Source organism: Bacillus sp. 179-C3.3 HS (assembly GCF_047229225.1).
Taxonomy (GTDB): domain Bacteria; phylum Bacillota; class Bacilli; order Bacillales; family Bacillaceae; genus Bacillus.
Genome location: NZ_JBFEFT010000029.1, coordinates 1 through 42,775, shown reverse-complemented (window position 1 = coordinate 42,775; position 42,775 = coordinate 1). Strand labels below are relative to the sequence as shown.

The window sequence follows — 42,775 nt, the reverse complement described above, 5'->3', positions numbered from 1 at the left end:
CCTCCTAATTAACACTTTGTTTAAGTGTATCACTAGAAGGGTGTTTTTTTATGTCCCATTTGACTAGGTTAGTCTAGGGAGTTGGTCTTTTTTTATAATAAATCCAGCCAAATTTTAATCGCTGTCGCTGCGATCATCGCGGCTAGTATCCATTGTAAGTAAACAGCATTCATTTTCTGACCGACTTTCGCCCCAATAGGAGCAGCAATCAAGCTTGCTACGATTAACACAACAGCCGGAAGGAGCATCACTTGACCCGTCAGTATTTTTCCAGTCGAAGCCCCAATTGCAGAAAGAAACGTAATCGCAAGAGATGATGCAATCGTCACTCTTACAGGAATTTTTAAGATAGACAACATCACTGGCACTAGAATAAACGCTCCGCCTGCGCCTAATACACCAGAGACGCCTCCAATGATAAAGGCGATACCAGTAGCCCATCCTTTATGAAAGGTTACCTCTCCTGTTCCTTCAGATCGTTGCTGCCCTTTTTTCGGGATCAACATGAGGATGACGGCTACAATGGCAAGTAGTCCATAGACGATGTTCATTCCTTTCTCTGGCATGAAGTGAGATAAATAGCTGCCTAATAAACTTCCCACCAAAATGCTGCTGCCCATATACAGAATCAATGAGCGATGAAGAAAGCCGCCTTTTCGGTATGCCAATACACCACCAAGTGTGGAACTTAGCACTTGAATAGCCCCTATTCCCGACACTTCGTGTGCTGATAATGACATGACACCGACAAGTGACGGAATATAAAGCAGCATAGGGTAATTGATAACAGAACCCCCAATCCCCACCATACCAGATAAGAAGGCACCAACCATTCCAATGATGAATAATGTTAGCAAAAACGCTATGTCCACGCTGGTCTCCTCCTTTACAAAAGAAAAAGGGGCTCTCTCACAGATACCCCTTCCCCCTTTAGGACCCTTTTCTCATCCAGAACTTCAGCACATTTCCTTCATTTGTCTGTGCGATCAGTTCATGCCCGCTTGACTTAGCCCATGCCGCTAAGTCAGCTTGAGCCCCTTTATCTGTTGCATGTATTTCTAATACTTGACCTTCCGCCAAGTCATCCATCTTTTTCTTTGTTCGTACAATCGGCATTGGGCATGCAAGCCCCTTTACGTCTAATATGTGATCTGATGTCATTTGATCGTCCCTCTTTTCTTTATTTTATGGAATTTCATCGAATCGCACAACGGTTTGGACCAATTTCCATCTCTCGCTGCTGTTCTTCATCTGGATTCAGCTTCCCCATATTGGTTTGCCGAATATCTTGATAAGCATTGGGCTGTGCAGGTAGATCCTCCGTCACCATTCGTCTAAAAACGGCTTCATCTTCGATGTTCAGCCCATGATTTTCTTTCAGAAGCGTCCCTAACTTCCGCCAAACACTTCCGTCCTCATTGACCTCTTCCATGATCATGAAATGCGCTGGAAGAACGATTAAATCTTCCGAAAGCGCTGTATACCGTTCATAGAGTGTTTCTCTTAAATCACCTACCCAATCCTCCGCCATCCCAGCTAGATCAGGTCTTCCGATGGAATCAACGAATAAAATATCGCCTGTCAAAAGATATTGATCGTCAACGATAAAGGATGTGGAACCGATGGTATGGCCTGGTGAATAAAGCGGATGAATATCAAGATTCGTCTCTCCAATTGAGACTCTCCGTCCCTCTTCTAGGCGTTCATATTGAAATACGACGTCTTCGGCATCCTTCGATGGCAACCAATAGACCGCACCAGTCTGTTCAGCCAACTCTTTCCCGCCTGATATATGATCAGCATGAAGATGTGTATCAAACACATGCTTGACTGTCACGCCATGCTTTTCAGCAAAATCAATATACACATTCGTCATTCTAGATGGATCGACAATTGCCGCTTCCCCATTTGAGATCATCATATAAGAGAGGCAGCCCTTCCCTATACGAACAAATTGGTACATCTCTCCTCCAGCCACTTCACCAATCTTCACTGGCTCTAGGTGCTCACTCCACGCCTTCATGCCACCCTCTAAATAATGGACATCTCTCCCCGCCTCTGAAAGCATCTCTGCTACCATCACAGAAGAACCCTCTTTGGCACAAACGACCAACACTTCTCTGTCACTCGGCACGCTTTGTAGAATTCCTTCAACCCCTTCAAGCAATTCAAAGTATGGCACATTGATCACATCAATGGATTCTCCTTCAATCTTCCAATCTTGAAAAGCTTCTTCATGCCTTACATCTAATAAAAAGAGCGGCTCTTTATCCATGATCTTTTTCGTTAATTGCTTGGCAGTCATTGCTTTGACAGTCATGATGATTCAGCTCCTTTTTTCTCAATCTTTCCTGTCCAGCTATTCATACCTGGCACTACATTGATCAATTGATGAAATCCTTTTTCTTTTAATTTTTGTGCCGCCAATTCACTTCTTCTGCCCGAATGACAAATGACGTAAATGAGCGTCTCTCTATTCAATTCTTCAGCACGGTGCTCAATCTCACCAAGCGGAATATGAACAGCTCCAGGGATGTGTCCCCCCTCATATTCATCTAGCTCTCTTACATCTAAAATAAATAAATCCAGATCATCTTCTTCTACCTTCTGTTGGAATGTGTGCAATGACATTTCTGATATCATGGATTGGTCTTCCTCCTCTTTGAAGCCGCCCTTACGTATATAATGGCGCAACACATTTCCCTCTACTTCTGTTCCTAAAAATTCGTGACCAGCGCTTTTCGCCCAAGCCTCAAGATCGGCCTTTGACCCTCTATCTGTTGCTTGAATTTCTAAAACATCACCTGATGTTAGTTCATTCATTTGCTTTTTCGTTTTGACAATTGGCATTGGGCACGCAAGCCCTTTTGCGTCTAAAACCTTAGTAGGTTGCTGCATGTCATGTCCTCCTTTATATAGGGGTAGGGGTATATTTATGGCCATATTAAGCCCTTGTACGCCAAGCGTTCATACCACCCTTGATATTTGTAATCTGAGTAAAGCCTTGCTTCTTCAATATTTTTGCTGCCTGCATGCTCCTCATGCCACTTTGACACATGACATATACTTCTTTGTTCTTCTGAAGCTGATGAGATTGTTCCCTTAAATGAGACAAAGGGATATTTCGGAACCCCTTCATATGGCCTGTTTGAAACTCTGCAGGAGAACGTACATCAATCAACTGTTGTGCATTGTTCAGATTTAATTTCACGTCCGCTGCATCGACTTGTTTCACGCCTCGTACAGGAAGAAATCGGCTCACAACCAAACTGATCACGATGATCAACAAAACCGTTTGAATCATATGTCATCACCTCATTAGATAAATAAATTCACATTGCCGATTTCAGCGTCAGCTAAGTAAGCGGCCACACCGGCATATTGAATGTCAGTTAATAATTCACTCTCCTGTAATCCTAAAAGATCCATCGTCATCGTACATGCAACAAGGTTGATATTCTGCTCCTTCGCCATATCAATGAGCTGCGGCAAAGTCATCGCATGGTGCTTTTTGATGACATGCTTGATCATCTTTGGCCCCATTCCTGCGAAATTCATTTTGGACAGCCCCATTCGATCAGCGCCTTGAGGCATCATGCGTCCAAACATTTTTTCCAAAAAGCCTTTCTTCACTGGTACCATTTCTTCCTTACGCAATGCATTCAATCCCCAAAAGGTATGAAAAATTGTCACCTCATGATCATAAGCAGCTGCACCATTTGCAATAATATAAGCCGCCATCGCTTTATCATAATCTCCACTAAATAAAACGATCGTCGTTCGTTTCTTTTGTTCGTCCATTGTAATCCTCCTTATTTTATTACCCTAGGGGGTATATAAGAAACAAAAATATATACATATACCGGTAAGGGTATATTATAACAAGTAAAAAAAATCGTCAACCCCATGGGTCGATGAAATTTTTACCTGCTTTTCACCAAAAGTTCGACCGCTTCTTTCACAAGATTCTCTGTATCCTTGCCTTGTTCAAGACTTTCGCGGACACATTGCTCAAGGTTTGTACTCACAATGACACCCATCGCTCGATCAATCGCATTGCGTGATGCAGATAGCTGTGTTACAACTTCACGGCAATCCTTCCCTTGCTCCATCATGGCAAGAACACCTTTAATCTGTCCCTCAATTCGACGAAGACGGTTCTTCATCTGTTGATTATACTCCACGTACAAACACTCCTTTCTATTCATCCTATGATCAGATAATATACCCTTAGAGGTATTTAGTCAATCATGATCATTCATTTAAAACTGAAATTAATTGCATATTCATCCAATCATTGATAAAAAGAAGAGAACATTTCTTTAGAAAAAGGAGAAGTCACATGACCTTATATCATTATATTGCCGCAAACAAGGAGCTTCCACTTGGTAGCTTTGGACAAAACCCAACATACAAACCTATCTCTGAACTCAATCCCAACATGAGTAATTACGTTCAATTGAAAGGGGAAAAATATCAAAAAGGGGATCAGCTGATAGAAGTATATGAAACCGAAGAAGACTTCAACGGCATCTACATTGATAAACCAGATCCCCACTACGAAGCGGCAGTTAGAGACAAATTGACACATCCCTATATTTATCAACTAGAGATCATCCTGTCCCTACGCCCCCTGTTTCTTTTCATTGAAAAACATCTGTCAAAAGGGGACACCATCGAAATCTACTCTTGTTTAAACGATGAGGAATCGAAAGAAAAAGATGACCGATTAGACACTGTAATTGACCTAGCTCAAATGCGCTTTGGAAAACATATATATTTTAAAAAGATAGACGAACTCATTCACATGTTTGAGTTAGAAGACAAGCAATATGTGTTGGTGAAGAAGTAAGTTGATGGGATAAAGCAATTTATCACATGACTAACTTTCCTCTTGGCAGAACGGCTAATCATTATGTTTTTTATATCATTTACAAATAATGTATGAATATACATTATTATAAATGTTATTCAAGATGATAAAAGTAAGGAAACCATTTTTTAGTCCCCTTACTTTTATATGAAAAGACGAAAAATTGATTAGCTATATGTCCTAATCCCAATTTTCTATATGCACTTTTAATTTTGGTATATTGAATACCCTTTGTATCTCTGTATGATCTTCAGTATCTATATAACTTTCATTTTCATGAGAACACGTGATCAACCATGCTTCCCCATTTTTAAAAAAGGACAAATCTTCTGGTAAATTTGGTTGCTCCCAATCATATAAAGATTGTGCAACTTCTAAAAGAATACTCTTTGCATTTTCATCTGTGTAATAATAATAAACCTTTGCTGTTTGATCGTCTCCAAGAAGTGTGCTCGCCCATTCCGATTGTTCTTTCATCTCTTTCAATGAACTTTCGAGTTTTTTTAAAAGTGGCTCAAAAGATTTTAAAGAGCCCATGTCTTTTCTTAAAACTAAATGAAACTCATCGCAAATGTCGAAAGCCAAATCAATTAATTTTGAGTACTGTTCACCCTTTGGGTTTTTTTCAATGATTAACATTTTTTACACCTTCTCATATACTTTTTAATTTTGTTTAATATTGGATTTTCTTGTTTTAGCAGTATGAAATTGATAATAATATACAAAAGGGAATGCCATTATAATACCAGATTTAACAAGTAATTGAATGAATCTCCTTGCAGAAAAACCAATTATACTAATTCAAATTCCCTTATACCAAAAGATTTTTGAATTAAACTTATAATAGAAACAGACTGCTATAAATAATCAATATCACTTTAAAATGATTAAGTTATACTGATGTACAAAGAATTTCTTGTGAAAACAAGGAAAGACGTAAAATACTCAACTCTGTCTTCTTCGTCTTCAGAATCTACAAAATCAATCCATTCCAATAATTGAGTAAAAATAGACGAATGATAATGAAGAGTAATTTAAAAATGGAAGTAGGGAATCCCATGTCAAACAAAAAAATACCCAATCAATTAGTCGCCGAAAAGTCCCCATACCTCCTTCAACATGCCTACAATCCGGTCAACTGGTACACATGGTCAGACGAAGCATTCGACAAAGCCAAACGTGAAAACAAACCAGTGCTTGTGAGCATTGGCTATGCCACTTGTCACTGGTGCCACGTCATGGCTCACGAAACCTTTGAAGATCATGAAGTCGCTGATATCTTAAATGAACACTTTGTTTCAATCAAAGTCGATCGTGAGGAGCGTCCGGATATTGATTCTATGTATATGTCCGTTTGCCAGATGATGACGGGACAAGGCGGCTGGCCACTCAATGTGTTTATTACGCCTGACCAAAAACCTTTTTATGCAGGAACATATTTTCCAAAGAGAAGTGCTTATGGCCGCCCAGGTTTCATTGAAGCCTTGACTCAATTGCTTGATGCGTATCACCATGATCGTGATCATATCGAGTCTTTGGCGGAAAAAGCAACAAACAATCTACGAATTAAAGCAGCAGGGCAGATTGAAAAAACACTCTCTCAAGACGTCATTCATCAAGCCTATTACCAGCTCATGAGCAGCTTCGATACGCTGTATGGTGGATTCGGCTCTGCGCCAAAATTCCCTGCCCCTCATATGCTCACGTTTCTTATGCGTTATTACGAATGGACAGGGCAAGAAAATGCGTTATATGCAGTCACGAAAACGTTAGATGGCATGGCAAATGGCGGCATATATGATCATATAGGTTCAGGGTTTTCTCGTTATTCAACAGATGAGAAGTGGCTCGTGCCTCATTTTGAAAAGATGCTCTATGATAACGCTTTGCTGATAGAGACCTATACTGAAGTCTTCCAGATCACGCAGCTCCCACATTACAAAAACCTTGTCCACCACCTCATTCAATTTGTCAAAAGGGACATGATGAGTAGTGACGGCTCGTTCTATTCAGCAATCGATGCTGACTCGGAAGGGAAAGAAGGACAATATTATGTCTGGTCAAAAGATGACATCATGACTCTTTTAGGTGACGACCTCGGTGCTTTATTTTGTAACGTATATCACATCACAGATGAGGGGAATTTTGAAGGATTGAACATTCCCCATACCATTTCGACGCCTTTCGATGACATCAAAACATCGCTGGGAATAGACGAAGAGACCCTTCAGACAAAACTGCAATCAGCTCGATCGATATTACTGTCTGCAAGGGAACAGCGACCAGCACCGCTTGTTGATGACAAAGTGCTTACGTCTTGGAATGCACTGATGATCTCTGCACTCGCCAAAGCAGGAAGTGTGTTTGATTTAAAGGAATCTATCAGTATGGCTCAACAAGCCATGTCCTTCCTTGAAACACACCTTATCAAAGATGGACGCATGATGGTTCGATACCGTGACGGGGATGTGAAGCATCTGGCGTTTATCGAGGATTATGCACATATGCTGTCAGCTTACCTGTCTTTATATGAAGCTACCTTTGAATTCATGTACCTTGAAAAGGCAAAGACCATTGCTGAGAACATGTTTGATTTATTCTGGGATGAGGAAAAAGGGGGCTTTTTCTTCTCTGGATCTGATGCTGAAGCGCTGATCGTTCGTGAAAAAGAAGTATATGACGGTGCTATGCCTTCTGGTAACAGCACAGCACTAAAACAGCTGCTTATTTTGTCCAGGATGATTGGAAGGCAGGACTGGATCGAGAAACTAGAGAACATGTTCAAAGCCTTTTACGTCGATGTTTCTTCCTATCCAAGCGGTCATACAGCCTTCTTACAAGGATATTTATATCAATATGCCACCAAGCGAGAAATCATCATTCTTGGAAAAAAAGGGGATCCTCAGAAAGAGAGACTTTTACAGACGATACGGAAGCACTCGATGCCATTTGATGTGATCCTGACCGCTGAATCAGGAGCAGATCTTCACCATCTAGCACCATTTGTAAAAGATTACAAAACAATCAACAATAAGACCACCGTCTATATTTGTGAAAACTTTACCTGCCGCCAGCCTATCACCAATGTAGATGAAGCAATTGCACAACTGTTTCCATCTTGAGTTTGTCATATGATGACCGAGAGAAGACAAAATATGAACAAACAAGTAAAAGAATTGTCAATTCGCTAACAATTCAACGATACGGTTTTATTTTTCCTTTAAAACGGTTAGAATCCGCACTAGATGTTCTCATACCGAAAGGGGATAAGATAGCATGAAAAAGATCGCATTTTCACTCACCGCTTGTCTGTTATCGATTGGATTAGTAGCTTGCACATCAAATGATGCGAAGCAGGATTCTGCCAAAAACAACGAGACAACGCAGGCGGATGAAAAAGAGCAGCAAAAGCAATTAAAAGACATGCAAAAGAAGTTAGACGCACAAAAAATAGATGATCAAAAGATCGTAGCCACCGTCAACAAAGATAAAATCACTGGCAGTGAATATAATAGCGCATTATCAACGATTCAAGGTCAATTTCAGCAAGCAGGACAAGACCCAACTTCTAAAGAAGGGGCAAAGCAAGTCAAGAAACAAACCATTGATGCGCTTGTAGGTCAACAATTGATCCTGCAAGATGCTGAGAAGAAAGGCTTCAAGGCCTCTGACAAGCAAGTAGACAAACAGCTAGCTGAAGAAAAGAAACAATTCAAAGACAACGCACAATTTGAAGAAGCCCTTAAAAAGAGTGGTCTGACAATCAATCAGCTAAAAGGTGATATTGCCGATAGCATCAAATATAGCCAATATGTCGATAAAGAAATCAAAGCACCTTCAGTATCTGAACAGGATGTCAAAGCATACTATGATCAATACGCTGACCAAATGAAAAAACAGAAACAAAAAGCACCCGATTACAAAGACATCAAATCTCAAATCAAAAAACAACTAGAACTTCAGGAAAAACAACAGTTCATCCAAACAGAAATTGAAAAGCTCAAGAAATCTGCAAAAATTAAAGTTTCTATCTCATGAGGAATCCGCCATTGTGCGGATTTTTTTCATGTCTTGTTTTTCCAAAATAATGACAAAAGCCTCATCATAAACACCTCTTCCAGCCGATATGATAGGAGTACAAGAAAGCGCTATCAATTTATATCTTTCGTTGAAAAAGTACAAGATCATGAACAGATCTCAACCTTTTTCTTCATATCTACAAAAGGAGGATCTATATGTTGAAGTGGTTTAAACCGGCTCCGCATATCGATAGGCTCGATGATGCCAAAACAGACGAAACCTATAAACGGTTGCGCCTGCAAGTCTTTTTAGGAATCTTTATCGGATATGCGGGCTACTATTTACTACGCAAAAACTTTGCCTTTGCTATTCCTTACCTACAAGAAGAAGGGTTTACCAAAAGTGAATTAGGCTTTGTCCTAGCGGCCGTTTCCATCGCTTATGGCTTTAGTAAATTCATCATGGGCATGATCTCGGACCGCTGTAACCCGAGGTATTTTTTAGCGACTGGACTCTTTCTATCAGCCATGATCAATATCCTATTTGTCTCCTTTCCATGGGTGACATCCAGTGTATGGATCATGTTCTTATTCATGTTTTTAAATGGATGGTTTCAAGGAATGGGATGGCCGCCATGCGGACGCACGATGGCGCACTGGTTTTCAATCAGTGAACGTGGAACGAAGATGTCAATCTGGAATGTCGCTCACAATATCGGAGGGGGAGTGCTTGCACCGCTCGTCACTTTAGGCATTGTCCTATTTGCCACTTGGAAAAGTATCTTTTTCTTCCCTGCCATCATTGCTATTATTGTTTCTCTTGTCATCATTCTGCTTGTGCGGGACACCCCACAATCCGCTGGGCTTCCACCAATTGAAGAATACCGACATGACTATCCGGCTCAACAATATGAAGATCAAGAAAAAGAATTAACGGTAAAAGAGATTTTATTTAAATATGTACTCAACAATAAATTTCTTTGGTATATCGCCATTGCCAACGTCTTTGTTTATTTCGTTCGTTATGGCGTTGTAGACTGGGCACCTACCTATTTAACAGAAGCAAAAGGCTTTTCACCAGAGAATTCACGCTGGTCTTATTTCCTTTATGAGTATGCGGGCATACCAGGCACCTTGTTATGCGGATGGATCAGTGATCGCTTCTTTAGAAGTCGCCGCGCGCCTGCAGGTGTGATCTTTATGGTCGGTGTCTTGATAGCGGTTCTTGTGTATTGGCTAAACCCAGCGGGCAATCCAATGATTGATAACATTGCCCTCATCAGCATCGGCTTTTTAATTTACGGCCCTGTCATGCTGATTGGACTGCAAGCCATAGATCTCGCTCCTAAAAAGGCCGCCGGCACTGCTGCGGGACTCACAGGCTTCTTCGGCTATATTGGTGGATCTGCCTTTGCCAATGCCATGATGGGCGTAGTCGTCGATCACTATGACTGGACAGGAGGCTTCATATTACTCGTTGGTTCTTGTGTGCTTGCAATTGTATTCCTTGCCATGACATGGAATACAGGCAAGGAGATCGAGCAAGCTTAATGAAAATCACATAAAAGATTCATATCCGCCCAATATGCTCTTTACATCTATTTTTTATGATGGAGGCAGTTACCAAAAGGAGGATGAAATATGAAGAAAAGTAGATTACTTGCTTTCTTGCTGCTCTCTTTTGCTTTGCTGTCTTTTGCATGGGTGCCCACCACCATCTCGGCACACGGAAATCTTTTATCTCCAGATCGTATTCTAACCGTTGCACACCGCGGAGCATCAGGGTATGCACCAGAGCATACCCTGGCTGCCTATCAACTCGCCACTAAGATGAACGTAGATTACATCGAACTCGACCTTCAAATGACGAAAGATGGACACCTGATCGTCATGCACGACGAAACCGTTGATAGAACCACAAACGGAACTGGCTGGATCAAAGATCTCACACTTGCGGAGATCAAACAACTGGATGCCGGCACATGGTTTAACAAAACCTATCCCGACAAACAGAATGCCAACTATATCGGACAACGCGTGCTGACACTAGATGAAGTCCTCCGCCATTTCGGCAAACGAGTCAATTATTATATTGAAACAAAAAAACCAGACCTTTACCCTCAAATGGAAGAAAAGCTGCTGGCTACTTTAAAAAAACATCATCTTCTCGGGAAACATACTAAAAAAGGGCAGGTCATCATCCAATCCTTCAGCCAAGATAGCCTATTAAAACTACAGCAAATAGCCCCACATGTTCCGAAAGTCCAGTTATTAGACAGAGATCAAATGACGTCCATAACTGACAAAGAACTGCAATATATCACAACATACGCGGTAGGTGTCGGACCAAACTTTAGAGCACTAACGCCTGAGAACGTGAAACAAGTAAGAAGCCACGGACTCCTCCTCCATCCATATACAGTAAACAACGAAGCCGACATGACGCGCCTGCTACAATACGGGATTACTGGTCTATTCACCAATTTTCCAGATGTGTTTCAGCGTGTAAAAGCTTCAATCTAACAACAAAAGCCTTGCGGTTCATCCGCAAGGCTTTCTATTATTCCACTGTATGTTCAGTTGATTCTGTTTGGATCGGTTTTCGCTTTCCAATACCAAATACATAAAAGCTCAGCACGACTAAAATCAAGAACCCGATTGCCACAATGAGAGAAATACGCGTATCTTGGTTGATAATCATGAACACAAGAACCATCAGTAAGAAACCAATTGTTATATAATTAGAAAATGGCGCCAATGGCATCTTAAACGGATGCTTGTCAAGTTCTGCACCCTTTGCCTTTCTAAAGCGAATATGACTAATTAAAATAACAAACCAAGGCACCATGCCTGGAAGTACGCTCGCACTGTACACATACACGAAAATATTTGGAGGGGATACATAATTCAAGACAACCCCAATCGCCAAACCAATCAGCACAGCAAATGTACCAAAATACGGCACACCATTTTTCGAGATTTTTGTAAAGAAAGCTGGCGCCTGTCCGTTGACACCTAATGTATAAAGCATACGGCCTGCACTGAAAATACCACTGTTACAGCCTGACATAGCAGCTGTAATCACAACAAAGTTAATAATACCTGCCGCAGCAGTAATACCAATTTTCGCAAACGTAGCCACAAATGGACTGCCAAGGCTATTTAGCTGATCCCATGGATACACAGTCACAATAACAAAGATCGCCCCGATGTAGAAAATCAAAATACGCCAGATGATACTATTGATTGCACTCGTCAATGTTTTTTGCGGATTTTGTGCCTCACCCGCTGTAATCCCTATCAGCTCTACTCCCTGATAGGCGGCAATGACAAGAGACAACGCAAACAGGAATCCAGTTATTCCATTTGTAAAGAACCCGCCATGTTCCCAAAGATTAGACAAACCGATGGCTGTTCCACCATTTCCAAACCCAAAGAAAATAATGCCTAAACCCGCAATAATCATTAAAATAATGGTCACGATCTTAATCATAGCAAACCAGAATTCAAATTCCCCAAACGACTTGACCGAAATCAAATTCGCCGCACCTAAAATAATCATCGCTATGAGACCTGGAATCCAAGCCGGTAATTCAGGGAACCAATACTTCATATAAGTCCCGACAGCAATAATTTCAGCCATCCCTACAATGACCCACTGGAACCAGTTACTCCAAGCAGTCATATACCCCGCAAGCGGATGAATATATTTGTGCCCAAATGTAGCAAATGATCCTGTACTCGGTTCAAGATATAACATTTCCCCCATCGCACGCATAATAAAAAAGATAAAAACCCCACACACCGCGTACGCTAGTAGAACCGACGGCCCCGTCCATTGAATCGTTTTTGCCGATCCCATAAACAAGCCAACACCAATAGTTCCGCCAAGTGCAATCATTTGAATATGCCGAGCACTTAACCCTCTCTTTAATTCCTGTTGAGCCACTTTTCTTCCCCCTCATCAACAAACAACATAAAATAAAAAAACAGAATGTTCATTCTGATTATGAAACATCAATCTTTTGATGTATATTATCATAATAAATCTACCTATAAAAAACAATTGTTTTTTTGAGGAAAACACTATTATCTTAATAATCAGAAAAAAGAATGCCTTCAATTTTTCTATTCTTATATAAAAAAATCCTTCTTGCGGTTGCCGTATTGGTAATTAAATATATTCGAATTCATTTGCTTAACCTTCATAAAGTTATCATGAAATAAAACTATCGAAACCTCTTTCGCTCTTAATGGAACGTTAGAGAAATTTAAATTACAAAAAAACACGTATTTAATCCATTAAACATAATGTACTAAATACGTATTTTTAAAAACAGTATTTTTCTCATTAAATACTCAACATCATTTTAGAAATGATGGCACCTGCAATTTGAATAGTCCAATAAGCTACACAAAAACCGACCGCTTTTGAGAAAGATGCCTTTCTTTTCTTTAACATTTTAAATAGTCACTGACATAAAATAAAAAATAGCTTATCATGATGGCCAGTAAATATATCATAGTTTTGACTCCTATAACATTTGTTTAATCACAAAATAAATGATTAGTACTAAGAGTATGCTTTGAAAAGAAATAAAAACTATTCTTATCATTTTATTTCTAATTGTCAATAAAAATTGAAAAGAGAAAATAAAGATTGCTATTAGTATTGGAATGATTCCAATCACCTTGTTATCTAAACTCAACAATAAAATTACAGCTAAAACAAGCAATATATTGGTTAGTATGTTTAATACACGATTATTCATATGTTCACCTCAAATATCCTTGGTGTTATATACCATTCAATTAAAGCTGAAATAAACAACAACACAATGATGATTAAGTCATTTTGTCTCACTCTTTGTACTCTTTACCATTAAAATTCTCCCCTTTTATCCCCCTCTACCAAAAGGTTACCACTTCAAAAAATGGTAATCAATATACATTATCCCTTTTTTGATTTCAGTTTTAAAAACCTATATTGTATATACCAACTTTTATTCCCCACTCTTTTCAATAGATAATTAAAAGAATATAGTAGATTTAAACAATCTAATTTACTTCTTAAATACCTTCTTATTTCTAGGGATTTATAAAAACATGCATTTTATGAAATTATTTAATAAATCCTTCCGAAAAATAATCTTGATTGTAGAAGTTTATTTTGTATACATCATATATGGATTTTGCACCAACACATTACTGTTTTACAAGCAATCTTTAATAAGAGATGTAAAAAACGGAAAATTGGGATATGATGTACAAAGAGGGTGAGAGGGGATTTTATGTTAATTGTAAAACGTTCTGTATATGGATTTATTATTTTTTACACCATATTTCTTAGTATCCTCTTTATAGCAAGATTTATCGCGATAGGAAGAGTAGATCGACATGATTTTAATGAAATTTTCATGTATGTCTTTTTACTATTACTCTATATACCAGCCATTACGGTTCTGCTCTATTTTATTTTATATTATATTGTTGGTTATTTCAGTTTAAAACCAAAACTGAAAATCTTTATGGTCGCGCTCTTAACATCTGTTTCCATTAGTTTAATCCTAACATTTCAACTTAATTTCCCTTTTCTCACAATCAGTGCGTTTATTTCTGCTTTTATCATGAGTCTCATATTACCTTTTATTAAAAACACCCTTACTAAACCATAGTAAGGGTGTTTTTTAGAGTACCAATATTAAAACGCTGATGAGAAATTTCCAAAAGTGTCATGGTAAAATGTTTAAAAACAAAACATATTACTTCCAATACACCCATTTCCCCATGAGCCATTCCACAGGTCCTCTTCTCCACTTTTTCAAATAGAAATAACTGATCAATAACTGTGCTGTATATAGACAAACAGCAATCAACAATCCGAACATCGTACCCATTTGACCAAATAAACCGAGTCCATAAGAATAGAAAATAGTTGTACAGATGATCGATTGTGCCAAATAGTTAGATAGAGATAAACGACCAAGCCCTGCAAACAGACGTTTAAGTCCTTGAGCTGCTTTTGAATAGTAGAAGACGATAAAGGCTTGAATATAACCAATTGACAGCACATAAGCGCCTAACGTGACCACATTTCCGCTCCAAGGGGCATCAATGAACGTCGCACATTTTAGCGTCAACCCAAGTAAAATCACCCAAACCCAGCCTCTGCGGTAAGCCATGCCTCGATCTTCTTCTGTCAAATGCCCTCGTTTGGCAATGGCCATGCCAAGTAACGCAAATGGACCCGCCATAACAGTACCAAAAATGAAGCCTAATAATGGCAACGACACAATACTCATAATGGCCAAAATCACGGTGACAATGACCATATCGTCTTCAATTGTAATCCGGCCCAATACTATATCCCAATAAGTACCGGTCGCATACACATCCGTTAGCAATGCAGCATTTCCTACAGCCAATTTCGTCATAAAAGGCATGACCACTAAAGACACTGCACCTAATGATCCTGCCCATATGAGCATTGTTTTGATCTTGCTTCGCATAAATATCATTAAGAAGAACATACAAGCGCCATAATAAAGAAGGATATCTCCATTCCAAACAAATATAAAATGAAGCATCCCTAGCAAAATCAAACCAAATCCCCGACGAATGACAATGGCATTCGTATTTAATCCCTTTGCCTGCGTTGACTCAATCAACTTGATAAAAGAATAGCCAAACAAAAATGAAAAAATTGGATAAAACGAACCTTGGAACAGAATTTCGGTTACATATGCCCCGAATCCCTGTCCCCATATGTTAGAATGATACATTGCTTCAAAATCATAATCATATTGGAAACTTAGCATATTCACGATCAAAATTCCTAATAAACTAAAACCACGCAAACTATCAATTAGCTCGACCCTCGATCCCTTCAACACGACAACTCCTTCGAAAAATAAAAATATAAAAATAAAGCATATTTATCCTACCACACTTTTAAAAAAATGGTTCATATGCCCTGTCAGAAAGATGTGTTTTAAGGTAAATTTAATAAAAGCCCAGAATAGACATTTCTAGGCTTAAACCTCTTCATTCTTGTTTTTCTTTTTCTTCTTTCCATAGCAAGAACTTCAAATAAAACGATATGCCCAATCCGAAGAAAATAAGGGAGAATTCCCATTTTGCTGATAGAGGCAGTAGGTCCAACATGAGGATCACCAAAATAACAGCTCCTACACCTGCATAAAAAACAACATCTCGTTTTAATTGTTTATTCGACTTAAACAACAATATGGACCTCCTTACCATCATCCTGTCTTGATATAGATTATACTTATACATCATTAGCGTCATGATTATTTATTTTTTATCATTTTCCGAAATTCGCTTTCCGACTAAAGGAAGCCCCATCCATGTGAGGCTTTGCGCTTCCATCAACCTAATTTAAAAGCCACGATTTTCTTTAATGCCTCTTTTGCTGCGGATTGTGCGACGTTCCCCGAAGGTTGTTGTCGTTCCTGTTTCATACACTCGTACATGTTTTGTTCAATTTTTGATGGGTCAATCCAGGAGATACACCATGATGCCCAAAAACAAGTAGCACCTTGACGTTTAGCTAGAGGAATGAGAAAAGGTAAACTTGGCTGGCCAATCCTCATGAGAGAGATTGCAGCCGCCATTCTCGTTTCTTCCTCTTCACTTTCAAGTAGCTGTGCAAGTCGCTCTGCTGCGCCTTGTGCATCCTCGCCAAACTCCCCTAAAACAGCTGCTGCAATATTTCGTGAAGGTCCCTCTTCTTTTAAAGCTTCTACAAGGACTGGTACGGCATCTTTCCCCGACTTTTTCAATTCCTCCATCGCTTGAAGTACCGTCTCTTCATTTGCATTGACTAATTGTTGAACGGATTGAGACAGTTTATCTTCTCGTTTCATGACACAATCAGCTCCCTTTTTAATGAGTCACACATAATCGCTAGGCAATCCATCTTTGCCTACAGAGATATTCTTAGGCCCTTTCATTCACCCTAATATTACCATATGATGTATACACGAAGAATTCAATATAGATACTTTAAAAAGAAGCATAGAAATACCCTTTAGATTCACAGATCCAAAGGGTACATTGATACTATAATTCTTGTTTTCTAAAAAGAAGCAATCCTATAAAGAAAAAGAGAATAATCAAGCTTGTTACACCGAGTAAACTTGTAAGTGCATGATCTGATAGTGTTCCTTTATAGATCATTTCTTCTGCTGCACTTGTCATTCCTTTCGGTGCATACTTTCCCAGTGAATTTTCGAAAAACTGAGGAACTGTAAAGAGAAACAGGTTAATTAATAGGGAAACACCGCCTGCCGTCACTGATCGCTTAAAGAATGCTGATGCACTAATTGTCGACACCACGATCAGTAATAAATTCGGGGAATAAAGAAGTGTTCCTTTTAACACATCAAGCCAATCCAATTGTCCAAATTGAATGTCAACATAATAAACAGAGGCTAGCACTGCCACAACCAGACTGAATATGGTGAGACAGGCATAGGCACATATTTTCGAAATATAATAGCTCGTTCGACTGATCGGTTTCACCATGATCATTGAAATCACGCCAGAGGCTCGTTCGCCAGCAATCGTACCCATGACAATCATGATGAGAATAAAAACACCCATCGAATCAAATTTACTTAACGCACTCGCTAAAGCCTCCCCCGCACTAGGCTCTGGTATATAAAACGTAGATCCTTCTGGTAAATTGGCCGAAGATGATAATAAATCCGGTAACATTTTCAACGTAATTGGCTGTGTAATCATTAAAATCGTAAAAATAATTGGAACAAATAAGATCTTATAACTTGTGAATAATTCCCTGAATTCTTTTTTGAACATCATCATGCGTTCACCACCTTTAAGAAGATATCTTCAAGTGTTAGTTTAGACAATTGGTAATGTAATAGAATGCCACCAGTAGACGTGATCAGTCCCGGTAACTCTTTTAATGCCGCTCGTTTATCACTTACTCGCACTTGGTAAGTCTCCCCCGTATCTATGCATTCCTCCACCCAATCAAGCCCATTTAACATGGTCACTAATTCAGCACTCTTTTTTTCTAATTGAAATTCGATCACTGGCTGAACATAATCTTTTTGAATTTGCTTCATGGAAGAAGACATATATATTTCTCCATTTTTGATCATGATAATATGATCCGCCACCCGTTCAATGTCATCCAAGATATGCGTCGACATAAAGATCAACATTTGATCCTTTAAACGTTCAATCAAGGTCAGGACGTCTTTTCTTCCCATTGGATCAAGTGCGGATACAGGTTCATCTAAAATGAGAACCTTCGGGCTGTTGATGAGTGCTTGTGCAATAGCCAGCCTCTGCTTCATTCCTCCACTATAGCTCCCAATGGAACGATCCTTCGCCTCATAAATGTGACACAGCTTTAACAGCTCCTCCGTTTTAGAACGAATCGTTTTTTTATCTAATTGAAATAATCCCCCAACCCAATGCATCCATTCCTGTCCCGTCATATCCTGATAAAAGGCAGGATTCTGAGGACAATACCCAATCACATGGCTAATTCGATTCATGTCCTGGGTGACATCTAACCCAGCTACCTTCACGACTCCAGATGTAGGACGTGCAAGCCCTGTCAGAATACGAATTGTTGTCGTCTTCCCTGCGCCATTGGCTCCTAAAAAGCCCACACAACCAACTTCCCCAACTGAAAAAGAGACATTTTTCAAAATTTCACGCGAACCATATGTTTTTGTCAGCTCATGACACTCCAGCATGTTCAATTTAACTCCCCCTTTTCTATTGTTTACGTCCAAAAATCAAGTACATAAGTGGCCCGGCGCTCGCTACAAACACGATCACCAATGCCCACCCCCACTTCACTTCACCTCTAATTCTTGATGAGTCTCTTTTGAATAAATCCAGTAAAGCAATTGCCATTAAAATGACTTGTAACAAAATAAGAGGTAATAATAGCTTGATATCCATCCTCACCACTCCTTTTCATAAAATGATGTTTATTTGTCATATCACTTCTTTTGACGACACAAAGGGTGAATCCGTTCAAAAAAGATTTTATTTTTATCAATCGAATGAACTATAAGGGCATGAAAAAAGCCTAGTGAAGTTCATTCACTAGGCTTGAAAACATGTTCTTCTATTTTACATTCCGTTCTCTTTTTTAAAAAGCGAATACATAGGACGTATATTTCCTCTATACTGGCTTCAAGTTCATGTGGGATGACACTCTCAACATCCTCTAGTTCAGTGCCTAAATGGATTAGATTGAGTAATTCCTCTGATCCACCATTTGCCTTAAAAAGATCCATATGACGAGGGCTAAATATAACCTTTTCCGCCTCTTCAATCGTGATAAGACCCTCTTTTAAAGCAGTCATGACACCTAATATTTGCATCGCTACTATTTTATCTAATGACTCGTTGGTTGTATGGTTGATAGTAAATTGAATCATTTATCCTAACATCGCACACCTTTCACTATTCTTGACGCAACTTCATGAAGATGCTCGCAAAATCTTTTCCATCGCTTTCCCTCTAGCTAACTCATCAATTAACTTATCCATATATCGAATGTTCTGCATTGTTTCTTCTTCAATATCTTCTACTCGCACACCACAGATCACTCCCTTGATCAGGTGACGAGACGGATGAAGCTGAGGAGCCTCAGCAAAAAAAGTTTCAATGTCAGTTTCCTTATCCAACTGTTTTTGCAACTCATCTTGGCTATACCCTGTCAACCATCGAATGATCGTATCGACTTCCTCTTTCGTCCGACCTTTTTTCTCAGCCTTTGCTATATAGTGAGGATAGACTTTTACAAAACTCATCGTGTAAATTTTATGTTTGGTCATATGCTCTTCTCACTTTCTTCATTAGAGTATTTTTATGATCCTTGACTTGCTCCTTTATATCATGCCTAATCCTTTTTATTTTCACACCAAAATTGTATTTTAACACATATGGAGGTAAACACACTTTTATCACAAAGGCAGTGGGGCACTATAGGCCTGTTCTGGACAAATGGTTCGTCATACATCGTGTAATCATCTCTTTGAGGCTCTTGTTGTACTAAATCTTTTGATTTATCTGCATACAAAAAAGCCGCTCATATGAATACGGCTCAAGTTTTAGTGTTCTTTTTTTTAATAAAGTAAACGACTGCTGCAATAATGACTACAGGTACCACAACAAATAAACCAACAGCGATCATCGTATTCCAAGGCATGGGGACTAACTCCTTTCATTTGTTTTCATTTTTTTGATCTTCCTGTGTTAGGAAATCTGATAATGTAGACTATATGTAAAGTAAGTATAGAGAAAGATGGGTATGAAAAGTCAGCATATCCAGTTTAATGAGGTGGTAAAATGCTAAAGATTGAAACTTTGGTTAAAGATATAAATATCCACAAAGGTAACAACCCTACTTTTTTACGATTTGATCATCCAAGATCTGCTGATTTAGTGAATCAAACTTTAAATGAAAATGAACATGATTATCTAGAAGGTGCAATCAGATTAGAATATAACTCTGAATTGATCCTAACCGAAAACATGGAAACAACCGATTTGTTATTTACATGGCAAACATTAGTTGAACCTATATTAACACCTGGTCATCATGAGTATGATATATCAATATTAGATTCCTTATATGAGATTAAGATATTAACCAATCACTCAGGATTTAAATTTTGTATGAATAATGCAGCATTAAAAGAAAATCAAATGTCAAATACAATTTCTAAAGATGAGTATTCAAAAGTAATAAGAGAGGGATTCTTAGCGTTTGGGGAATTTATCGTCAATAATCAATTTACTTTTTCTGAAGAAAGTTCCTATTCGTCTTTCGTTCAAGATTATAAAGCTTTAAAACAACTAAAAGAATAAATAATTGTAATATTGCCATGCTAAATAAAATCATTAAGAACAGAAGAGTTAAGTCTCTTCTGTTTTTTTACTACATAGATTTCTTACATAAAACCCTTATTAGGCTAGGGAGTGGGGCATATCAGGCAAAAAAAACTGGACCCTAATAATGTATAAATTCTAATTTTCCATATTTTATTTACTTTTCCATAAAAATCACTATTAAAAACAGTTCACCCCCCACGTCCTTTGTGACATCCAAACCAGCCACTTCACAACGCCAGGCGTAGGACAAGCAAGTCCCGGCAAAATCCGAATTATCGTCATAACGATATTGGTATTTGTTTTATTATCGAGAGGATGTTTTATACCTAAGTCGTCAGCTATTTGTAATGTTACTTCTCGATCTAAAGGGAATTGCTCACGAATATCTATTACGTTGTCTGCCCAATCATAGAAGCAATGGTAGTTAAATTCTAAATCTGATAATAAATGATGCTCACGTGATGTTTTCCACCCTATAAAACGATGAACACGTCCGCTAGATGGTACATCTTGAAGAGTTAACCAAGGCTTATAAAGAGCAAGTTCAGCTTGCCCTTTACCTTCCTTAATGTATCGAGAGATTTTCGCTTCAGTCCAACCTATTTGACGTTTAGCCATATAGTCACCTCATTTCATTTAGAAATCTGGCGTAGGTTTTTCTGAAAAACCCAGTTCTGCTATTTGCATAATTGATGTAAATAAAACATTGCTAATATACGTCTCCGGTAAATCTCTTAAACGTGCATAGTGAGTTAATTTCCATCCCTGTGCTATTGCTCGTTGACCATAACTTTCGCATGAAGCTATGACTGAATTCTGAGCATGAATTTTTGTGATTTCTCTAGCTTGATATCTTTGAGTGCTGTTAGCAACTGATCGATAAATAACGCTATAAATCTGTGAGACTGAAAAATGTTCTAAAAGCTCCTCAAAAACTTTTATTGTCTTCTCTCCAGGATTAAACGTATAGCCCACCTTATGCATTTGATATAACAAATACTGTAAGCATTCATTCAGTGCAACTTGTCTCCAACTCTCGTAACAAAAATCTTTAAAACCTTCTTCATTGTTCAAATGAGGATACATTAATCTCTTAATCATAGCATCGTAGTCGTCATCTTCTGGCATGACATTCAAACGATAATGAACTTTATAGATATAGTAAGCAAGTTTATATTGTTTTTCATCTTCTGATACAAACTCTATTTCAAAGTCATCTACTTTTGATTGCAAGCTAGGAACTAGAATGTTTCTACCTGTTAATGTCTTTATTATTTCTCTCTCATATTCTGTTGTAGGTGCGATTTTCCCCTCAATGTTTTCTAGAGGTTCAATATAACTTGTATCTTCTGAAAGAGCGCCTCGTAATATAACCGCTAAATAAAGTCTATCTTCTAAGCTCAAATCTGTCTCTAAAACCATCTCCCAATTATCTTCTTCATAATGATCACATAATAATTGTCTTTTCTTCTCTATTAACTTTTTTTGGCGCTCTTCCTCTAATCTTTTTGCTTCCATTCTTTCCTTTTTACAAAATTTGCATCTACAAAAAGTTGTTTCTTGATGTCCACAATTACAACAATATCTCTGTTGATTATTAAAGTAATTAGAGTAAGATCTAGATTCTAGATGCATAACAATAGGCGATTCACATTTTATACAATACTCACCATTTAATACAGCAGGAAATACTTTTACTAGATTTGATGCGGTTGTTTTTATTTCATATTCTGACAAAAGATCCTTAATTTTCCCTCCATCATAATATGCTGCTATTAATTCTACAATTTGTTCTTTAGATAGATGGCTTAATTTTTTATCTAAGTTACTAAAATTTAAATTATCAATTGATAATTTCATTGAAAATTCCTCCTAGAACAAAAACATCCGTTCGCTTATAATTATAAGTGAACGGATGTAAAACTTCCATATTTAAACAACTTTATTATTCGCAAACATAAAAAATCCGATTTAATTTAAACCCTACTCCACCGTCACACTCTTCGCAAGGTTACGTGGTTTATCCACATCACAACCGCGGTGAAGCGCAGCATAGTAAGAAATCAACTGTAATGGGACAACAGACGCAAGTGGTGCAAGTGCTGGGTGTACAGCTGGAAGGACGAAACGGTCGCCTTCGTCTTCTAGGCCTTTCAGTGAGATGACACATGGGTTTGCACCACGTGCAACAACTTCTTTAACGTTCCCGCGAATGCTTAGATTCACGTGCTCTTGCGTTGCAAGGGCAATAACCGGTGTGCCTTCTTCAATTAAAGCAATGGTGCCGTGTTTGAGTTCTCCGCCAGCAAACCCTTCTGCTTGGATGTAAGAGATCTCTTTTAGCTTCAATGAGCCTTCAAGGCATACATAGTAGTCAAGTCCTCTTCCGATAAAGAATGCGTTACGTGTCACTGTGAAGAAGTCACGAGCGATTTGTTCCATTTCATCCTTTTGATCGACAAGGGCTTCCATTGCGTTTGCCACAATTCCAAGTTCTTTCACAAGGTCAAACCCAAGAGATTGGCCATTTAATTCTGCTGCAACCGATGCAAGAATTGAAAGAACAGCGATTTGGGCTGTGTACGCTTTTGTTGAAGCTACTGCAATTTCCGGACCTGCATGAAGAAGCAATGTAAAGTCTGCTTCACGTGATAGCGTTGAGCCTGGCACGTTCGTGATCGTTAATGCTTTGTGACCAAGTTCTTTGACTTGAACAAGTACAGCACGGCTGTCAGCAGTCTCCCCAGATTGAGAAAGAAAGATGAACAACGGCTTTTTCGATAAAAGCGGCATGTTGTAAGAGAATTCACTTGCCACATGCACTTCTACAGGTACTTTCGCCCAGTCTTCAATATATTGTTTACCAACAAGTCCTGCATGGTAGCTCGTTCCACAAGCCACGATGTAAATGCGGTCTGCTTCTGCTACTGCGCTTGCGATATCGCCAGCGACTGACAGCTTGCCGTTTTCGTCTTGATATTCTTGGATGATTTTGCGCATGACAAGCGGCTGCTCATCCGTTTCTTTTAACATGTAGTGAGGATATGTGCCTTTCTCGATGTCGCTTGCATCTAGCTCAGCGATATAAGAAGGACGTGTCATGATATCACCGTCAAGGTTTTTAATGATAACCTCGTCTTTTGTGACAATGACCATTTCTTTATCCATTAATTCCGCATATTCGTTTGTTACTTGAAGCATCGCCATTGCGTCAGAAGCGACAACGTTGAAATCTTCTCCGAAACCAACCAATAATGGGCTTTTGTTTTTCGCCACATAGATTGTTTCTTTGTTTTCGTTATCGAAAAGAGCAATTGCGTAAGAGCCTTTTAGTTGAAGAAGCGTTTGACGGAAAGCTTCCTCTGTATCAAGACCTCTGTTCACAAATTGTTCGATGACTTGAACAACAACCTCTGTATCTGTGTCGCTTTTTAGTGTGACGTCTTGTAAATATTCGCGTGTCATCTGTACATAGTTCTCGATCACACCGTTATGAACAAGCGTAAAGCGGCCAGAAGCACTTTGATGCGGATGTGCATTTAGATGGCTTGGTACACCATGTGTTGCCCAGCGTGTATGTCCGATTCCTGCTGTCGATGCCACGTTTGCATCAACAACCTCACGAAGCTCAGCGATGCGTCCTTTTTCTTTGAACACATGCACGCCTTCTTCGTTTGCCACAGCGATACCTGCTGAGTCATATCCGCGGTACTCAAGCTTCTCTAAACCTTTTAATAAGATTTCCTTCGCATCATTCTGACCAATATAACCTACGATTCCACACATAAATATTCTTCCTCCCGATCATGTGAAAGGGACAAAGAAAGCCTACTAAAATAGAAGGGACATTTCTCCGTCCCTCTCTACATGTTTATTTTGGGAGATCATGTGTATTCCCTTTGTACAAAGAGTCACCTCTTTGGTTTAAAGAAACACTTGCGGCTGTGATCTCTTTTGATCAGCCGGGAGGCATCCGCCGAAAATTCGATAACCTCCATCCTCGTCAACTAAGCAACTGTCGTCCGGGCTTAGTTCGGGCGCTATAATTATAATGGTTTCTGAATCTCTACCCTGCCTTTCCTAGTAGAATCATCATTCAGTAACACAAGGATGATTGTACTATAAGGTCTGACCACCGTCAATCACAATTTAGCGAGTGATCCCCATCTTTTGACAAATCGAGACCTCCCTACATCATATGCGATGAAGCTCGTCAAGTTCTACCTTTGCTGTACTCTCCTATGTATGAGGGCACTCACGTGAGCCCTCAAATATAACATTCGTACAGAATACACTACTTATGACGTTTATGTGAAAAAAAGCAAACCGCTAGGCGCGATTTGCTTTTTACTCTTACTCAATACCCATTTCTTCTTTTACAACAGCTGTGATTCTGGACACATATTCATCACAGAGCTCTTTTGTTTTGGCCTCTGCCATAACACGTACAAGCGGCTCCGTTCCAGAAGGACGCACAAGGATACGCCCATCACCATTCATCTCTTTTTCAACTTCTTGGATGACAGCTTTCACCTTTTCATTTTCTTCCACTTTGTATTTATCAGATACTTTGACATTGACCAGAAGTTGCGGGAACTTTTCCATTTCCGTTGCAAGCTCTGACAATGTTTTCCCTGTTGCTTTTAACGTATTCACAAGCATGATGGCTGAAAGCATGCCGTCACCTGTCGTATTGTAATCAAGGAAAATTAAATGACCTGATTGCTCGCCGCCAACATTATAGCCATCCTTTTTCATCGCCTCGACCACATAGCGGTCACCAACAGCGGTTTGGATGCTCTTAATGCCTTGTTTCTCTAACGCTTTGTAGAAGCCTAAGTTACTCATGACCGTTGACACCACTGTGTCATCCTTTAATCGACCTTCGCCCTTCAAGTAACGTGCACATATGTACATAATTTGGTCGCCGTCCACGATTCCACCTTTTTCATCCACTGCAATTAAGCGGTCGCCGTCACCATCAAACGCAAGACCAATATCTGCTCCCTTTTCCATCACAAAAGCAGAAAGTGCCTCTGGATGAGTAGAACCGACTCCATCGTTGATATTCAATCCGTTTGGTGATGTGCCCATTGTCGATACATCTGCATCTAAATCAGCAAATAAATGGGTTGCAAGAGAAGATGTCGCTCCGTGTGCACAATCAAGTGCAACATGAATACCTGTGAAATCTTCATCCGCTGTTTGCTTCAAGAACTGCAAGTATTTTTGACCGCCTTCAAAGTAGTCATTGACCGTTCCGAGATCTGCTCCAACTGGTCGTGGTAATTGATCGACTGGCTGATCCATGAGCTGCTCGATTTCATTCTCTTGTTCATCTGACAGTTTAAAACCATCGCCGCCGAAAAATTTAATGCCGTTATCTTGAACTGGATTGTGAGACGCTGAAATCATCACACCTGCTTCAGCATCCATCGCTTTCGTTAAGTAAGACACACCTGGTGTTGAAATAACACCTAAACGCATCACTTCCGCACCAATTGAAAGCAAACCTGCAACGAGTGCCCCTTCTAGCATATGACCGGATACACGTGTATCTCGCCCAACAAGCACCTTCGGACGTTCTTTATCTTTTGTGAGGACATAGCCACCAAATCGCCCAATTTTAAATGCGAGCTCTGGCGTTAATTCGCTATTCGCCACACCCCTTACACCATCAGTTCCAAAATACTTACCCATGTTTCATTCGCTCCTTTTCTTACCATTCGAGAGGTCGCTTCATCCTCTTTTGTACTTCTATTATCCGCTGTCATTGACTTGATTTTATTGTTGCTTTGTCCTGTGTCGATTGCTCTTTATTCTTCTCTTCCTTCACGTCATCATCAGATGAATGATCAGAGGCCGGTTGATCCCCGGAATCGGTCGAGGTGAGTTTGACTTTCACCTTTGATCTCGATAATGTCCATGTGACATTTTGAGGTCCGTTCACTTGCAACTTGACCTCGTGTGTCCCTTCGTCCAAGTCTCCCACATTGATATAGGCCTCAATATCTGAAGCCTTTAGTTTATCAATCGAACCTTTTGATCCTTTTGCTGTTAACATGAACCGCCCAGAAGACGGGCTCACAAATTCAGAAGTCAGACCTTTACTCAGTCCTACGACGGAAATTGGTATATTATCGATCTTTTTTTCTTCAGCTTTTGCAACCTTCACTTTGATCTTAATTGTTTCAGGGGAAACTTTCTTCACACCGTCTGGCAGTGGAATACTGGCATCAATCTCTGTATCATCTTTGATTTTGCTAAGGTCCAGCTTGACACCATCAATAAAATCAAGTGCATCCAACACTTTTTGAGAACCATACACCGTGACCTCACTCGGACTCGCTTCAATGCTTTCGATACTGATATCGTCCGGTAATTTACCTGTCCTTTCAATTTTAAAAGGAACCTTCTTGCTCGGGCTCGTGATAGGGACGGTAATATCCACAACCGATGGGCTCACTTCGACAGGCAACTCGTTCCCACTGCTATCATACACAGTGAGCTTCGCTTCTTTTTGAATTTGTTGATCGACATCTTCTAAATTCACAAATGCTTTAATGACCGATATTTTGTCAATGACATCCTTTGATCCAGTGACCGTTACCTTTTTCGGGTTCACGATGGGCTGTTCAGGTGAATAGCCGTCTTTGATTTTATTTTGATTATAAAATTCCGCTTCGACAGGGAATTCAGCTGTTGTTTTTTCTTGGATCGTCACTGTTGTCACAGACGGATTCACTGTTAATGTGATCCCATTTGATACATCTCTTGCCTTCAGTTCAACTTTATGTGTCCCTGTCGTCAAGTTTTGCATATCTGCATATATTTCAAAATTCTTTGTCTGCCTTGCTGTTTTCACAGCACTTGTTGATCCTTTAATGGTGACGTTGACTGTCTGCGGTACACCAGTGACGACATACTTCTCGTCATCATAATACGCTTTAACAGGAATGTCCGTTAAGGTTGCCTCATCTGTCGTAGATGTTGGGAAAAAGGATTCACCGATTTTTTTCGGCGTGGGCGCTTGCGCTGAATTGACTGCTGCATACAGCAGTAGCGCGAAGACCAATGCAAGAAACTTGACGGCCCAGCGATTTTTCAAAATCTTATCCATTTTTCTTGCCCCTCCAATACCATTTGGTCGAGGAAGCATCTTTACTGTTGTTACTAAACTCTGCAATGAGCATGTTTTCAAGCGCTTCTTCTGTCAATTCTCGATGGAGATCCCCATTTCTAGCGACACTGATGCCGCCTGTCTCCTCTGAGACGATAACGGTTAAGCTGTCAGTCACTTCACTTATACCTACTGCCGCCCGGTGACGAGTTCCTAATTCTTTCGAGATAAAGGGACTCTCTGACAGTGGTAAATAACAAGCGGCGGCTGCAATCTCATCACGCTTCATAATAACTGCTCCATCATGTAGTGGTGTATTCGGAATGAAAATATTAATAAGCAATTCAGAACTGACCTTTGCATTTAAAGGAATACCTGTCTCTATGTAATCATTCATTCCCGTATCACGCTCAATTGTCAGCAACGCCCCTATTCTGCGTTTCGCCATATAGTTAATTGCTTTTGTAATTGCCTCGATCGTTTTTTGCTGCTGTTCCTCTACAGGTGTTCCACTTCTCGAAAAGAAACGGCCGCGCCCAAGCTGCTCAAGCGCTCTCCTAAGCTCTGGCTGAAAAATAATAATGATCGCAAGGAATCCCCACGTAATCGCTTGATCCATCAGCCATTGAAGTGTGTTAAGACCGAGATACGCACTTCCCATCCTGACGAGAACAATGACCACAATTCCCTTTAAGAGCTGAACCGCTTTTGTTCCGCGGATGACCATCATTAATTTATATATCACATACCAAACAACGAGAATATCAACAGCATGACCGAGGTACTGCAAAATAGGAATATCCCCTAAAGCCATTTCCTCGTCCTCCAGATTTTTCAAGTTTCTTCGTATGATGCATTTTAATAAAAAAAGAGCCTATGTGTAAATACATAGCGTGGCTATTATACCACATTTTGTTTCAGCAAGGAAAATGCCTGCCATATATGGCTTACATCACGCACAAAAAAAGAGCAGCCCCCAAAAAAGAGTCTGCTCTATGCTGTTTGATTTATTTTTGCTCCTCTGGTCCAATGATTCTCATCACATCTTGTGCTGTCGATTTCATTTTGTACCAGATCCAATCAAACACTTCGTTAATTTCATTGATTTGACCAGTGACTTGTCCGGCAGAAGCAGTCAAATGCTCCCCATTAACGACTGTTACATTTCCATCAACTTTGCCTTCTACAATCAACTTGCCATTTTTGACCGTGACATCCCCTTTGACGGTTTCACCTTTAGGTACAGTCACTGTATCATTTTCAACAACGAGATTCGGTTGCTTTGACACACTGAAATTATGATCCGTATTCCAGCTCGTAAATAGGCTTCCTCCCATTAAAATGAGGAAAAGAGCTGCGGCCACGATGAGCGGGTGCGCTTTGATCCACCGGTGAACGGACACACGCTTTTTCTCTTTTGGAAGACCTGCCATCACCTTTGCAGTAAAATCAGATGGTGCTTCTATATGAGATGTACTCTGCACAAGCGCGATGGATTTCTCAATTTGTTGAAAATGAGTACGGCACTCCTCACACGATTGCAGATGGCTTTTTAATACTTTTTCATCTTCGGGAAAAAGATCCCCGTCTAAATACTGATGCATAAGCTGGACGATTTTATCTTGACAGCTCATTAAAATCACCTCACTTAAAGGTCTCTCAACTGTTTCCGGAGAGCCTCTCTCCCCCTGTGTATTCTCGTTTTCACCGTACCAACCGGTATATTCAGAATCTCACTAATTTCTTTTAATGAGAGTTCGTCTATATACTTTAATACGATGACCGATCGATATTTATCGGGTAACCTAAGAATTTTTTGCTGAATGGTGCTCGATAATTCAAGAGACACCACTTCATCTTCTGGCAAAACGCCATCAGCTGCGATTTGAGAATACATATTCAGTCCTTCAGTTCCTGCCACCTTTGCATCTAAATAATAATCCGGCTTTTTTTTACGAATACGGTCAATGGTCAGGTTGGTTGCAATTCGATAAAGCCAAGTAGAAAATTTACGATTCACATCAAAGCTTTCAATATTCACAAAAGCACGAATAAACGCCTCCTGTGCAATATCTTCTGCTTCGTGTGCATTTCCAAGCATGCGATAGCACAGCTGATAAATTTTATCTTTATACAGGTCTACGATGTCTGCAAATGCATTCTGGTCGCCTTTTTTGACTTGCTTAATTCTTTTCTTAATCATTGTTTCCATCATTTTTCAACCTCTGCCTTCACCGGTCTTTATGTATACGAACCTCTTTCCAAAAGGTTTCATTTTTCCTCTAAAATTTAGTGTAACAAATTTTTCACAGTGTGTTACGCTTATCAGCCAGTAAAAACCTTAATATATTCTTAAAATTCACTTTTCCTTTCTGAAAATAAAAAAGACCGGGAACAAGTCCCGCTCTTACAATAATTTTTCACCCATTAAAGAACCGATTAATGCGACGGCTGCTTCTGCTGTTTTATTTCGCTCATCTAATACTGGATTGACTTCAACAAACTCAGCTGAAGTCAAAATGCCCGCCTCCTCTAAAAGCTCCATCGCAAGGTGACTCTCCCGATAACTAATACCACCTGCAACAGGAGTCCCTACACCTGGACACTCTGCAGGGTCTAATCCATCTAAATCAAGAGATAAATGCACACCATCTGTACTTGCCTTTAAGTATTCAATGGCTTCCTCCATCACCTTTGTCATCCCCATCCGATCAATTTCATGCATCGTATACACCTTAATACCCTTTTCCCTAATCAATGCTCTCTCTCCATCGTCCAAGGAGCGAGCACCAATTAAAATGACATTTTCGGGCTTTATTTTTGGAAAATAACCACCTATATTGATTAAATCACCATGCCCAATTCCTAAACTGACAGCAAGTGGCATACCATGTATATTTCCAGAAGGTGACGTTTCCTCTGTATTTAAGTCGCCGTGTGCATCATACCAGATCACACCCAAATTTTTATAATGCTTGGCAACACCCGCAAGTGTTCCAATAGCAATACTATGATCACCGCCTAAAATAAGCGGAAAAGAACCGGACTGTACGATATGGTCGACCTTTTCAGCAAGCAGCTCATTTGCCCCCGCATTTTCCGTTAAATTTTTTAGCTTCTCACTCGTAAAAAGTCCTTTTTCATCGTCTCTTTGCTCGACTGGAATATCCCCTAAGTCTTCCACCTCAAATGAAAGCGATTCCAATTTTTCTTTCACTCCTGCACATCGAATGGCACTTGGTCCCATATCAACGCCCCTTCTCGTTTGACCAAGATCCATGGGAACCCCCACAAGTGTAATCTTTTGTTTATCCCCCATACGTACATCCCCTTTCCATTCATGTCTTTATTTTACTGTTACACTGGCTCATGACTCAACTCAACAAGATTTTGAATAGTTATACATTCCATTTTCCAAACATAAAAAAGACACCTTTTTATAAAAGGTGTCTTGACTGGGCTAGCTGGATTCGAACCAACGCATGACGGAGTCAAAGTCCGTTGCCTTACCGCTTGGCTATAGCCCAAAAATGGTGGAGGGGGGCGGATTCGAACCGCCGAACCCGGAGGGAGCGGATTTACAGTCCGCCGCGTTTAGCCACTTCGCTACCCCTCCACATATGGAATTGATAAAAGAAAAACAGTGCCGGCAAGAGGACTTGAACCCCCAACCTACTGATTACAAGTCAGTTGCTCTACCAGTTGAGCTACACCGGCATATGGTGGAGGATGACGGGCTCGAACCGCCGACCCTCTGCTTGTAAGGCAGATGCTCTCCCAGCTGAGCTAATCCTCCACATTATGGTGACCCGTACGGGATTCGAACCCGTGTTACCGCCGTGAAAGGGCGGTGTCTTAACCGCTTGACCAACGGGCCAGTCGTCAAGTTTGCTGTTTCCGTGAAGCTGACAAAAGTTATTATATACAGGTTGTCCCCCTTTTGTAAAGGAGAATTTTATTTTTTTTATTTTCTAACAATTCCCCCTCTCTTTTCACCTTATATTTTAAAATTTAGTTTCACCATTTGGATATTCCATTGAAATTTTATATCACGACCAATATACTGAAAATAAAGAAAGAAGGAGGGATGTTATTTGCAACCGTCTCAACTACGTTCTTTAACAACAGAATCAAGAAACCCAAACACAATGGAAATCTCCCAAGTAGACCCACTCACAATGCTCGAGATGATCAATCAAGAAGATTTGAAGGTCGCTGAAGCGGTTCACTGTGTATTGCCACATGTAAAAATAGCTAGTGATTTTGCCTATGAGTCCATTACAAATGGGGGTAGGTTGATTTATTTAGGAGCTGGAACGAGTGGCAGAATTGGTGTTATGGATGCTGTTGAATGTCCACCCACCTATAGCGTTTCACCTGATGTGATTGTCGGCATAATGGCAGGTGGAGACAACGCTTTTTCACACGCTGCTGAAGATGTAGAAGACAGTAAAGAAGCCGGTAAGCAAGATTTAGAACACATTCAACTAACATCAAAAGATACTGTCGTTGGCATTGCAGCAAGCGGAAGAACTCCCTATATACTTGGTGCTTTATCCTATGCGACATCCATTGGCGCAAAAACGGTGGCCCTCAGTTGCAACGAAAAAGCGGAGATAAGCCAGCTAGCTGACTGCGCCATTGAAGTGGTCGTTGGACCAGAAGCAATTACCGGATCGACACGAATGAAAGCAGCAACCGCTCATAAGATGATTTTAAATATGATATCTACCACTGTCATGATTAGACAAGGCAAAGTATATGAAAATCTCATGGTCGATGTGAAAGTCAGCAATCATAAACTAAAAGAACGCGCCATCTCTATCATTCAACACGTGACAAACACTTCCTATGAACATGCAACAGAAACACTGGAAGCAGCAGACCTTGAAGTCAAAACAGCCATCGTCATGCTTCAGACAAACACAGACAAGAAAACAGCGAAAGACTTACTAAACCAAACGAACGGACACATTAACAAAGCCATTTTACATGATCAATCCTAAAAAGGAGGGTACTCTATGTCAGCAGGTGGACTGACCTTACTCCATACAATGAAATCAAAACTCCCCAAATCCGAAAAAATGATCGCAGACTATATCATCGCCCATCCTGACAAAGTCATAAAAAGCACAATACACGAAATGAGTCAGGCTGCTGGCGCAAGTAGCTCTGCCGTCATCCGCCTTTGTAAATCTCTTGGGCTAAATGGGTATCATGATTTAAAAATGCGAATTGCTGGGGATTTAATGGATACTAATAAACAAGGCTATAGAGATATTGAACAAGATGAACCTCTTCACTCCATTATTCAAAAAGCAGCAGGAAATTCAATTCAATCCATAAAAGACACGGCGGCTCTTTTAAATGAAGACTCTTTAGAAAAAGCTGTTCAGCTACTACTATCAGCAAAACAAATCCATTTTATCGGCGTTGGTGCATCTGGCATTGTTGCCGCCGATGCACAGCAGAAATTTCTGAGAATCAACTATGCAGCCACAGCATTTACTGACATGCACATCGCCTCCACAGTCATCGCAAATGCGGGAAAGGACGACATTGTTTTCGGAATATCCTTTTCAGGGGAAACAATAGATATCATTCAGACATTACAACTCGCCAAAGATCAGCAAGTGAAAACCATTGCCCTAACGCATCCAGGTCAGACTAGCGTTTCTGCGTTATGTGATGTACATCTATCAACTGCCGGTTCCAATGAGGCGCCCTTTCGAAGTGCTGCCACTTCCTCTAGGTTGGCACAGCTCTACTTAATCGATGTCTTATTCCTCAGTGTCGCTTCCCGTCAATACGTGCAAACCGCACATTATATTGATAAGACAAGGCATGCCATCCACTCCATGAAACGGAAAACAAAGGGGGATTCAACATGAGTCAGCAAGAGAAATATCAGCAGTTAGCGGAAGATATTCTTTCGCTCTGCGGTGGTTCAGATAATATTTCTTCCCATACACATTGCATGACACGTCTCCGTATTACGCCGATTGACAACGAGAAAGTACAAATGAAAGAGATGAAAGAGCTTGATGGCGTGATTGGCGTCGTCGAGGCGGAAACACTTCAAATCATTTTAGGCACCGGCGTTGTCAATCAAGTATCAATTGCATTTGAACAGCTACTAAGCAACTCTGGAACATACCATTTAAATGACGAAGCAAAAAAGAACAAGCAAGCCATTTCACAGAAAAACCGTACCCCCTTCAAATTATTTCTACGACGCATTGCCAGCATCTTTATTCCCATCATTCCGGCACTCGTTGCCTCAGGTCTTATTACAGGAATCACAAAAGCCATCGTGCAAGCAGGCTGGCTTGATGGAAAATCGCAAACCGCCATGATTTTAACGGTCATTGGTTCAGGTTTGTTTGCCTATCTCGGTATATTAGTAGGGTCAAATGCCGCGAAGGAATTTGGCGGGTCACCTGCATTAGGTGCACTCGCTGGTATTCTCATCATCAACCCAGCCTCAGCAGACATTATTTTATTTGGCACAAATATTCTACCAGGAAGAGGCGGACTGATCGGGGTGCTTCTTGCAGCCATTTTTATGGCATTCGTTGAAACCAGAATGAGACGCCTCGTTCCACCATCACTTGATATCATCGTCACACCAACCATCACACTCCTCATTACAGGTATCTTTACGTATGTGATCTTCATGCCAGTTGGCGGGTTTCTATCTGATCTCATCACCGCTGGACTCACTTACCTATTAAACATTGGCGGTATCTTCGCTGGTTTTGTACTAGGTGCTACCTTCCTCCCTCTAGTTGTAACAGGACTTCATCAAGGATTAACACCGATCCACATGGAGCTCATCCATTCCATTGGGGATGATCCTCTACTGCCAATCCTTGCAATGGGAGGCGCAGGACAGGTAGGAGCTGCTTTCGCAATTCTAAAGAAGACGAAAAAGAAAAAGCTAAAAAGAGCCATTGCAGGTGGACTTCCTTCAGGTATGCTTGGCATTGGAGAACCACTTATATTCGGTGTCACGTTGCCACTTGGAAGACCGTTCCTCACTGCCTGTCTCGGCGCTGGAATCGGCGGCGCATTTCAAGCCTATTTCCAAATTGCAACCAAAGCAATTGGTGTCTCTGGACTCCCGCTAACCTTTATTGTCCACACACATCAAATGCTTCTTTACTTAATCGGTCTGTTCATTGCATATTTGGCTGGATTCATCTTCACATACTTATTTGGATTTCATGATGACATGGCGAGTGAATTCAAGGATACGAATGAATAAGGAGGCGCCGCAATTGAAGAAATACTTTTTCATCATGACATGTCTGCTGATGCTCATTGGCTTACCTGTGCAAACATTCGCAACTAGCTCTCTCCATGCACCTGAAGAATACCCTGTTTTAAAAAAAGTGAAAAAGCCAGAACAAGTAGGCTTTTCTTCTAGGCAACTTAGGAAGGTTGATCAAATGATTCAAAACGATATCGACGCTGGATTTCCAGGAGCCGCTCTCATCATCATCAAAAACGGGAAGATCGTCCATCAAAAATCCTACGGCTATCGGCAAAAATACAACGGTACATCCACACTCAAGTCATTTAAAAAAATGAAAAAGAATACACTATTCGATTTGGCGTCTAACACAAAAATGTATGCCACGAACTATGCCCTTCAAAAGCTTGTATACGAACAAAAACTAGACGTGAATGAAAAAATACAAGCGATTCTCCCAGACTTTCAAGATGAACGGGCAGCTAAGATAACCGGAAAAGATCAACTTCGTGTAAAGGATCTTCTCACCCATTCTGCAGGGCTCCCATCCAGTGTCTTATTTTATAGCAAAGAAGCAGCTGGCTCATTTTTCTCACAAGATAGAGAAACGACCATGAAGTGGCTTCCTAAAGTACCCCTGCAATACGAGCCAGGAACGCAGCATGTATATAGCGATATCGACTACATGCTTTTAGGCATGATTATCGAAAAAAAGACAGGAATGCCTCTTGATCAATATGTAGAATCTACGATCTATCGGCCACTAGGTCTCAAACATACAACATTCAATCCACTGCAAAAAGGATTCAAACCGAAGCATTTTGCAGCAACAGAGCGCTTAGGGAATACACGTGATGGTGTGATTGAATTTGAACATATTCGACGATACACCTTGCTAGGTGAAGTACACGATGAGAAAGCATACTACTCAATGGCTGGAGTCTCAGGTCATGCAGGTCTTTTCTCTAACACTTCAGATATGGCCGTACTTCTCCAACTTATGCTCAACAAAGGCAAGTATGGAAAGACAACTATTTTTGATCAAGCATCCATTGATCTCTTTACAACATCCTCAGACACGAATCCAACTTACGGTCTAGGCTGGCGAAAAAACGGACACACTGACATGAACTGGATGTTTGGGACACATGCAAGTAAAGAAGCATATGGTCACACGGGTTGGACTGGAACAATGACATTAATTGACCCAAAACATCAACTAGGCATCGTTTTATTAACGAATAAAAAACATTCGCCTGTCATTTCACCTGGAACCAATCCTAATCAATTTTCAGGTGACCTGTTCCCTACGGGTACTTATGGAAGCATCATGACCGCAATCTACGAATCTTTTCAGTAAAAGGAGGAATTAGATGTTCAAATCTCTCGTTCCCGCTACCCTACTGTTGTCCTTGCTAACCTCATCCATTCCAATGGAGAAGGTTAGCTCTGCCCCCATTCCAACGGCTAAGCGAATGGTTCAAGACATGTCACTCGATGAGAAAATTGGCCAAATGCTCATGCCAGACTTTCGTCATTGGCAAACAAAAAATGAATCTTCACCTATAGGCTTAACAAAAATGAACAAAGAAGTATCTCAACTTGTGGAAAAATATCATCTAGGCGGCGTCATCTTATTTGCAGAGAATGTCACTGAAACAAAACAAACCGTCAAACTCACTCATGAATTTCAAAAAGCATCCCCAAACATTCCTTTACTCATTTCAATTGATCAAGAAGGAGGAATCGTCACAAGACTACAAAAGGGAACACATTTCCCAGGAAATATGTCGATTGGCGCCTCTAGAAGTATAAAAAATGCATATGACACAGGAAAAATCATCGGGAAAGAATTAAACGCTTTAGGCATCAATACAAACTTCTCACCTGTTCTTGATGTGAATCATAACCCAAATAACCCCGTCATTGGTGTCCGTTCCTTTGGCTCTGACCCTGCACTTGTCACAAGACTTGGTCTTCAAACGATGAAAGGACTTCAAAAGGAAAAGACCATATCCACATTAAAACATTTTCCAGGACATGGTGACACAGCTGTCGATAGTCACTACGGACTGCCACTCGTTGAACATGACATAAATCGTTTAAAAGAGGTTGAACTGTATCCATTTCAACAAGCAATCAACGCAGGTGCGGATATGGTCATGACCGCCCATGTTCAATTCCCAGCTATTGACGACACAACTTATCAAAGTAAAAAAGATGGCGAAAAAATCATGGTTCCCGCTACTCTATCTAAAAAAGTGATTACACACTTATTAAAAAAAGAGATGGGCTTTCAAGGTGTTGTTGTGACGGACGCCTTAAATATGAAAGCGATTGCGGATAACTTCGGACAGAAAGAAGCCGTAGTGATGGCCATTAAAGCAGGCGTCGACATCGCCCTCATGCCAGCACCTGTCACCTCCCTAAAAACGGAGAAAAACCTAGACAATGTGTTCAATGCTTTAAAACAAGCCGTTTTAAATCAGGAAATCCCGATGTCTCAGATCAACCAATCTGTCGAAAACATTCTTCAATTAAAGATCAAACGCGGCATCATTTCCACCAAAAAACCAGCAACTCTTGAAGAAAAAATCAAAAAGGCGACTCAAATCGTTGGGAAAAAGTCGCATCGTAAAGCAGAACAAAAAATGGCGCGTGAAGGAATCACTTTGCTTAAAAATAAAAACAAGATCTTACCTTTTAAGCCTAAAAAGGGTAACAACATTGTGGTCATGGCACCTTACGAAGACCAAACAAAAGCAATGAAGGTCACCATTGAATCACTAATCAAGCAAAAAAAGATTAAGCCTGTCCATCTTCAATCATACGCTTTTGCAAATAAAACCTTCTCAAAGGAAACAGCCAAACTGATTCAAGAGTCAGATTATGTCATTACAGGCTCTTACGTCATCCAAAATGACCCAGCTGTGAATGATGGTGTGATTGATGACAATGTACAGGATCCAAAGAAATGGGCAACCGCCTTCCCTCGTGCTGTCATGAAAGAAGCCATGTCACAAAACAAAAAAATGGTGATGATGAGTCTTAGAAATCCTTATGACGCCGCAAATTTTGAAGAAGCAGATGCCTTACTTGCCGTTTATGGTTTTAAAGGGTACGAAAACGGACAATTCAACCAACCGAATATTCCTGCCGGGCTAGAAGTAATCTTTGGAGCAGCAACACCTAAAGGTAAACTACCAGTCAATATCCCATCTGTCACTCATTCAAATCAAATCCTTTACCCTTTTGGCTATGGACTGAACTTGAAAGGAAAGCAGATCAAATAGGAGGGATTCCTTTGAAGAAGACGACTTGCCTGATACTCGCAAGCATTCTCATGATAAGTACAGTGACGGCAGCCTCCCCCACAGATCAAGGACGAACAGACACAATAGGAAAAAAAACAGCTGTCAAAACAGGGATCGAAACCTTACTCTCAAGTAACCTCTCATGGCTAAAAGGAAAAAGGATAGGGCTCATTACGAATCCAACCGGCATTGATTCAAACATGAAAAGCAGTGTCGACCTCCTCTTTGAACACCCAAATATTCAGCTGACCGCCTTATATGGACCTGAACACGGCGTACGCGGCGATGCACAAGCAGGAGAAGGCATCGAATCCTATACCGATGAAAAAACAGGCCTACCCGTTTACTCTTTGTATGGAAAAACGAGAAAACCAACTCCTGATATGCTTCAACATGTAGATATGCTTCTATTTGACATTCAAGACGTTGGCACTCGTTATTACACCTATATTTATACAATGGCCTATGCCATGGAAGCGGCAAAAGAAAACAACATTCCCTTTGTTGTCTTAGATCGTCCAAATCCCATTAGCGGGCTTAAAGTAGAGGGACCTGTACTAGAACTTGAACACGCCTCATTTGTAGGCCTCTATCCAATCCCATTAAGACATGGAATGACCACTGGGGAACTCGCAAACATGTTTAATAAAGAGTTTGATATCAACGCAGATGTAACAGTGATTAAAATGGAAAATTGGAAGCGAGACATGACGTTCGATGACACAAGGCTCCCGTTCGTCCTTCCTTCCCCTAACATGCCGACAGTTGATAGTACCTTTGTCTATCCTGCCACAGGTCTAATTGAAGGCACAAACGTCTCAGAGGGCAGAGGAACGACAAAGCCATTTGAGCTCATTGGTGCTCCATATATGAATAGCAACGAGCTTGCTGATCATTTAAACCGTTTGCACTTAAAAGGGGTTCAATTTAGACCAGTTTCGTTTACACCAACCTTCTCAAAACATGCTGGCACTTTGTCACATGGCGTACAGCTATATGTAAAAGATCGATCTTCATTTGACGCAGTCAAAACAGGATTGTCTATCATCAAAGCAATACATGATTTGTATCCTCATGACTTTCAGTTCCTACAAACAGGCAGCTTTGATAAACTCATCGGGAATGGCTGGGTCAAAGAAGAAATCAAACAAGGCACATCAATCAAACACATCATGAAACGCTATCATCACGACCTCAAAACATTCGAAAAGAAACGAAAGAAATACCTCATGTATTAAGGCGCAAAAAAACCTCCATCCTTTTAGATGGAGGTTTCTTATATAGATTTAGTTATACCAGATGTGTTCAGTTCAAAACGATGAAGCAAAAAGCCAAAAAGAGCAGCCAGCACTTGTTGGAACAACATACCAATCACAACCGGAACTGCAACTGCTGGGGGAAAAAAGCTAATAGCAAGTACAGCACCTGCACTGATATTTCTCATTCCCCCTGTATACACAATAGCTACAATTTCCCCTTGCGTACATTTCATTGCCTTCGCAATCATCCATGCAAACGCATAACCACTCATCGCAATGAAAAACACCACTGATGCCTTACTAAAAAAAGCAGCATCTAGCTCACGCAAGTAAGGAGCAACAACAGAACTGTTAATCGAAACGACAATGAACAAACCTATTTTCGAAAATGGGGAGAGCGTTTGACTGATGGCTTTCGTCACCTGTGGTTTTACATATTGATGAACAAGCATCCCTAATATAGAAGGAATCACCACCATCCCAAACAAACCCTTCATGATCGCCATCACGTCCATATGTACCTGGGTACCTACGAGCAGTGACAAGCTGGCTGGCACAATAAAAGGAGAAAGCATTGTATCGATTAGAATAATGGATAGAGTTAACCCAACATTACCTTTATACATCGCCGCCCATATTAAACTGGATACACCAGTCGGAATCACCATCGCAAGTGTCAAACCGGTGATTGTCAAAGAATCACCCGCAAAGAGTAGATGCCCCGCCGACCAAGCATATAGGGGCATCAACACATGCAAAATCATAAACGTTAAGATCAAAGGCAATGGATGCATCACCGTATGCTTTAAAGCCGAAAAACTAGCAGACAGGCCTCCTGCAAACGTCATAACAGCAAATACCCACGGCACAAGATACGTAAAATCTTTTAAATATCCCGCTAATAATACCCCTAGTAACACACTAATAGGAGTAATCAATGGCATCATCCGGCCGAGCACTTGATTCAAACGGACAAGCATGCCGGCCACCTCCATCCTTTTATTGTTCTTAAGAACCGACTACTTGCTTTACAAGCTTTTGACTATTTGTATCCATACCCACGACTTCAACATCTATACCTGCTGCTCTATACTTTTCTTTTACACGTTCGATCGCAGCCACACCTGACTCATCCCAAATACGCGCTTCAGATAAATCAATCACAACCGATTGAAGGTTTTCACCTAGATGAAATGCTTGAACCAAATCCGTCACAGAAGCAAAGAATATTTGCCCTTTGACCCGATAGATCCAAGTTCCTTCTGTACTTTCTGAAGACACAATGCGAAGCTTCGATATTTTCGCCACGAAGAAAATCGCACTTAACAGCACTCCCGCAAAAACACCTTTTGATAAATCATGAGTTAGTATCACGATCACAACCGTAACCAACATCACAATAGAATCTGTCTTCGGATTCTTTTTCAACTGTCGGAAAGAACTCCAATCAAAAGTCCCAATGCACACCATCATCATCACTGCCACTAAAGCAGCCATTGGAATCTGAACAACAAGATCACCCATTACAAAAATCAACACCATTAAGAATGCACCCGCTACAAAAGTAGAAAGACGCCCACGTCCTCCTGCCTTTGTATTGATGACCGATTGACCAATCATCGCACAGCCAGCCATACCACCAAAGAAACCAGTAATCATATTGGCAATCCCCTGACCTCTCGCTTCCTTGTTTTTACGACTGGTGGTTTCGGTCATGTCATCCACAATCTGTGCAGTTAAAAGGGATTCAAGTAAACCAACCATCGCAAGTGATAAAGAATAAGGGAAAATGATGGCAAGTGTTTCTAGGTTAAACGGTACATCTGGTATCAGAAAAGCAGGTAAGGAACTAGGCAGATCTCCCATGTCCCCAACGGTTCTGACATCGATATGTCCAAACACGGCAATCACGGTCATCACAATAATCGCTATAAGTGGCGATGGGATGACTTTCGTGACCATTGGCATCAGATAAATGATCAGCAACGCACCACCCGTCATAATATACATCACTAGTGATTCCCCAACGAAGTGTGGAAGCTGAGCCATGAAAATCATAATGGCCAAGGCGTTCACAAAGCCAACCATGACAGATCTCGGGATAAATTTCATTAATCGAGAAACACGACACACTCCAAATATAATTTGAAGCAATCCAGTCAAAATGGTAGCCGCAAATAAATATTGCAATCCATGGTCTGCTACCAAATCGACCATGACAAGTGCCATCGCACCCGTTGCAGCTGAAATCATTCCAGGCCTTCCACCAACAAATGAAATCACAATGGCAATACAAAACGAAGCATACAATCCAACCTTTGGATCAACGCCCGCAATAATTGAAAACGCAATCGCCTCCGGAATCAAAGCCAGGGCTACTAATATCCCTGCCAGTACATCCTGACGCACATGCCCAAACCATTCTTGCTTTACAAATAAATCTTTCAAACCATCTACTCCTTTTTATATACATACCGAACAATGAAAAGAAGATAAAAGAAACCGAACGAGACAAAAACGGGGGATCACACATTACATCACTTTCGAAGATAAAGAGGAACGTACAGAGTCTATTTAGTTAGAGGATTGTTTCACTTTAGTAAGAATAAAAGAAATACATATAAGAATCAAGAACAAAATAAAGGTAATGATTATTGGGAAAAGACGACGAGCTGAGTGTGTTACGGTAATTCCAATAAATAAACACAAAAAAAGCCTTCTCATCATTGAGAAACCTTGTCAGATCAATATATAGAGGAAAGCTTCCAAGCGGGCTCGAACCGCTGACCTCTTCCTTACCATGGAAGTGCTCTACCTACTGAGCTATGGAAGCATGGCTCCGCAGGTAGGACTCGAACCTACGACCGATCGGTTAACAGCCGATAGCTCTACCACTGAGCTACTGCGGAATGGATAAAGTAACTTCTTCCATTGGAAGGATATAAACAAAAAGCTTGGCGGCGTCCTACTCTCACAGGGGGAAGCCCCCAACTACCATCGGCGCTGAAGAGCTTAACTTCCGTGT

At 40.4% G+C, this 42,775-nt stretch carries 42 protein-coding genes and 7 tRNA genes; 14 read left to right on the top strand and 35 right to left on the bottom strand.

The annotated features are described in order from the left end of the window. Nucleotides 1-92 precede the first annotated feature (92 nt). From AB1K80_RS15615 to AB1K80_RS15585, 7 genes are all read right to left on the bottom strand, one after another. Nucleotides 93-872, bottom strand: coding sequence for a sulfite exporter TauE/SafE family protein (locus tag AB1K80_RS15615; RefSeq protein ID WP_412857730.1), 780 nt, complete (start codon nucleotides 870-872; stop codon nucleotides 93-95). Nucleotides 873-930: 58 nt separating this feature from the next. Further along, complete coding sequence (locus AB1K80_RS15610; RefSeq protein ID WP_412857729.1) at nucleotides 931-1,161, bottom strand: sulfurtransferase TusA family protein; 231 nt, start codon at nucleotides 1,159-1,161, stop codon at nucleotides 931-933. A gap of 34 nt (nucleotides 1,162-1,195) precedes the next feature. Then, the gene (locus AB1K80_RS15605) at nucleotides 1,196-2,320 is read right to left on the bottom strand and encodes an MBL fold metallo-hydrolase (RefSeq protein WP_412857727.1); all 1,125 of its coding nucleotides are present in this window, start codon (nucleotides 2,318-2,320) and stop codon (nucleotides 1,196-1,198) included. Further along, nucleotides 2,317-2,898, bottom strand: coding sequence for a sulfurtransferase TusA family protein (locus tag AB1K80_RS15600; RefSeq protein WP_412857725.1), 582 nt, complete (start codon nucleotides 2,896-2,898; stop codon nucleotides 2,317-2,319). The genes AB1K80_RS15605 and AB1K80_RS15600 overlap by 4 nt, the downstream gene beginning before the upstream one ends. A gap of 46 nt (nucleotides 2,899-2,944) precedes the next feature. After that, the gene (locus tag AB1K80_RS15595; protein ID WP_412857724.1) at nucleotides 2,945-3,304 is read right to left on the bottom strand and encodes a rhodanese-like domain-containing protein; all 360 of its coding nucleotides are present in this window, start codon (nucleotides 3,302-3,304) and stop codon (nucleotides 2,945-2,947) included. Between the two features lie 14 nt (nucleotides 3,305-3,318). Continuing rightward, the gene (locus AB1K80_RS15590) at nucleotides 3,319-3,801 is read right to left on the bottom strand and encodes a DsrE/DsrF/DrsH-like family protein (protein WP_412857722.1); all 483 of its coding nucleotides are present in this window, start codon (nucleotides 3,799-3,801) and stop codon (nucleotides 3,319-3,321) included. A gap of 122 nt (nucleotides 3,802-3,923) precedes the next feature. Continuing rightward, nucleotides 3,924-4,184 carry a metal-sensitive transcriptional regulator gene (locus AB1K80_RS15585; RefSeq protein ID WP_289381127.1) on the bottom strand — a complete coding sequence of 87 codons (261 nt, stop codon included), beginning with the start codon at nucleotides 4,182-4,184 and terminating at the stop codon, nucleotides 3,924-3,926. A gap of 158 nt (nucleotides 4,185-4,342) precedes the next feature. On the opposite strand from AB1K80_RS15585, the gene AB1K80_RS15580 reads away from it, so the two are divergent. Then, nucleotides 4,343-4,852, top strand: coding sequence for a hypothetical protein (locus AB1K80_RS15580; RefSeq protein WP_412857720.1), 510 nt, complete (start codon nucleotides 4,343-4,345; stop codon nucleotides 4,850-4,852). A 201-nt stretch (nucleotides 4,853-5,053) separates the two neighbouring features. Here the strand turns inward: AB1K80_RS15580 and AB1K80_RS15575 are convergent, their stop codons facing one another. Then, the gene (locus tag AB1K80_RS15575; protein ID WP_412857719.1) at nucleotides 5,054-5,512 is read right to left on the bottom strand and encodes a stage III sporulation protein AH; all 459 of its coding nucleotides are present in this window, start codon (nucleotides 5,510-5,512) and stop codon (nucleotides 5,054-5,056) included. Nucleotides 5,513-5,931: 419 nt separating this feature from the next. Here AB1K80_RS15575 and AB1K80_RS15570 point away from each other — a divergent pair, with 419 nt between their 5' ends. The 4 genes from AB1K80_RS15570 to AB1K80_RS15555 all read left to right on the top strand — a co-directional run bounded on the left by AB1K80_RS15570 (nucleotide 5,932) and on the right by AB1K80_RS15555 (nucleotide 11,415). Continuing rightward, on the top strand, nucleotides 5,932-7,995 hold the full coding sequence (locus AB1K80_RS15570; RefSeq protein WP_412857717.1) for a thioredoxin domain-containing protein: 2,064 nt from the start codon (nucleotides 5,932-5,934) through the stop codon (nucleotides 7,993-7,995). A 154-nt stretch (nucleotides 7,996-8,149) separates the two neighbouring features. Beyond that, complete coding sequence (locus AB1K80_RS15565) at nucleotides 8,150-8,911, top strand: SurA N-terminal domain-containing protein (RefSeq protein ID WP_412857715.1); 762 nt, start codon at nucleotides 8,150-8,152, stop codon at nucleotides 8,909-8,911. A 197-nt stretch (nucleotides 8,912-9,108) separates the two neighbouring features. Next, nucleotides 9,109-10,443 (top strand): glycerol-3-phosphate transporter, encoded by a 1,335-nt coding sequence (gene glpT / locus AB1K80_RS15560; RefSeq protein ID WP_412857714.1) that lies wholly within the window; start codon nucleotides 9,109-9,111, stop codon nucleotides 10,441-10,443. Nucleotides 10,444-10,533: 90 nt separating this feature from the next. Continuing rightward, on the top strand, nucleotides 10,534-11,415 hold the full coding sequence (locus AB1K80_RS15555) for a glycerophosphodiester phosphodiesterase (protein ID WP_412857713.1): 882 nt from the start codon (nucleotides 10,534-10,536) through the stop codon (nucleotides 11,413-11,415). A 37-nt stretch (nucleotides 11,416-11,452) separates the two neighbouring features. On the opposite strand, the gene AB1K80_RS15550 is transcribed toward AB1K80_RS15555, so the two are convergent. Continuing rightward, the gene (locus tag AB1K80_RS15550) at nucleotides 11,453-12,841 is read right to left on the bottom strand and encodes an amino acid permease (RefSeq protein WP_412857712.1); all 1,389 of its coding nucleotides are present in this window, start codon (nucleotides 12,839-12,841) and stop codon (nucleotides 11,453-11,455) included. A gap of 1,342 nt (nucleotides 12,842-14,183) precedes the next feature. On the opposite strand from AB1K80_RS15550, the gene AB1K80_RS15545 reads away from it, so the two are divergent. Further along, nucleotides 14,184-14,567 (top strand): hypothetical protein, encoded by a 384-nt coding sequence (locus AB1K80_RS15545; protein WP_412857711.1) that lies wholly within the window; start codon nucleotides 14,184-14,186, stop codon nucleotides 14,565-14,567. 87 nt (nucleotides 14,568-14,654) lie between these two features. Here AB1K80_RS15545 and AB1K80_RS15540 read toward each other — a convergent pair whose 3' ends face one another. The 8 genes from AB1K80_RS15540 to AB1K80_RS15505 form a co-directional block, all read right to left on the bottom strand. Further along, nucleotides 14,655-15,782 (bottom strand): DUF418 domain-containing protein, encoded by a 1,128-nt coding sequence (locus AB1K80_RS15540; protein ID WP_412857710.1) that lies wholly within the window; start codon nucleotides 15,780-15,782, stop codon nucleotides 14,655-14,657. A 154-nt stretch (nucleotides 15,783-15,936) separates the two neighbouring features. After that, complete coding sequence (locus AB1K80_RS15535) at nucleotides 15,937-16,134, bottom strand: hypothetical protein (protein ID WP_412857709.1); 198 nt, start codon at nucleotides 16,132-16,134, stop codon at nucleotides 15,937-15,939. A gap of 146 nt (nucleotides 16,135-16,280) precedes the next feature. Further along, nucleotides 16,281-16,778 (bottom strand): HEAT repeat domain-containing protein, encoded by a 498-nt coding sequence (locus AB1K80_RS15530; RefSeq protein WP_412857708.1) that lies wholly within the window; start codon nucleotides 16,776-16,778, stop codon nucleotides 16,281-16,283. Between the two features lie 196 nt (nucleotides 16,779-16,974). After that, nucleotides 16,975-17,739 (bottom strand): ABC transporter permease, encoded by a 765-nt coding sequence (locus AB1K80_RS15525; protein ID WP_412857706.1) that lies wholly within the window; start codon nucleotides 17,737-17,739, stop codon nucleotides 16,975-16,977. Continuing rightward, entirely contained in the window at nucleotides 17,736-18,647 is a 912-nt protein-coding gene (locus AB1K80_RS15520) for an ABC transporter ATP-binding protein (protein ID WP_412857733.1), read from the bottom strand. Before AB1K80_RS15520 ends, AB1K80_RS15525 begins: the two co-directional genes overlap by 4 nt. 22 nt (nucleotides 18,648-18,669) lie before the next feature. Beyond that, nucleotides 18,670-18,858, bottom strand: coding sequence for a PLD nuclease N-terminal domain-containing protein (locus AB1K80_RS15515; protein ID WP_412857705.1), 189 nt, complete (start codon nucleotides 18,856-18,858; stop codon nucleotides 18,670-18,672). Nucleotides 18,859-18,998: 140 nt separating this feature from the next. Further along, the gene (locus AB1K80_RS15510) at nucleotides 18,999-19,343 is read right to left on the bottom strand and encodes a DUF3969 family protein (RefSeq protein ID WP_412857704.1); all 345 of its coding nucleotides are present in this window, start codon (nucleotides 19,341-19,343) and stop codon (nucleotides 18,999-19,001) included. Nucleotides 19,344-19,385: 42 nt separating this feature from the next. Then, complete coding sequence (locus AB1K80_RS15505; RefSeq protein ID WP_412857703.1) at nucleotides 19,386-19,742, bottom strand: DUF2200 domain-containing protein; 357 nt, start codon at nucleotides 19,740-19,742, stop codon at nucleotides 19,386-19,388. 514 nt (nucleotides 19,743-20,256) lie between these two features. Between AB1K80_RS15505 and AB1K80_RS15500 the strand changes: the two genes are divergently transcribed. Further along, on the top strand, nucleotides 20,257-20,778 hold the full coding sequence (locus tag AB1K80_RS15500) for a hypothetical protein (protein WP_412857701.1): 522 nt from the start codon (nucleotides 20,257-20,259) through the stop codon (nucleotides 20,776-20,778). A gap of 201 nt (nucleotides 20,779-20,979) precedes the next feature. On the opposite strand, the gene AB1K80_RS15495 is transcribed toward AB1K80_RS15500, so the two are convergent. The 3 genes from AB1K80_RS15495 to glmS form a co-directional block, all read right to left on the bottom strand. After that, on the bottom strand, nucleotides 20,980-21,420 hold the full coding sequence (locus tag AB1K80_RS15495; protein WP_412857700.1) for a transposase: 441 nt from the start codon (nucleotides 21,418-21,420) through the stop codon (nucleotides 20,980-20,982). 18 nt (nucleotides 21,421-21,438) lie between these two features. Beyond that, nucleotides 21,439-22,662 (bottom strand): hypothetical protein, encoded by a 1,224-nt coding sequence (locus AB1K80_RS15490; protein ID WP_412857699.1) that lies wholly within the window; start codon nucleotides 22,660-22,662, stop codon nucleotides 21,439-21,441. A gap of 123 nt (nucleotides 22,663-22,785) precedes the next feature. Continuing rightward, nucleotides 22,786-24,588, bottom strand: coding sequence for a glutamine--fructose-6-phosphate transaminase (isomerizing) (gene glmS, locus AB1K80_RS15485; protein ID WP_412857698.1), 1,803 nt, complete (start codon nucleotides 24,586-24,588; stop codon nucleotides 22,786-22,788). A gap of 113 nt (nucleotides 24,589-24,701) precedes the next feature. Here glmS and AB1K80_RS15480 point away from each other — a divergent pair, with 113 nt between their 5' ends. Beyond that, entirely contained in the window at nucleotides 24,702-24,848 is a 147-nt protein-coding gene (locus AB1K80_RS15480; RefSeq protein ID WP_412857697.1) for a hypothetical protein, read from the top strand. A 307-nt stretch (nucleotides 24,849-25,155) separates the two neighbouring features. On the opposite strand, the gene glmM is transcribed toward AB1K80_RS15480, so the two are convergent. From glmM to AB1K80_RS15425, 11 genes are all read right to left on the bottom strand, one after another. Continuing rightward, nucleotides 25,156-26,502 (bottom strand): phosphoglucosamine mutase, encoded by a 1,347-nt coding sequence (gene glmM, locus AB1K80_RS15475; RefSeq protein WP_412857695.1) that lies wholly within the window; start codon nucleotides 26,500-26,502, stop codon nucleotides 25,156-25,158. 70 nt (nucleotides 26,503-26,572) lie between these two features. Next, complete coding sequence (locus AB1K80_RS15470; RefSeq protein WP_412857694.1) at nucleotides 26,573-27,922, bottom strand: YbbR-like domain-containing protein; 1,350 nt, start codon at nucleotides 27,920-27,922, stop codon at nucleotides 26,573-26,575. Continuing rightward, nucleotides 27,915-28,736: a diadenylate cyclase CdaA gene (gene cdaA / locus AB1K80_RS15465; RefSeq protein WP_412857693.1), complete on the bottom strand. Its 822-nt coding sequence runs from the start codon at nucleotides 28,734-28,736 to the stop codon at nucleotides 27,915-27,917. The genes AB1K80_RS15470 and cdaA overlap by 8 nt, the downstream gene beginning before the upstream one ends. Before the next feature lie 193 nt (nucleotides 28,737-28,929). Further along, nucleotides 28,930-29,556 (bottom strand): anti-sigma-W factor RsiW, encoded by a 627-nt coding sequence (gene rsiW, locus AB1K80_RS15460; protein ID WP_412857692.1) that lies wholly within the window; start codon nucleotides 29,554-29,556, stop codon nucleotides 28,930-28,932. 14 nt (nucleotides 29,557-29,570) lie between these two features. Continuing rightward, the gene (sigW, locus tag AB1K80_RS15455) at nucleotides 29,571-30,134 is read right to left on the bottom strand and encodes an RNA polymerase sigma factor SigW (RefSeq protein WP_412857691.1); all 564 of its coding nucleotides are present in this window, start codon (nucleotides 30,132-30,134) and stop codon (nucleotides 29,571-29,573) included. 195 nt (nucleotides 30,135-30,329) lie between these two features. After that, entirely contained in the window at nucleotides 30,330-31,241 is a 912-nt protein-coding gene (gene rocF, locus AB1K80_RS15450) for an arginase (RefSeq protein WP_412857690.1), read from the bottom strand. 136 nt (nucleotides 31,242-31,377) lie between these two features. Continuing rightward, a tRNA-Gln gene (locus tag AB1K80_RS15445) sits at nucleotides 31,378-31,449 on the bottom strand. A gap of 4 nt (nucleotides 31,450-31,453) precedes the next feature. Next, nucleotides 31,454-31,538, bottom strand: a tRNA-Tyr gene (locus AB1K80_RS15440). Nucleotides 31,539-31,566: 28 nt separating this feature from the next. After that, nucleotides 31,567-31,639 (bottom strand) — tRNA-Thr (locus AB1K80_RS15435). Nucleotides 31,640-31,642: 3 nt separating this feature from the next. After that, nucleotides 31,643-31,718: transfer RNA gene (locus tag AB1K80_RS15430), tRNA-Val, on the bottom strand. Between the two features lie 6 nt (nucleotides 31,719-31,724). After that, a tRNA-Glu gene (locus AB1K80_RS15425) sits at nucleotides 31,725-31,799 on the bottom strand. Between the two features lie 271 nt (nucleotides 31,800-32,070). On the opposite strand from AB1K80_RS15425, the gene murQ reads away from it, so the two are divergent. The 6 genes from murQ to AB1K80_RS15395 are packed head-to-tail and all read left to right on the top strand — an operon-like array spanning nucleotide 32,071 to nucleotide 39,729. Next, the gene (gene murQ / locus AB1K80_RS15420; protein ID WP_412857732.1) at nucleotides 32,071-32,928 is read left to right on the top strand and encodes an N-acetylmuramic acid 6-phosphate etherase; all 858 of its coding nucleotides are present in this window, start codon (nucleotides 32,071-32,073) and stop codon (nucleotides 32,926-32,928) included. Nucleotides 32,929-32,943: 15 nt separating this feature from the next. Then, nucleotides 32,944-33,813 carry a MurR/RpiR family transcriptional regulator gene (locus AB1K80_RS15415; protein WP_412857689.1) on the top strand — a complete coding sequence of 290 codons (870 nt, stop codon included), beginning with the start codon at nucleotides 32,944-32,946 and terminating at the stop codon, nucleotides 33,811-33,813. Further along, complete coding sequence (locus AB1K80_RS15410; RefSeq protein ID WP_412857688.1) at nucleotides 33,810-35,189, top strand: PTS transporter subunit EIIC; 1,380 nt, start codon at nucleotides 33,810-33,812, stop codon at nucleotides 35,187-35,189. Before AB1K80_RS15415 ends, AB1K80_RS15410 begins: the two co-directional genes overlap by 4 nt. Before the next feature lie 13 nt (nucleotides 35,190-35,202). Further along, nucleotides 35,203-36,537 (top strand): penicillin binding protein PBP4B, encoded by a 1,335-nt coding sequence (pbp4b, locus tag AB1K80_RS15405; protein WP_412857686.1) that lies wholly within the window; start codon nucleotides 35,203-35,205, stop codon nucleotides 36,535-36,537. A gap of 13 nt (nucleotides 36,538-36,550) precedes the next feature. Continuing rightward, a complete protein-coding gene (locus AB1K80_RS15400) occupies nucleotides 36,551-38,470 on the top strand; it encodes a glycoside hydrolase family 3 protein (RefSeq protein ID WP_412857685.1) in 1,920 nt (639 codons plus the stop codon). A gap of 11 nt (nucleotides 38,471-38,481) precedes the next feature. Continuing rightward, entirely contained in the window at nucleotides 38,482-39,729 is a 1,248-nt protein-coding gene (locus tag AB1K80_RS15395) for an exo-beta-N-acetylmuramidase NamZ domain-containing protein (protein WP_412857684.1), read from the top strand. 38 nt (nucleotides 39,730-39,767) lie between these two features. Here AB1K80_RS15395 and AB1K80_RS15390 read toward each other — a convergent pair whose 3' ends face one another. The 4 genes from AB1K80_RS15390 to AB1K80_RS15375 form a co-directional block, all read right to left on the bottom strand. Next, a complete protein-coding gene (locus AB1K80_RS15390; RefSeq protein WP_412857683.1) occupies nucleotides 39,768-40,730 on the bottom strand; it encodes a bile acid:sodium symporter family protein in 963 nt (320 codons plus the stop codon). Between the two features lie 28 nt (nucleotides 40,731-40,758). After that, the gene (locus AB1K80_RS15385) at nucleotides 40,759-42,198 is read right to left on the bottom strand and encodes a SulP family inorganic anion transporter (RefSeq protein ID WP_412857682.1); all 1,440 of its coding nucleotides are present in this window, start codon (nucleotides 42,196-42,198) and stop codon (nucleotides 40,759-40,761) included. 312 nt (nucleotides 42,199-42,510) lie between these two features. Next, nucleotides 42,511-42,583, bottom strand: a tRNA-Thr gene (locus AB1K80_RS15380). Nucleotide 42,584: 1 nt separating this feature from the next. Then, nucleotides 42,585-42,659, bottom strand: a tRNA-Asn gene (locus AB1K80_RS15375). Between the last annotated feature and the right edge of the window lie 116 nt (nucleotides 42,660-42,775).

Coding starts and splice junctions, on each gene's coding strand:
- AB1K80_RS15610 (WP_412857729.1), bottom strand. CDS start 1,161: ATGACATCAGATCACATATTAGACGTAAAGGGGCTTGCATGCCCAATG.
- AB1K80_RS15605 (WP_412857727.1), bottom strand. CDS start 2,320: ATGACTGTCAAAGCAATGACTGCCAAGCAATTAACGAAAAAGATCATG.
- AB1K80_RS15600 (WP_412857725.1), bottom strand. CDS start 2,898: ATGCAGCAACCTACTAAGGTTTTAGACGCAAAAGGGCTTGCGTGCCCA.
- AB1K80_RS15595 (WP_412857724.1), bottom strand. CDS start 3,304: ATGATTCAAACGGTTTTGTTGATCATCGTGATCAGTTTGGTTGTGAGC.
- AB1K80_RS15590 (WP_412857722.1), bottom strand. CDS start 3,801: ATGGACGAACAAAAGAAACGAACGACGATCGTTTTATTTAGTGGAGAT.
- AB1K80_RS15580 (WP_412857720.1), top strand. CDS start 4,343: ATGACCTTATATCATTATATTGCCGCAAACAAGGAGCTTCCACTTGGT.
- AB1K80_RS15575 (WP_412857719.1), bottom strand. CDS start 5,512: ATGTTAATCATTGAAAAAAACCCAAAGGGTGAACAGTACTCAAAATTA.
- AB1K80_RS15570 (WP_412857717.1), top strand. CDS start 5,932: ATGTCAAACAAAAAAATACCCAATCAATTAGTCGCCGAAAAGTCCCCA.
- AB1K80_RS15565 (WP_412857715.1), top strand. CDS start 8,150: ATGAAAAAGATCGCATTTTCACTCACCGCTTGTCTGTTATCGATTGGA.
- glpT (WP_412857714.1), top strand. CDS start 9,109: ATGTTGAAGTGGTTTAAACCGGCTCCGCATATCGATAGGCTCGATGAT.
- AB1K80_RS15555 (WP_412857713.1), top strand. CDS start 10,534: ATGAAGAAAAGTAGATTACTTGCTTTCTTGCTGCTCTCTTTTGCTTTG.
- AB1K80_RS15545 (WP_412857711.1), top strand. CDS start 14,184: ATGTTAATTGTAAAACGTTCTGTATATGGATTTATTATTTTTTACACC.
- AB1K80_RS15530 (WP_412857708.1), bottom strand. CDS start 16,778: ATGAAACGAGAAGATAAACTGTCTCAATCCGTTCAACAATTAGTCAAT.
- AB1K80_RS15525 (WP_412857706.1), bottom strand. CDS start 17,739: ATGATGATGTTCAAAAAAGAATTCAGGGAATTATTCACAAGTTATAAG.
- AB1K80_RS15520 (WP_412857733.1), bottom strand. CDS start 18,647: ATGCTGGAGTGTCATGAGCTGACAAAAACATATGGTTCGCGTGAAATT.
- AB1K80_RS15515 (WP_412857705.1), bottom strand. CDS start 18,858: ATGGATATCAAGCTATTATTACCTCTTATTTTGTTACAAGTCATTTTA.
- AB1K80_RS15510 (WP_412857704.1), bottom strand. CDS start 19,343: ATGATTCAATTTACTATCAACCATACAACCAACGAGTCATTAGATAAA.
- AB1K80_RS15505 (WP_412857703.1), bottom strand. CDS start 19,742: ATGACCAAACATAAAATTTACACGATGAGTTTTGTAAAAGTCTATCCT.
- AB1K80_RS15500 (WP_412857701.1), top strand. CDS start 20,257: ATGCTAAAGATTGAAACTTTGGTTAAAGATATAAATATCCACAAAGGT.
- AB1K80_RS15495 (WP_412857700.1), bottom strand. CDS start 21,420: ATGGCTAAACGTCAAATAGGTTGGACTGAAGCGAAAATCTCTCGATAC.
- AB1K80_RS15490 (WP_412857699.1), bottom strand. CDS start 22,662: ATGAAATTATCAATTGATAATTTAAATTTTAGTAACTTAGATAAAAAA.
- glmS (WP_412857698.1), bottom strand. CDS start 24,588: ATGTGTGGAATCGTAGGTTATATTGGTCAGAATGATGCGAAGGAAATC.
- glmM (WP_412857695.1), bottom strand. CDS start 26,502: ATGGGTAAGTATTTTGGAACTGATGGTGTAAGGGGTGTGGCGAATAGC.
- AB1K80_RS15470 (WP_412857694.1), bottom strand. CDS start 27,922: ATGGATAAGATTTTGAAAAATCGCTGGGCCGTCAAGTTTCTTGCATTG.
- cdaA (WP_412857693.1), bottom strand. CDS start 28,736: ATGGCTTTAGGGGATATTCCTATTTTGCAGTACCTCGGTCATGCTGTT.
- rsiW (WP_412857692.1), bottom strand. CDS start 29,556: ATGAGCTGTCAAGATAAAATCGTCCAGCTTATGCATCAGTATTTAGAC.
- sigW (WP_412857691.1), bottom strand. CDS start 30,134: ATGGAAACAATGATTAAGAAAAGAATTAAGCAAGTCAAAAAAGGCGAC.
- rocF (WP_412857690.1), bottom strand. CDS start 31,241: ATGGGGGATAAACAAAAGATTACACTTGTGGGGGTTCCCATGGATCTT.
- murQ (WP_412857732.1), top strand. CDS start 32,071: ATGGAAATCTCCCAAGTAGACCCACTCACAATGCTCGAGATGATCAAT.
- AB1K80_RS15415 (WP_412857689.1), top strand. CDS start 32,944: ATGTCAGCAGGTGGACTGACCTTACTCCATACAATGAAATCAAAACTC.
- AB1K80_RS15410 (WP_412857688.1), top strand. CDS start 33,810: ATGAGTCAGCAAGAGAAATATCAGCAGTTAGCGGAAGATATTCTTTCG.
- AB1K80_RS15400 (WP_412857685.1), top strand. CDS start 36,551: ATGTTCAAATCTCTCGTTCCCGCTACCCTACTGTTGTCCTTGCTAACC.
- AB1K80_RS15390 (WP_412857683.1), bottom strand. CDS start 40,730: ATGCTTGTCCGTTTGAATCAAGTGCTCGGCCGGATGATGCCATTGATT.